The sequence below is a fragment of the Hydrotalea sp. genome, assembly GCF_049968455.1.
Lineage (GTDB): Bacteria > Bacteroidota > Bacteroidia > Chitinophagales > Chitinophagaceae > Hydrotalea.
In genome coordinates, this window is sequence record NZ_JBMFQT010000018.1 from 1 (window position 1) to 57,671 (window position 57,671).

Here is a 57,671-nt window from a genome sequence, read left to right on the forward strand (position 1 = left end):
AATTTCCACAAATGGTAATGGCGCTAACATATCTTTTATAGTTACTGTTATTAATTAAAATTATCTTTAAATTCTTAACTCTCTTGAAATGTACTTTCAGGAGAGTTTTACTTCTATGATCCAAATTTCTCATTTTCAAATATTTAATATATCTATTATTTGCCCCTCCGGCTATTTCCCTTTACAAAAAGCTGAATGCTGTATACAAACTTTACAGCAATGGGGATACACAGTACAAGTGGGAAAAACGGTGGGCTTGCAATATCACTACTTTGCCGGTACAGATGCAGAACGGTTACAAGATTTGCAACAGGCATTGGATAATCCAAACATACAGGCTATATTTTGTGCCCGTGGCGGTTATGGCTTAAGTAGGATTATTGATCAGTTAGATTTTACTGCTTTTATGCAACACCCTAAATGGGTGATAGGTTTTAGTGATATTACTATTTTACATGCACGCTTGCAACGCTTGGGGTTCCCTTCCTTACATGCACCCATGGCCAATGCTTTTAATGAGGGGGGTGTGGAAAGGGCTTCCGTGCAATCATTAAAAGCTGTTTTATTCGGTCAACCTATTCATTACACTGTGGCACCGCATGCTTTCAACCGCTTGGGCAATGTTACAGCGCCGTTGGTAGGAGGTAATTTAACCATTATTGCCCATTTAATAGGCAGTGTGGATAGCATAGATACGAAGAATAAAATTTTAGTGATGGAAGATGTGGGTGAGTATTTGTATAATATTGATCGTATGCTCATTCAACTAAAACGGGCCGGTATGCTGCAAAACCTGGCGGGCCTTTTAGTGGGTGGCTTTACCGATATGAAAGATACCACCATTCCTTTTGGTAAAACGGTTGAAGAAATTGTGTGGGAACACGTGGCTGAATATCATTATCCGGTAGCCTTTCATTTTCCTGTAAGTCATGGAGAGCCTAACCTGGCTGTTAAATTGGGCGTTACCTATCAATTATCCGTTGCTGAACATGGTGTGGAATTAAAGGAAATAATAAAATGAAGGGAAGTATTACTTTTTCATAAAGGCATTGCTTCCTTCATTTCACTTCCTAACCAATACTAAGACATTCATATTTTATTTTAATTCTGCCTCTCAATATTTTCTATTAAAGAATAAAAGCAATCAAACTATAATTACTGTGTCTTTAATAATACTTGGGTGATATTAATTATGATGCACATCATATAGGAATTCCGTTATATTTCAATAGCTTTGCAAGCACATACATACCATATGCGGTTAACATTTTCCATTTTAATATTGTTCGGTATTTTGGTTGGTTGTCGTTCTAATAAAAATACTATTCACCCTACACAACAAAACATAGTTGAAGCAGTATATGCTTCCGGTATTGTAAAATCAAATAATCAATACCAGGCATTTGCCACGGTTACCGGTTTAATAGATACTATTTATGTAACCGAAGGGCAACGCGTTAAAAAGGGACAACCCATATTGCACATTAAAAATACGGCTCCCCGCTTAAGCACCGAAAATGCTGCTATTGCCGCTGCAAATGCTTCTGTGGCAGCCAATGCTGCCCGCTTGAATGAAGCTAAAATTAATATTGCTACTACCAAAGCACAGTTAGACAATGCCACTACGTTATTACAACGACAGCGCAATTTATGGGCACAACAAATTGGCACTAAAAACGATTTAGATGCCCGAGAATTGGCCTATACCAATGCTTTGCATGCCTGGCAAGCTGCCCAACTGCAGTACGATGATTTAAAAAAGCAAATAGATTTTAATGCACAGCAGGCGCAAAAAAATTTGGCTATTGCAGGTACTAATGCCGGTGATTTTATTGTAAGAAGCGATGTAGATGGTATGGTTTATCAATTAAACAAAAAGAAAGGGGAGTTGGTAAGTCCTCAATCGGCTGTAGCATTGGTGGGTGAAGCAGGTGTTTTTTTGTTAGAATTACAAGTAGATGAACATGACATTGCCCGCATACAAAATGGTATGCAGGTATTATACACCATGGATAGTTATAAAGACAAAGTATTTGAAGCGAAAGTGATTAAAATTTATCCGGCTATGGATGCACAAACCCGAACCTTTAAAGTTGATGCTGTTTTAGTGCAATCTCCTCCGGTTTTGTATCCTAATTTAACGTTAGAGGCCAATATTGTAATTCGTCAACACAATAACGTTATAACCATACCTGCCAATTATTTATTGCCCGGCGATTCTGTTTTATTGGCCAACGGCAAAAAACAAAAAGTAGTAGTAGGAATACGAGATTACCAAAAAGTAGAAATTGTTTCCGGTATTTCTGCACAAGATGAACTAATGGAATAGGAGGAATTTGTTACTTTCTTGATTAATTGTTGAATCATTCATGAAACTAAAATTACTTTTCAATATTGCACAATCGTTACTAATGGCGCGCTGGCGGCAAACATTGGTTGCAGCAATAGGAGTAACTTTTGGTATCACCATGTTTATAGCTTTATTAAGTTTTATGAGTGGACTGAATGATTTGCTTGATGGATTAGTAGTCAATAGAACACCGCATATTCGTTTATACAATGATATTCGCCCTCGTCAACACCAAGCCGTTACCAAATGGCCTGCATATAAAAATGATTATCCCATCATCAGTTCCTTAAAGTCGGGCAATGTTCGGCAAGAAATATACAACAGTGGACCCATTATTCAAGCTCTGGAACAAAATAAGCAGGTGTTGGGGGTGGCGCCTACCATTACTGCACAGGTTTTTTTTAATGATGGAACAGTAGCTATAAATGGAGTAATTAATGGTATTAATGTGGATGCAGAAAGAAAACTTTTTTTCTTTGATGATTATATAGTTGCCGGGAAATCATCTGATTTAAATACCATACCCAACAGCATTATTTTAGGAAAAGCATTGGCGGAAAAATTGGTAGCCAATGTGGGCGATGTGGTACAAATAACGACCAGTACCGGCACCATATTTCAATTAAAAGTAGTAGGCTATTTTCAATCGGGTTTAAATGATTTTGATAAAGCACAGAGTTATGCATCTATACAAACCACACAGAAAATATTGGGTAAATCATCTTTATACATTACAGATATACGCATCAAATTACATAACATTAACGAAGCACCCGCTTTGGCTAAAACTTTTGGACGCATTTATGGGGTAGATGCAGAAGATATTCAAACAGCCAATTCGCAATTTGAAACAGGTAGTTTTGTTAGAAGTTTAATTTCATATGCAGTAGGCATTACCCTTTTAATTGTGGCAGGATTTGGCATTTATAACATTTTAAATATGATGATTTATGAAAAAATGGATACAATTGCAATTATGAAAGCCATGGGCTTTTCGGGGCGCGATGTAAAAACCATTTTTTTAGTGATTGCAATTGGTATTGGTTTGTTTGGAGGCGGAACGGGTTTATTGGCCGGATATGGCTTGTCGGTTATTATTAATCATGTTCCTTTTCATACGGCTGCATTACCAACGGTTAAAACGTATCCTATTAATTACAATCCTTTGTTTTATATAATTGGTATTAGTTTTTCACTGATTACAACTTATTTAGCCGGATGGTTACCGGCACGAAAAGCCAGTAAAATTGATCCGGTTGTAATTATAAGAGGAAAATAATTTATGGAAACAATTTTAGAAGCAGTCAATATTGTTAAATACTTTTACGATCCTGTAAAAGTGAAGGTGCTTAATGGTGTAAACTTTTCCATTGCAAAAGGCGACTTTGTTTCCATAGTGGGTAAGTCGGGTTGTGGTAAATCATCTTTATTGTATGTACTTTCTACCATGGATACCGATTATGAAGGAGAGGTAAAAATTGATGGTGTTTCTATGCAACAAAAAAAAGAAAAATATTTAGCTAAAATTCGGAATGAAAAAATTGGCTTTGTTTTTCAGTTTCACTACTTACTAAATGAATTTACAGTATTGCGGAATGTTATGTTACCCGGCTTAAAACTAAACAGATATTCTGAAAAAGAAGTAGAGGCACGTGCTTATGAAAAACTGCGAACTTTGGGTATTGCCGAACTGGCACTAAAAAATGCGGCTCGTTTATCAGGCGGTGAAAAACAACGGGTTGCCATTGCTCGGGCTTTAATGAATGATCCCGATATAATTATGGGTGATGAGCCTACTGGAAATTTGGATAAAAAAAATAGTGAGTTGGTGTTTGATATATTCAAACAATTATCACAGCAATTGAATCAAACCATGCTAATTGTTACCCACGACCCTGATTTTGCCGCAAAAACTAATAGAATTATAAGAATGGAAGATGGTAAAATTGTAGATGAACAACGATAATGCATTGCTGTTCTTACCATACCTTCTTAACCTTCTTTTTATTGCAATGATATAACAGCATTTCCCATAATCAATCATTTATTAAGCAGGCAAAACTTTAGAAAATTCACGTAACCAGTTCTTGTAAAAAATATTTTCTACATCATTAGCGGAATATCCTTTTGCTTCTAACAAATGCTTCAATTGTTGTAAATCGGCAATGGTATTCAAATCGTAGGGTGATTGTTCTGTACCAAATGCCCCATCTAAATCACTGCCAATACCCACATGTAAACTGTTACCCGATAATTGACAAATATGATCAATATGTGGTATGATGGCAGCCAAGTTGCATTGCATTGTTTTGGGATTACTTTTTCCGCGTTCCCAACCAGGCACCATCATCCATGCATCGAAAGCCATACCAATTACACTATTTCGTTCAATTACTGAATGAATTACCACATCGCTGATTTGACGGTTGTGAGGTACCAATGTTCTGCAGTTATGATGTGAAGCCCAAATATTTCCTTTAAATAATTGCAAAGCATCAACCATGGCATCATCACATAAATGGGTAATATCCAATGCTAGTCCATATTGTTGCATCATTTGCAGCAAGGCAATACCGTTGTTGTTTAAATGTCCGCTTGCATCCGTTCCGTTAGCATAACGACCTGGGCCATAATGGGCCGGACCTATTGCTGTTAAACCTTGTTGTTGTAAAATAATAGCATATTCGGGTGTTATTAAACTGTCAGCACCTTCTAAACTTAATACAACGCCAATGGGTTTGTATTCATTCAAGATATTACTATCATTCCAAATGTCTATTTGCTGTTGTAATTGCAATTGTGTTTGTATAATGCGAATTTCACCTGCTGCTTCCATAGCTTTGTACCAGGCCAATTGTCCCTGAATTTGTGCCCATGCTTGTTCTGGAGAAGCCCAACCGGGCAATATTTGGCCAGGAAGTTTTACCCTCGCAATTAAAGTGCCCACTACAATCCCTATATTTCCTGAACGTAATGCGGGAAAAGAAACAGTGCCATTGCCTCTATCCGGCTTATCCGTTAATCCGGCTTCATTGCTTCGAATGATAGCAACCGGAAGTCGTAAATCTCTGTTCCATTCCATGGCATTCATGCTCAGGTCTAAATGTGCATCAATTAGTAACATAGCTTCGGCATTAAATATGAATGAATCTATCACGAGCAACCACTTTCCATGAGCCAACTACTTTATGGTTTTCTACCACTTGCAAAGTATTGTATAAGGCAACGGTAGGGCATATATGTATGGTAATAGCATATAATAATGTTCCCGGTTGATATTGACTACTATCCGGAACTTTTACTACCATGTGTTCTTCGCTTTGTGCTATGGGTTCTGCATTGGGTGCGTTTAAAAACTTTACACGAGGCAGTGGATTTTCTGCAGCTACGGATTTATGTCCTAAATCGGTGGTAATAGTGGTAGCATTAATAATGGAAATCACTCTGGTTATTAATACAGCAGCCCATTCAAATGGTTCTTCCGGCATGAGTTGTTGATAGCCGGCATCCCAAAAAATAAAAGTACCCGGGCTGCATATAACGTTTTTCCTTTGTGCATGCGCATCAAAAGTGGTGGAGCCCCCGGCAATAATGGGAAATACTCGATGGTATTGTTGTTGCAAAATTTGTTGTAATTGATCAACAGGTTTAAATGCCGCATCACTGGCAGCTTTCCTTTCGGCGGCTGATTGTTTTCTGATATGCCCATCATATACATGTAATCCAATAATTGAAAGGTTCGGTAACTGCATGAGTTGATTGACCAATGCTGCTACTTTATTTACATCAATTCCTGATCGGTTCATGCCATTATTTACATCAATATAAACTTTTGCGGTTAAGTTGGCTGCTGCATGAGCATTGGCTAAAGCTGTTGCAGTAAGTTTATTATCGGTTAAGCAGGCAAATACAGCATTGGGATACCGTTGTTGAAGCGCTATCCAACGATTAATTTTGGGACCTACCGGCTGGTAGGCCAATAAAATATCGTTGGCACCTACCTGTGCCAGCATTTCAGCTTCTGCAATAGTAGCACATTTAAATTGTGTAACACCTGCTTGCATCAGTGCTTTGCACACTTCCGGGGTTTTGTTGGTTTTGATGTGTGGCCTAAATCTTGACACATCGCCCTCTAATCTGTTTATTGCAGCCTGAATGTTTTGTTCCATTCTGTCTTTAAAAATTAGTAAAGCCGGTGAATCAACCGTTTCTGCATTCGTAATCTCGAACCAATTCATATTAATCAATTAATAGGTAATGCCAATTTAAACATTGCTTCAATTTCAACAGGTATATTATCAGGTAGATTCGCCATACCCACAGCACTTCGTACGCCAATGCCATTATCGTTACCCCAAATTTCAGCAAACAATTCACTGCAACCATTAATGATATAGGGGTGTTGATGAAATTGGTTTGTTGCATTGACCATGCCCAGTATTTTAATTACACGTTCAATTCTATTCAATGAAACTAAATTGGCTTTTAAAGTTGCCAGTATAGCTAAACCCACTTGGCGGGCTGCGGCTTTACCTTCTTCAGCAGTTAATTGTTCCCCAATTCTGCCCATAATAAAATGGCCTTTGCTAATTAAAGGACCATGCCCTGAAACATACGCATAATTACCATCCACTAAAAATGGCTTATACACTCCTAAGGGTTCCGGTGGGGGTGGTAATGTTAATTGTAAGCGTTCAAAGTTTTCTTCGGGTGTCATACTTTTTTCTTTTAAAGGTAATGGGTTTATGTATTTTTTTTGAAAGCATGGTACATGTTTTTTTATTTGGTATATGAATGAAAGGAGCGTAAAGAATATTGCAAGAATAAAATTGAAAACCAACGTTAAAATATCATAGATTAAACCAATTTTTTGTACTTTTCCATCAATAAAATTGATGAACAATATGACCTTAGTACAGTTAGAGTATATAGTTGCTTTAGATACTTTTCGACATTTTTCATCTGCCGCTGCGGCATGCTTTGTAACGCAGCCCACTTTGAGTATGCAAATTCAAAAATTGGAGGAAGAATTAGGTGTAAAAATTTTTGATAGAAGCAAACAACCTGTTTTACCAACCGAATATGGAGTGCATATTATAGAACAAGCCAGAAAAATATTAGCGCAACGCGACTTGTTATTAGAAATGGTAGATGAAAAAAAAGGAATTATTCACGGTGAATTAAAAATAGGCATTATTCCAACCTTAGCACCTTATTTATTGCCCTTATTCATTCATGGTTTTACTAAAAAGTATCCTGAAGTAAGGTTGCAAATTAGTGAGTTTACTACAGATCAAATAGTGCAAAAATTAAAAGAGGGAAGTTTAGATGCCGGCATTTTAGTTACACCTTTGAACGATGCCGGTATTAAAGAGGAGCCTTTGTTTTATGAAGAAATGCTTGTTTATGTGTCTAAAAACAATGAAGTGTTTAAAAAAACATATGTATTGCCAAAAGATATTGATCCGTGTAAGCTTTGGTTATTGGAAGAAGGGCATTGCTTTCGTTCGCAAATTTTAAATCTTTGTGAGTTACGTAAAGCTAGCTCAGAAGGTGGTCATTTTGAATATGAGGCCGGAAGTTTGGAGACCCTGCGTCGTATGGTTGATTTATATGATGGAATTACTATTTTACCTGAATTAGCTACATTGGATATGACGGCTAAACAGCAAGCTTGTTTAAGGTATTTTAAAAGTCCCGCACCTGTAAGAGAAGTTAGTTTGGCAACACATCGAAATTTTGTAAAAAGGCGTTTGATAGAAGTGCTGAAGCAACAAATAGAATTAGCCATTCCAGATAAAATTAAGCAAAACAAAAAAACAAAAGTGGTGCCCATTTAAACTAATCTGTAAAAACTTACCGTATTATTGCGAAATTAAAATGTTGGCTCATTCCACTTAAATAAACTATCATGAAGTTGTTTTTTATACGTTACACAAAATTGTTATTTATTTGGTTGCAAATGCATCGAATACTAGTTTGGTTAAGTGGATTTTTTGCCAATATGTATTATCTCACTTTGTTTTCAAAATGGGCTTATGAAAATAGGAAAGTGCCTTATAATGATTTTCCTTGTAAATGGGATTATCAGCGCAGATTAAAAATGTATGAGTGGGTAATAGAACAGGAGAGACTTGACGTAAACCCTATTAATTATTTAGAATTTGGTGTAGCTTGGGGCGAATCATTTAAATGGTGGTTACAAAAGAACAATCATGCTGAAAGTTCATTTTATGGATTTGACACCTTTGATGGATTACCTGAAGATTGGGGACCTTTCAAAAAAGGGGCATTTAGTAGTAACCAAGCTTTGCCTGATATTGGAAATGATAATAGAGCGCGATTTTTAAAAGGATTGTTTCAACAAACACTTCCCGAATTTGTAAGAGAGTTTAACAATAATAAGCGCAATGTAATTATGATGGATGCTGACTTGTTTTCAGCAACTTTATATACATTAACCACATTGGCACCTTATTTAAAAAAGGGCGATATTATTTTCTTTGATGAATTTGTTGTGCCCACGCATGAGTTTAAAGCTTATCAGGATTTCATTCAATCTTACTATTGCAACTTACAATTAATTGCGGCCGCCAATAACTATTACTTTGTAGCATTCAAAGTAATATAGTCTGCATTTGCAGTTACCATAAAATTTTAAAATAATTATTGTACTCGTTTCAAGTTTAAACTAGAGTAGGGGGCAACTATTAGTGGGAATTTTTCAACGGTTACAAAACCGGGATCCAAACCAAAGCCGCGTTCTTCACTTAATGAAATTTCTTTTAACCAGAAATACATTTTCATAATAATGCGTTCTATAAAAGGTAATTCATTGTCTGAGCTAAGGTATTTCTCTAGTACAATAAATTGAAAATCTCCGGCTATATTATTTTTCTCTAGGCTTGCATAACGGCTGGTAATATCTACTTCTTTATTGGCAACCAGATCTTGCACAACTTTTTTAAACATAACGTGTATGCGTTGCTCAACTCTAAACCCTAATCTAAATTCTACTCTAATAATATCATCAGCCATAATGTGTTCAACGCTATATTCTGAAGTATAAGGGTCATCCAATACATCAACATGTATTAACCAGTAGGTATCGGCACGTTTGGGTTTTTTATTTAAAATGGAATAAATGATTTTATGTTCAATTTCTTTTGGATTATTGGCACTTGTCATATACACCAAATGTGAAGCATATTTAGGTATGGATTCGTCTTGGCTTAGCTCCTTTAATAAAGGAATGTAATGTTCTAAACGTACAAATTCAACATAGCGGTTTTTAATCTTTCTACTTCTAAACCAAATATACATTACTGAAAATAATCCGCCTCCTACCAACAAAGTTATATATCCACCGTGAGGGAATTTTTCTAAGTTGGCAATTAAGAAAGATACTTCAATGGTTAGATAAACAGCAAGGTATAAATATATCCATAGCGGGAATACTCTATGACTAACCAAATAATTCGCGAATAAAATGGAAGTGCTAATCATACACATAGTAATGGCTAAACCATAAGCCGCTTCCATGTTCGACGACTTTTGGAAAATAAGCACAATTCCGGTACAACCAATAAACAACAAAAGGTTAACGCCGGGAATGTATAATTGCCCCTTTTCTTCAGAAGGATAATTAATTTTCATTTTTGGCCATAAATTCAGACGTAAAGCTTCACTTATTAAAGTGAATGAACCTGATATTAAAGCCTGACTGGCAATAATGGCAGCAACGGTAGCAATGATGATACCTACTAATTTAAACCATTGCGGCATAACCCCATAAAATGGGTTAAATCCTCCGTCAATCATTTCAGATGTAATTAAGCCATGGTTATGTTGGGCTAATAACCAAGCTCCTTGTCCTAAGTAGTTAATGATTAAACAAGATTTTACAAATATCCATGATATATGAATGTTCTGCTTACCACAATGTCCTAGATCACTGTATAATGCTTCAGCACCCGTAGTACAAAGAAATATGGCACCTAAAATCCAAAAGCCTTTAGGGTATATGGTCAATAACTCAATGGCATAATGTGGGCTAAATGCACGGAAAATAGCAATGTCGTCTAATAAGTGCGATGCGCCTAAAACAGCTAACATGCTAAACCAAATAAACATAATGGGCCCAAAAAATCTACCAATAAAATTGGTGCCAAATTGCTGCACAAAAAACAATAATGTAAGAATAGCAATTACTATGTAAACAATTATAGGATCCCCTTCCTGAATGCTAAGCCCGGGTAATTGCCTTAAACCCTCAATAGCTGAAGTAATTGAAATAGGAGGTGTTATGATTCCATCGGCTAATAAAGCCGCACCACCAACCATTGCCGGAAATACCAACCACTTTCTTCTGCGGCGTACCAATGCAAACAAACTAAATATTCCACCTTCCCCTTTGTTATCGGCTTGTAACGTTAAAACAACATACTTAATAGTAGTTTGCAAGGTTAATGTCCATATAATACAGGATAGACTTCCTATAATTAGGAGGTCATTTATAGGACGGTCTCTAATTACCGAATTCAGTACGTATAATGGTGAGGTACCTATGTCGCCGTAAATTATACCTAAAGCAATTAACAAACTGGCCGGCGTTACTTTACTAAGGGATTTGTTCACAGTAAACAATTGCGTAAAAAAATATTAACAAATGTATAGTAAAATTATTTTGCTAAGAGGTATCTGTGTAAGAAAACCTGAAATCTTTTTCATTATTTCTTTACGGGGTTCGCTTAATTTTGTAAAGGCTTCAATTTTGTATTAAACTTATTCCTATTAAACAAACGTATAGTTGTATAAAACAATAAGTATGAAATTAAAACAATGTTTATTTTTCGCTATTGCATTGCTATTATTTATTGACGTAAATGCTCAGTCAATTACTTACTCTGCTCCGGATAGGGATGATGCTCGTAACATGAATTTTGAGGTGCTGGGAAAATTGCAGGGTAATTTTTTAATCTATAAAAATTATCGAAATATACATACTATGAGTGTATATGATGATAACATGAAGCTGACCCAAAAAAATAGAATTGAAGGTTTGCCGGATAAATTGTTCAATGCAGATTTTATTACTTATCCCAATTATGCCTACATGTTTTATCAATACCAAAAAAGAAATATTGTGTATTGTATGGCACAAAAAATTGATGCCAGTGGCAAACAAGTTGGGCAACCTTTAGAATTAGACACTACTGTTTTAGCGTTTAACGCTAGTAACAAAATTTATTCCTCTGCTTACAGTGAAAACAAACAACGCATAGCATTTTTTAAAATAAATACGAAAAGCGATAAACAATATGTAGTAACAACTTTGTTATTCAATCCAGATTTAACATTGTTACACAGAAGTGTGTTGAATATTGATATGCCTGAAAAAAACGATTATCTAACAGGTTTTGAGTTAGATAATGATGGTAATTTGGCTTTTTTACGGGCATGGGGTTCTTCCCAAAATGATAATATAACCGGTTTAGAATTTTATTTTAAGCCTGCACTTGAAAATTCAGTAATTGCCACTCAACTTAATACCAAGAGTTTGTTTTTAGATGACATGCATGTGAAGTTTGATAATGAAAATCATCACTGCTTAATTACAGGTTTTTTTGCCAAACAGCGTAGGGGTAATGTTGAAGGGCTTTATAATTGCATTTGGGATGAAACACAGCAAAAAATAATGCATAACAGTATTCTTACTTTCCCAGATGAGTTAAGAGCGGATGCAAGAGGCGAAAGTGGCATGCGAACTGCATTTAACAACTATTATATACACAATATTATTATGCGTAAAGATGGTGGGTATATTTTGGCTGCTGAATCGGCTTACTCATCTTCTCGTGGAAATCCTTACAATCGTTGGGATTATATGTACGGTTCTCCATTTTACAATCCTTACAATTATTATTACGGATATGGTTATGGCATGGGCTTAATGGGGTCTTATTTTTATCCTTGGTCGTTTGGAAATCCTATGTATAATATGAATCGTTTTTATGCCGATAATATTATGGTGTTGTCCTTCAATCCCGGTGATTCATTAGAATGGAGTAATGTTATTCATAAATCGCAGTTTGATGATAATACAGATGCTTTTATTGGATATGGTTTAATGAATTCCGGCGATCAGTTGCATTTTTTATTTAATACAGTAGAAAGAAGGCAATCATTATTAACCGATCAGAGTATTACACCCGATGGACAAATCATTCGTAATCCACTATTTAAAAATTTAGATAGAGGCTACCAGTTTATGCCCCGTCAGGGAAAACAAACAGGTTTGCGGCAAATGATTATACCTTGTCAATATCGCGGATACATTACTTTTGCTAAAGTTGTGATATAACTTTAAAGCAAGTAATGTGGTTCAATTATTCCGAAATAAATCATATAGTGGCATTGTTTTATTAGCATTATTGTTTTTAGTAGTGCATGCTAATTTTTTTATGCATGCACCCGAAATAACCAAACCTACACACAGTGGTTTTTTCGAGGTTATAATACAACAATACATTCAACCCTTACCTGATATTGCTTTGTTCTTGATATATGCATTATTGGTGCTGTTTCAGGCTATTCGTTTTAATATAGCTTTGAACAATGCCCACATGTTTCAACAGCAAGGTTATACTACCGGAATGGCTTACATACTTTTAACCGGATTATTACCACAATGGAATTATATAAGTGCCGGTTTATTAGTAAATAGTTTTATTATTTGGATTTTTGTTAAGCTAATACGTTTGTATAACAATCCATCACCCAAAACTTTGTTGTTTAATATTGGTTTTATTACGGGTGCAGTAATTTTATGCTACCATCCAACAGTAATTTTTATATTGGTTATATTTTTCGCCTTATTGGTGGTACGCCCATTTCGGTTAGCAGAATGGTTGGTTTTGTTACTTGGCGTAATTCTGCCTTATTATTTTACAGCAGCCATTTTGTTTATTACCAATCAAACTAATTTAATTAAGGGAATCTTACCGCATTTTAAAATTGCTTGGCCATTACCTTTTCCAACTTATTGGTTAAGCATTACTATTGCCTATGCCATTCTTTTATTGCTTTTTTCATTTTATTATTGGCAGTTGCATGTAAACCGAATGGTAATTCAAATTAGAAAAAATTGGATGATAGTACTGGTTTTTTTGTTGGTTATTTTAATTAGTCCCTTTGTATTTGCCTATGCAGGTCTCACCGCTGCATTTATTTGGATTATTCCTTTGTCAGCATTTTTTGCCAATTATTTTTTGTATCCTAATAAAACATTGTTGCCCAATTTGTTTTTTTGGTTAGCATTGGCGCTTGTTTTTTACAATAATTGGTTCATCAACAAAATTTAGCGTGGTTTTAGCGATGGCATTTGTAAATTTGCAGTAATTGGTAGGGTAGATGATTTGCAGAAGCTGGCATTTTAAATAATATTATTTATTATATAAATAACTTATATGAAGTTTGGTGTTGTAGTATTTCCGGGATCGAATTGTGATAGAGATATGCAAGATGCGTTACAGGGCGACCTAAACAAAGAAGTAATTATGCTATGGCATAAAGACAGGGATTTAAGTATGTTTACTACTGATGATTGTATTGTTTTACCGGGTGGTTTCTCTTATGGCGATTATCTTCGTTGTGGAGCTATTGCTAGATTTAGTAATATGATGGAAAGCGTTATTCAATTTGCACAAAAAGGCGGAAAGGTATTAGGAGTATGTAATGGTTTTCAAATTTTGTGTGAAAGTGGGTTATTGCCCGGAGTTTTATTGCAGAATATCCATCAAAAATACATTTGTAAAAATGTAAACATTACGAATGGAGATGGGGTTTTTACCATTCCCATTGCACATGGCGAGGGTCGTTACTATGCTTCTAATGAGGTATTAGAAGAATTGCAAACAAATAATCAAGTTCTTTTTCAATATTGTGATGAAGCAGGTAAGGTGGTTGCAGATGCTAATCCGAATGGTGCATTGCAGAATATTGCCGGCATTAAAAACAAAGCCGGTAATGTGTTTGGTATGATGCCTCACCCCGAAAGAGCGAGTTCGCCACTATTGGGTAATGAAGATGGGAAAAAAATATTTGCTTTATTAGGCCTCACTTCCTAACAAATTGATATCTAAACCGTTATTGAATTCAAATACTTAAAAAATAAGGTATGAAAAAAGTTGTTTTTGCTACTGTTCTAGTGTTCTTTTTTTCTTACATACATGCACAAATAAAAGACCCGGTAAGTTGGAAATATGAGGCAGTTAAAAAAAGTGGGGATACTTATGAATTGGTAATAACTGCCACTGTTGAAAAACCTTGGCACATTTATTCGCAAAATACTGGTGCGGGCGGTCCTGTTCCTACCAATTTTTCATTTAAGAAAAGTCCATTGGTTGATTTAACCGGCAAAACACAAGAAGTAGGGAAACTTCAAAAAACTTACGACAATAATTTTAAAACCAACGTATTGTATTATTCCGGTCAAGTAGTTTTTAAACAACTAGTAAAAGTAAAAGGTAACGTAAAAACAAATGTTTCCGGTGTTGTAGAATACATGGTATGTGATGATCAACAATGTTTACCACCCACCAAAAAAAGTTTTGAGATTAAACTCTAATGTTTCAAAAGTTTTCATTTAAGATTTCATCTAAATTGATATCATCATACATTAAAAATTTATTTCCTGCTTTTGTACCATTAAAATTATTTGCATGAAGTTTCTTTTTACAACGCTAATAACTATATTATTGGGTGTGTTTTCGCTTCATGCACAAAATAAGGTTAGTGTGCAAATTCACGCTAACCGATTAACCGATACTTCCGGTATTTTAACAATTCAATTAAAAAGTTCAGACAGTACAGCGTTTTTTGCAGCTGAGCAAACCGCAAACAATAACCCCTTTACGTCACAATTACATTTAAGCGGAATTGATTCGCAAATGGTTGTTTTGAATAAAGTAAAAACATTGGGTACACCCATCGTACAAAAAGACGCATCGGGCAATACATTGACGCTTTATACTGATAGTGTTACTTTTATTTATCCCTTGCATCTTACGAAAGACAGTATAACATTAAAAGGTAGTTTTGTATGGCTGGGCAAAAAGGGGGATGATTATCCCAGTAATGAAGAAAAAGTGAAGGTGCTAATCCCTGAAGCAAGCAGTAACACTATAACTGATAATGCAAGCGATGGCAAACAGAAATCATTATGGTCAATTTTTTTATTAACTTTTGGTGCAGGCTTGTTAGCTATCATTACTCCATGCGTATTTCCTTTAATACCGGTAACGGTTAGTTTCTTCTTAAAGCGCAGTAAATCTAGAGCGGAAGGTGTTCGTAATGCAGTGTGGTATTCTATTTCAATTATAGCTATTTATACCATACCTACTTTGTTATTAACGCTTATTTTTGGCGATACCATCTTATACACTATTTCCACAGCTGCCATTACTAACTTATTCTTTTTTGCTATATTCATTGTATTTGCTATATCTTTTTTTGGTGCTTTTGAACTGAATTTACCCAGCAGTTGGGCCAATAAAGCTGACCAAAAAGCCGGAAAAGGCGGCTTAATTGGAATATTTTTTATGGCATTAACCTTGGTAATTGTTTCTTTTTCTTGCACCGGACCAATTGTAGGTACTTTATTAGGGCAAACCAGTACCAAAGGTGTAGGTATTGCGCCGGTATTGGGTATGTTGGGTTTTGGGGTAGGGTTGGCATTACCTTTTTCATTGTTTGCTTTTTTCCCTTCCATGTTGTCTGCATTACCTAAAAGTGGCGGATGGTTGAACTCGGTAAAAGTGGTATTTGGTTTTATTGAGTTAGCATTAGCTTTAAAGTTTCTATCGAATGTTGATTTAATCTATCACTGGCATTTGTTAAATCGGGATGTTTTCTTAGTACTTTGGATTGTTGTTTTCTTTTTAATGGGGATGTATTTATTGGGTAAATTGAAATTTTCCCACGATAGCGACCTGCCATACCTAACGGTACCCCGTTTATTTTTTGCCATCATTACATTTTCATTTGCGTTATACTTGGTACCCGGTTTATGGGGTGCATCGTTGCAGCCTTTAAGTGGTTTTATTCCGCCAGCAACTACACAGGATTTTAATTTAGATAATCTAAAATATAAAATTGATGATCTGAAAGGTGCTTCCTTTCATTCGTACAATACAGGCGGTAACCAACCATTACCACCTAAAAAATATACTGACCGCCTTGAAGTACCTTTTGGGTTAACAGCTTACTTTGATTTAGATGAGGGGATGGCTGCTGCTAAAATTTTGAAAAAACCTATTATGCTCGATTTCACAGGCCATTCTTGCCCCAACTGCAGAAAAATGGAAGAGCAGGTTTGGAAAAATCCTGAAGTTTTAGATAGAATAAAAAATAATTTTGTATTGGTAAGTCTCTATGTTGATGAAAGCACTGAATTGCCTTTAAACGAACAGGTTACCTTGCCCAATGGAGATAAACTTACTACGGTAGGTGAGAAAAATCTAAACTATGAGGTTACCAAATTTGGGTTAAATGCTCAGCCTTTATATATGTTCTTAGATTTAGATGGTGAGCCATTAAGTGATATTAAATATGGGTATGATCCTGATGTTACTAAATTTATTCAACACTTAGATGCAGTAAAACAGGCATTCGAAAAAAAGATGCAATAATCAATCAGCTATAATACAATTTGGTTTTCTACCATCATTTTTCTCAAGTTAATTAATCCATACCGCATTCTTCCGAGAGAAGTATTAATGCTGGTATTGGTTATTTTGGCAATTTCTTTAAAACTCATATCAGCAAAATGCCTTAGCACAATTACCTCCCTTTGTTCATCGGGAAGACAGCTTAACATTAAATGCAGTTTTTGCCGGGTTTGTTGTTGTACTATACGTGTATCGGCGCTTGCGTTGGTAAGATTTAATAAATCAAATACATCTTTATCATCACTACTAATGGTTGAATTACGTTTAACTTTTCTAAAATAGTCAACACATAAGTTGTGAGCTATACGTAAAGCCCATTGAATAAATTTACCCTCTTCATTGTATCGATTACTGCGAAGTGTATCAATTATTTTAATAAACACCTCCTGAAAAAGATCTTCCGTTAAATATTTATCTTTCACCATAAACAATATGGAAGTAAATATTTTCTCCTTGTGCCGGTTAACCAATAGCTCTAAAGCTGCTTGATTCCCCGCCTGAAACGAGTGTATTAAATCATTGTCAGGCAAATGTTGTAATGATTTCATAAGAGGTTTGTTAAAGGTTTTATTTAAAAAATAATCATTGGACTGGTATGATTAAAAATGTATTATTTTTTAAATATATTTTGGTTTTAGGGTGTTTCTTTTGTTATCATTCATTAAATACTAATTCAGGTTTAATCCATGAAAAATGTTATTTAATAATGCTTAACAATTTGAAATTAAATAACCTATTTTTTTTTACAAACATTTAAGAGTAATGTTGAAAACTATTTTAATGTATTCTACAATATGCACATTTTAAAAGGAGCCTTGCAACATAACCGCTATAATTGTGTTTATTTGTATTAGTATGCGTAGTAAGGAAAACAAAAAAATGACAACTGTTGATGAAACACCTGTCTTAACAAATGATATTTTGGTGCATGGTGCCCGTGTACATAATTTAAAAAATGTTACTGTAGCTTTTCCACGTAATCAACTAATTGTTGTAACGGGCGTAAGTGGAAGTGGAAAGTCCTCATTAACTATTGATACACTATTTGCAGAAGGACAACGTCGTTATGCAGAAAGTTTAAGTGCCTATGCAAGACAATTTATGTCTCGCATGGAAAAGCCTGATGTGGATTACATTAAAGGTTTATGTCCGGCAATTGCAATTGAGCAAAAGGTAATTACCCGTACACCAAGAAGCACGGTGGGTAGCATGACAGAAATTTATGATTACTTGCGATTGTTGTTTGCAAGAGTAGGGGAAACAATTTCTCCTGTTAGTGGCAGGATAGTAAAGAAAGATGATGTTAGTGATGTGATTGAGGCTATACAACAGTTAAAGCATGGTAATAAATGTTATCTATTGTTTCAGTTTAAGCAACATGCGCATCGTTCCGTTATTGAGGAATTAAATATTTTAGTACAAAAGGGGTTCTCAAGAATTTATTTGGCAGAAAACGCACCATATACCAATAATGCACGATTATTGGATATTGAGGAATTATTGGAAGATGAAGGTGCTTTAGCACAAACTGTTTTTGCTCATGTAGCCAAGGCTTATGTGTTAGTTGACCGAATTATTGTAAAAGCATTTGAGGAAGAAGATATTCATCGGTTAACCGACTCAATTACTACCGCATTTTATGAAGGTGAAGGGGAAATGTTTCTGGAAGTAAATGAAACAACCGTTATGCATTTCAGTAACAAGTTTGAATTAGATGGTATTTTGTTTGAAGAACCTGTCCCTAACTTGTTTTCATTCAATAATCCTTATGGGGCTTGTCCTACCTGCGAAGGCTTTAGTCAGGTGTTGGGAATTGATGAAGACTTGGTAATACCCGATAAAAGCTTAAGTGTTTATGATGGGGCAGTTGCGCCTTGGAAAGGGGAAAAATTAAGTTGGTGGAAAGAGCAGTTTATACAACACGCAAAAGGTTTTCCCATACATAAACCCATTGCCGACTTAACTACCGAGCAATATAATAAGTTGTGGAATGGAACCGGTAATGCTTTAGGAATACACGCATTTTTTAAAGAGGTTGAAGACAATTTATATAAAATACAATATCGGGTTTTGCTAAGCAGGTATCGTGGCCGTACAACCTGCCCTGATTGTAATGGCTATCGGTTACGTAAAGAGGCATTGTATGTAAAAATTAATAACAAGCATATTGGTGAGTTGTGTACCATGCCCATTAAAGATTTGTTGCAATGGTTCACCAATATTCAATTAACTGAATACCAACAGCAGGTAGCCAAGCGTGTATTGCTTGAAATTAATCAGCGATTGCAAACCATGATAGATGTTGGCTTAGGTTATTTAACCTTGCACCGTTTAGCCAATAGCTTAAGTGGTGGTGAAAGTCAACGCATACAATTGGCGCGTAGTTTGGGTAGTAACCTCACCAATTCTCTATATATTTTAGATGAGCCCTCCATTGGGTTACATTCACGTGATACAGAAAAACTTATTAAGGTACTTAAAAACCTTCGCGATTTAGGAAATACCGTTGTTGTTGTTGAACATGATGAGTTAATGATGCGGGAAGCCGACTATATTATTGATATGGGGCCATTGGCGGCACATCTAGGGGGTGAAGTAATTGCAGCAGGAAATTATACATCCATTATACAGAATAAAAATAGTCTAACGGGGAAATATTTAACCGGCGAACTTCGTATTGAACCACCTGCACATACCAAGAAACCCAGAACTTTCATTACAGTTGAAGGTGCACGGCAAAACAACTTAAAAAACATAACCGTTCAATTTCCCTTAAATGTATTTTGTGTAGTAAGTGGGGTTAGTGGTAGTGGTAAAACCACCTTGGTGAAACAAATATTATACCCGGCTCTCTTAAAGCTTAAAGGTCAGCCGGCTGATAAAACAGGTCTTCACAAAACCATTTCAGGTAATGTGCAGGATATTGATCATATAGAAATGGTTGACCAAAATCCCATTGGTAAATCATCTCGCAGTAACCCCGTTACCTACATTAAAGCTTATGATGCAATTCGTGATTTATATTCCCGTCAACCTTTATCCAAAATAAGGGGCTATCAGCCCAAACATTTTTCTTTTAATGTGGATGGTGGTCGATGCGATGCATGTAAAGGTGAAGGTGAACAATTAGTGGAAATGCAGTTTTTAGCCGACATTCATTTAACCTGTGAAGTTTGTAATGGAAAAAAATTTAAAGAGGAGGTGCTAGAAGTAAACTATAAAGGCAAGTCTGTTTTTGATGTATTAGAAATGAGTGTAGATGAGGCAATAGAATTTTTCAAGGAAGAAAAAAATATATTTCAGGCATTACTGCCCTTACAGCAGGTGGGTTTAGGATATGTAAAACTGGGGCAGTCATCAAGTACCCTTTCCGGTGGCGAGGCGCAAAGGGTTAAGTTAGCCAGCTTTTTGGGTAAAGGCAAAGGGCACGGACACATTTTATTTATATTTGATGAACCCACAACCGGCTTACATTTTCATGATATTAATAAATTGTTGCAATCATTTAAGGCCTTAATTGATCAAGGACATTCTATACTGGTAATTGAGCACAATACTGATGTAATTAAGTGTGCTGATTGGGTAATAGATTTGGGCCCTGAAGCTGGCGATGCAGGAGGGTATTTAGTTTATGCCGGTACACCAGCAGGATTAAAAGATTTTAAAGATAGTTATACCGGAAAGTTCCTCTAAAAAACCTAATTTTGCACATTTTAAAGGGGTAAACCCATAAAAATGATAAAAAAAGAACTTTTTTTTATTAAAATTTTCATATTTCGGTTGTATAAGTATATCTTTGCAGCCCCAAAATTTGTATGTCGAAACAACCTTTGATTAAACAAGATGGAGTTATCATTGAAGCATTGAGTAACGCAATGTTTCGAGTTAGATTGGAAAATGGCCACGAAATTTTGGCTACTATTTCAGGAAAAATGCGTATGCACTATATCCGAATATTGCCAGGAGATAAAGTGGGTGTGGAAATGAGTCCATATGATTTATCAAGAGGTAGAATTATATTCAGATACAAATAAAATGATAGGGAATTCAATTTAAGCGAATAGCAAAACACCTTTTTATGAAAGTAAGAGCTTCAATTAAAAAACGCAGTGCCGATTGCAAAATCGTAAAACGCAAAGGCAAGCTGTATGTTATTAACAAAAAAAATCCTCGTTATAAACAACGTCAGGGATAATTATTGAACGTATAAAATTAAAATTTAGATATGGCTCGTATTGCCGGTATAGATTTACCCAAAAACAAAAGAGGCGAAATAGGTTTAACCTACATTTATGGTATTGGCCCCTCAACTGCCCGCTATATTTTAGACAAATGTGGCATTGATTACAATAAGAAAGTTAGTGAGTGGAATGATGATGAGTTAACTGCCATCAGAAATACCATTACTAATGAGTTTAAGGTTGAAGGTCAGTTACGTAGTGAAGTACAAATGAGTATTAAACGCTTGTTGGATATTGCTTGCTACAGAGGCTTACGCCATCGTAAAGGATTACCTGTTCGTGGCCAGCGTACTAAAACCAATAGCCGCACTCGTAAAGGTAAACGTAAAACAGTTGCCGGTAAGAAAAAAGCAGCTAAGAAATAAATAATTGGAATTTCCCTGTTATTCAGGGAAGTTTCTTTTTTTATAGGATGTAGTATTGGATACCTGAACAAACAGGAGGAGAATTACATCCGAACTTCTTTAATGAAGTTTTCAAACATCAATTTTTAACGATCACCTACAAAAAAAGTTATGGCAAAAACACAAAAAGCACAAAACAGCGCTAAAGCTGCAGCCAAAAAAAGAATTGTAAAAGTAGATGCTGCCGGCGATGTACACATCAGCGCTACCTTCAACAACATTATTATTTCTTTTACCAATAAGCAAGGCCAGGTAATTAGTTGGTCATCTGCAGGTAAAATGGGTTTCCGTGGTTCTAAAAAGAATACTCCATATGCTGCACAAATGGCTGCTGCCGATGCTGCAAAAGTTGCTTCAGAAGCCGGTTTGAAAAGAGTGGATGTTTATGTAAAAGGACCTGGTGCCGGTAGAGAAGGTGCTATTCGTTCTATTGCTCAAAACGGTATTGAAGTTACATCTATTAAAGATATTACCCCCATACCTCACAATGGATGTCGCCCACCCAAACAACGTAGAGTTTAATTATTTTATTTAATAAACAAGGAGCAGGTATTGATTTTAGATTTTTAATGATACTTGTTCGTCATCAAAAAATCACAAATTTTATTCATTATGGCAAGATACACAGGTCCAAAAACCAAAATTTGCAGAAAGTTTGGCGAACCCATTTTAGGAAATGCCAAATACTTAGACAAAAACAGTAATCCTCCTGGGCAACACGGTGCTTCTAAGAAGCGTAAAACTTTAGGCGAATATGCTTTACAGTTAAAAGAAAAGCAAAAGGCCAAGTATACTTATGGTGTTTTAGAACGTCAGTTCCGCAAACACTTCGATGAAGCTTCACGTATGAAAGGTGTAAAAGGTGAAAATTTAATTAAATTATTAGAAGCTCGTTTAGACAATACAGTTTATCGTTTAGGTTTAGCGGCTTCTCGTCCTGAGGCTCGTCAATTGGTTGCTCACAAACACATTACTGTGAATGGTGAAACCATGAACATTCCTTCCTATATATGCAAACCCGGTGATATTATTGGCTATAAAGCTAAAAGTGCTGTAAACTCTTCCATTACCAGCAAGGTTCGCGGAAAAAATGCCAAGATTAGCTGGTTAGATTGGAATGAAACCGAGAAAAAAGGTACTTTCATTACCTACCCTGAAAGAGAAGCGGTTCCAGAAAACATCAAAGAACAATTAATTGTGGAATTGTATTCTAAATAATTTTTTCAGCACATTCTTACAAACCAAATTTTTCAATCTTGTATTAAGATTGATGAAAAATAAAAACCAAGTTTTAATATGGCCATATTAAACTTTCAAAAGCCCGATAAAATTGTTTTACAAAAAGCAACAGATTTCGAAGGCTTATTTGAATTTCGCCCACTTGAACCAGGTTATGGTTTAACTGTTGGTAACGCTTTGCGTCGTGTATTATTAAGTAGCTTAGAAGGTTTTGCCATTGTAGGTATTAAAATTGATGGAGTAGATCACGAATTTGCTACCATTAAAGGCATTACTGAAGATGTTACTGAAATGATTCTTAACTTAAAACAAGTTAGAATTAAACGTACAACAGATCAAGATGTTACCTCTGAAAAAGTTACCTTGTCTGTAAAAGGTGTAACTGAATTTACCGCAGGTATGATTGGTGCTGCAACTGCCAGTTTTCAGGTAATGAATCCTGATTTGGTTATTTGCACCATGGATACTACCGCAAAATTAGACATTGAATTAACTATAGCAAAAGGTCGTGGCTATGTACCTGCTGAAGAAAATAAACCTAAAGATGCAGCTTTCGGTTACATTGCCATCGATTCCATTCACACACCTATAAAGAATGTTCGCTATTCTATTGAAAACTATCGTGTAGAACAAAGAACTGACTTCGAAAAATTAATTTTAGAAGTTGCTACTGATGGTACAATTCATCCTGAAGAAGCTGTTAAGCAAGCATCCCGCATCTTAATTCAGCACTTAATGATTATTACCGATGAAAATATAACTTTCGATAATAAAGAAGATAAGAAAGAGGATGTAGTTGATGAACAAGTTTTACAGTTACGTAAAGTATTGAAAACTCCTTTGGAAGATTTAGATCTTTCTGTACGTGCTTTTAATTGCTTGAAGGCTGCTAAAATTAACTCATTAAGTGAATTGGTTCAATACGAACAAGAAGACTTAATGAAGTTTAGAAACTTCGGTCAAAAATCTTTATCTGAAATTGAGCAAGTTTTACACGAAAGAGGATTACACTTCGGAATGGATTTACAAAAATTAGGATTAGATAATCTTGATAACTAAAACAGAAATGTTCGAATAAACATTTCAATTTATTCACAGCTTATAATTCCTGACACGGTATAAGCTTCAAAATTTAAAAGTCATGCGTCACGGAGACAAAATTAAAAACCTAGGCCGTAAAAAAGCACACAGAGATGCGCTTTTGGCCAACTTAGCCACCGCCTTAATTACACATAAGCGCATTGTTACTACTTTAGCTAAAGCTAAGGCTTTACGTACTTATGTTGAGCCTTTATTAACAAAAACTAAAAAGGGTGAAACAAAAGAACAAATTAGCCATCAGCATAGAGTTGTATTCAGCTATTTAAACAACAAAGCAGCAGTAAAAGAATTATTTACAGTTGTTGCACCTAAAATAGTTTCTCGTCCCGGTGGTTATACTCGTATTATTAAGTTAGGCATTCGTCCCGGTGATAACGGTGAAATGGCAATGATTGAGTTGGTAGACTTCAACGAAATTTATGGCAAAGCTGTTAAAACTGCTACCGAACCTGCTAAGAAAACAAGAAGGGGTCGTCCTAAGAAATCTGCTGAAACTGCTGCTGAAACTTTAGCTGCAGCTACTGAAAGCACTTCAACTGAAGCAGCCGCTCCGGAAGCAACTTCAACCGAAAATAAAGCCGCTGAATAAGTGAATACTTTAATAAAATATCAAAGCAAGACTTTACCGTCTTGCTTTTTTTATGTTTGCGCGTATTTGAGGAAAACTTTTTTCAGTAAAACACCAATAAAACATTTTTATTTGCACAACAATTTCCATTAAATATGAACCAGGAACAACGCCCCGCCATTTTATTATTAGCCGATGGTACTATATTACATGGTTTTGCTTTTGGCAAAATAGGTACCACCTCCGGAGAAATTTGTTTTAATACCGGTATGACAGGCTATCAGGAAGTATTTACCGATCCCAGTTATGCAGGGCAAATTATTATTATGAATAATGTGCATATTGGTAATTATGGGGTAAAAAGTTCTGACATAGAAAGTAATAGTATAAAAATTAAAGGTTTAATTGGTAGGAATTTAGAAGAACAATATAGCCGTTATTTAGCAGAAGCTTCCTTGCAACAATACTTGGAGCAAAATGGAATAGTTGCTATTGAAGGTGTTGACACTAGGGCATTAGTAACACATATTCGTACCAAAGGTGCCATGAATTGTGTTATTTCATCAGAAATAACCGATTTGAATGAATTAAAGAAGGTGTTAGATGCTTGTGTTGATATGAATGGTTTGGAATTAGCCAGTACTGTTAGTACCACTGAAATTTATGAAATGGGGAACCCCGAAACAGCCAGTTGTAAAATTGCTGTTATTGATTATGGTGTTAAACACCATATTTTAAAAAACTTAGAACAACGTGGTGCTTATTTAAAAATATTTCCTGCTAAAACACCCATAGCCACTATTCAGGAAATGAAACCCGATGGTTATTTCTTATCCAATGGTCCAGGTGACCCAGCAGCTATGCCTTACGCTGTAGAAACAGTAAAAGCTTTATTAACTGAAAACAAACCTTTATTTGGCATTTGTTTGGGTCATCAATTATTGGCACTAGCCAATGGCATACCTACCTTTAAAATGCACCATGGCCATAGAGGATTAAATCATCCGGTAAAAAACGTAATTACCGGTAAATCGGAAATTACAACACAAAATCATGGATTTGGAGTAGAACCCAATGCAGTGAAAGCACATCCGGATATAGAAATCACTCATATCAATTTGAATGATGAAAGTATTGAAGGTATTCGTTTAAAAAATAAACCTGCATTTAGTGTACAATATCATCCCGAATCAACACCGGGACCACATGACTCTCGTTATTTGTTCGACGATTTTATTGCACTAGTGCAACAGCATAAAAACTAAGTAAATTTATTGCTTTACCACTACTAACCCATATTGTAAACTATTTTAGCAATATGGGTTTTATTTTGTAATATTTGCAAAGACCATTTTAAAACAATTAATATTTGCATAATATGAAAATTGCCATTATTAATGGACCTAACTTAAATTTATTGGGAAGGCGCGAACCTGATGTGTATGGTAGCCAAACTTTTGAAGATTATTTGCAACAGTTAATAGGTAATTTTCCTAACATAATGTTTACCTATTTTCAAAGCAATGTGGAAGGCGAATTAATTAATGCATTACAAGAATATGGATTTACCTATGATGGTATCATATTAAACCCGGGTGGATATACGCACACTTCCGTAGCCATTGGCGATGCAATTGCCGCCATTAAAGCCCCCGTTATTGAAGTGCATATTTCAAATGTACATGCAAGAGAAGATTTTCGAAAAATTTCTCACATAAGTGCTAAAGCAAAAGGCAGCATTATTGGCTTGGGCTTAAAGGGCTATGACTTGGCTGTTCAGTTTTTAAGTGAACAGTAAACTTTTCATTATTTTAAATCAACCAACTTATACTAATTTTTGTTGCTGTAAAAAATTGTGCAAATAACCCCATACCATTTGTGTAGGAATTCCACTGATGCAGGGGCGGGTAATACACGTGGTTTTTCTGTGGTTAGTGGCACTTACACAGGGCGAACAAGGTAAACCCAAATAAATAGGGGTGGCATTTCCACCCAATGGTAAATATAAATGCGGAGTTTCCGGGCCAAAAATTACAAACACTTTTAAATTAGTAACAGCGGCAAAATGGGCAGGGCCTGAATCATTGGTTAGCATGAATTGTGCTATTGAATACAAAGGAACCAATTCTTCAAATTTAAAGGTGCCGGCAGAGTTTACAAAACGTTCATCATTTACCATATTCACAACATTGGCTACATACTCATACTCCGCTGCGGCGCCTGTTGCCAATACAATGCAAGTTTTGTCGGCCTGTAATAATAATTCAGCAATTTCTGCAAAGCGTTCTGGTAGCCATTTGCGTTGAGGTAATAAGTCAGATGCGTTTACATTTAACAGGTAAATCGGCTGATTGGTGTAAGCAGGGTAAAGCTGTTTTATTTTAGCTTTTACTTGTTGCACTGCTTCTTCATCTATTGCTGCTTTTTGTAATTGAATGTCATTAAAATGAACAGGGGTAGTGGAATAGAAAGTATCATGATAACCCAATGCAGTATTAATTAATGAATAGAAATTTACGGCTATGTGTACATGCGGATTATATCGAACCGGGTAATTGATTAGGTTCCCCCTATACAAGCCTTCATCGTGCGGACTGGCAAACCCCACTCTTGATAATGCACCTGAAAAAAAAGTAAGTATGGCGGTAAATCGGGAAAATAATTCTAAATCAACCACAGTTGTTATTTTTTTCTTTCTGCACCAACCTATAAACCGAAAAACATCAACTGTTAAAACAAAAATATTTTCCGAACGCATTTTGAAAATATGATCAGCAGGAACTGTATTCAATATTTCCAAACTTTTACTATTCGATTTGAAAATGGCAAAAAATATATCTGCTTGTGCTTCTTGTTGTAATTTCCGCATGGCAGGGTCAACAATGATAGCACTACCCATTTCCGATAATTCGATAAAAAGGGTGCGCTGTAAGTTAGGTTTCGCTGGAATTTTTCTAAAAATTTGGGCTACAGAAGCTACAATAGACAATAGAAAAGTAAGGGGGACTCCCGCATACCTATCTATTTCCCGCATGGTATCTACTTTCATGTAAATTTTATTTTTTAGCCCAGCTGTTTGTACTAATTTAATTTGCTTCAATCATTATTGCTTTGAAAATAATGTATATATTCAGCTATTGGAATATTATCAAATTTCAATGCAAATGCACGTAATAGCTATAGTTGCAAACAGTTGGGGCTACTTTATTTAAAATAATACGGTGAATTGAAAGTGCAAAAGTAAGAAAATTGTAGTGTTGCTTATGCGAACCTTCTTATAGGGAGGGAAGAAACTGATTTTTTACAAAAGAGTCTGTTCCAATTACAACAATTATTTTTGCTGAATTAAATAAAGTTCATGCAGGCAATTTCATACAACAAATTAGTTTATCGACTCATTTTTATCACAATCGTCATCAAAATAGTCCTCTCTTTATTTGTAGAATTGGGTATTGATGAGTCATATTATTGGATGTATGCGATTCAGCCCGATTGGAATCATTTCGATCATCCTCCCATGGTTGGATTTTTAATTGAATTATCTACTTTACATATGCATTGGGTAAACGATGTAAGTATGCGTTTAGGTGCTATCATATCCGGTTCAATTGCCACACTATTTATTTTTAAAACAGGAAAATTATTAAAGAATGAAAAAGTAGGATGGTACGCTGCTCTTATTTACAATTGTGCCATTTATACCGCTATTATTGCCGGTATGTTTATTATGCCCGATAGCCCACAAATGATATTTTGGACGGCTGCTCTATACATCATGGCGGTATTTATTATAAATAATAAAGAAAAATCGCTTACATTGTGGCTTTTGCTGGGATTAATGATTGGGCTGGCTTTATACAGCAAAGTACATGGTTTGTATTTGTGGGCCGGTTTTGGATTATTTATTTTAATTAAAAGACCTAAGTGGCTGTTGAATTACCGATTTTATGTAAGTGTAATCATCAGTTTATTATTTGTGGTACCTATAATTTGGTGGAATGTTCAAAATAATTTTATAACCTATCGTTACCATTCTGAAAGGGTTACCCATACGTCCTTACATATAGATGATTTTTTACGTGAAGTGCTAGGTGAATTTGCTTATCAAAACCCGTTGATATTTGTACTCATTGTAGTGGCTTTAATTTATACCATTAAAAATCGAAAAGTTATTTTCAACAATGCCATTAACACTTGGTTAGTTTGTATGAGTATTCCCATGATTGCGTTGTTTTGGGGTATTTCCTTATTCAATGCAACGTTGCCGCATTGGAGTGGTCCAGGTTATATTCCTTTATATTTTTTTGCTGCTGTTTATTTGCAAGAAAAATCGGTAAAAGTTGTGCCTGCATTTTTAAAAACGGCTTATGGTTTATTGCTGGGTGTTTTAATATTAGGTGTATTAATAGTTCAATTAGCGCCTTTTAACTTAGGTAGTCAGGATAAGGCCAACTTTGGGGAATATTGCCCAACGTTAGATGTAAGTGGTTGGAATCATTTTAGCCATGAGTTAGATACTTTAATGGAACATGATATTACAAAAGGCATCATGAAGCCTGATGCACCTATTATAGTGGGAAAAATGTTTCCGGGTGGACATTTAGAGTATTACACGCATAGAATAACAGGCCACAGAGTGTTAGCCATTGGACCCTTAGATGAAATTCACAAATTTGCATGGTTGAATAAAGATAGAAAGCCCTTGCAAATTGGTGATGATGCCTATTGTGTTGTGCCCTCAAACTTGCCTTTCAATCCTAATGAAGCTTTTGCGCAATATTTTTCTGTTATTGAGCAACCGGAAGTAATACCGCAAATACGGGGCGGAAAAATAGTTCGTTATTTTTATATATATAGAATGAAAAACTGTAAAGCATTACCACAACCCATAGCTTTATAGTTTATCTTATTTAGTTGTGCAAAGTACTGTCGGAAGCGGGAGGCTGTAAGGTTTTGTTTTTCTCGCGGTTACCGAATATTTTTTCAAAATCTTTTTTGTAGGAAATACCGGCACCTTGTCTGCTGGTGCGCCCTAATGCACCTGCATTAATATCAAGACTGTTTTTACTAAATATAATGGCACGTAATTGTCTGTCTTTGGTTAAAACAATTTCCAGGTTAAAATCGGGAAGCCATTGAAAGTTGCCACTTTGCGCTGCGGCACTGATACCAAAATCAAAATCACCACCAAAGCTTACAATAACATTATCGTTAAAGAAGCTTTTGCCCACTTTAAAATTAATGCGACTTCTATCTAACGTATTCGAACCTGTACCAATTCCTGCACCCGTTGCACTTGACAAAATATCGCTGCTGCTATATACAGATGTACCTAAATCTACTTTCAGGCTTTTGTCTTTTGTTATTTTATATACAATATTCGATACTGCTTTATTCAATTCTTTGGTAATGATTTGCGAAATAGTATTTACGCCAAGGTTAGTAAAAGTTGTATTGGCTCCACCAATATCACCATAAGGTGCAAAACGCTCTAATACAATTAGGTATGTAACCTGCTTTAGCATTTCGTTTTGGTTGTTTTCAATACGATTGATGAATTCACTGAAAGTTGGGTCAGTTTTCAATGGGCTTCCCTGTGGAAAATCTAGTTTAAAAGAAATATCCGGATGACTGAGTCGGTTGCGTAATTCCGCAACTACGTAAACGGTACCCCGATAGGCACGACTAGTTCCACTAAATTGTCCGGATTGGTTACTAATCAAATCATTCACGCTAATGTTTTCTGCAGTGTATTGGGCATCAATGTGCACGTCGGCATTGAAAGGATCTCCATTCCATTCAATGAAATTACCGGCGTCAGACTTTAAAATAAAGGGTTTTCGAATGAATGATTGAAAGTTAAAATCGTAACTACCTTCTTCAATATTGTATCTTCCTCTTATCGTTAAAGGGTTGCGAGTACCCACTCTAATTCTAAGCCTACCATTACCTTTCGCTTTAATTACATCACCGCTAAGAGGATCTAGAATAACATCGACATTTAATTTGTTGTTGGCCGATAAATCTAAATCAACCAATAAATTAAAGTTGCTGTTTTTGTTTTCATTCACCATTTCTGTACCATAGGTTTTAAAAACAATAAAATCAGCATCACCACTTTCTTTACTAACGGTATTGGGTATATATATGTGCGAGGGTTCATTAATATCGCCGATAACGGTTAATCGTGCATTTTGTTCAGGCCCTTTAAAGCTAAGTGTTGCTTTACCCGTAGCGTTTCCATAAAACTGGCTATTATCAACGGCTTTTGTGTTTAGCATAATTAATTTGTTGGTAAACAAATCAAAGTCAAATGCCAAATCGGTAAATCCTTTTTCATAAAGCTTACCCTTTACCAAACCGGTGTTATTTAAACTATCTTTTATATAAAATTCATTGAAGTTTATGCCATCATTTTCAAATACAATGTTAGCAGAATCAATGGTGTAGTAAACTTGTGTGTATAATACATTCAGTGCTGCTTTCTTTAAAACAATATTGCCGCTTAGTTCCGGCTCTGAAGGATTGCCCTGAATAATTAAATTACCTGTTCCATACCCCTTAATTCTATTAAAAATGTCACCAATAAATTGTTCTACATAATTAATTTTTGTGTGTTGCAGTTGAACGTCTACATACAAAGGTCTGTTGGTTGAATCTTTTGTTTTATAGTATCCGTTCGCATTTATGTTGTACTCTTTATTCGGTGCTATTACTTTAAAGTCTAGTTTTCCCGACTTGCTGGCAAATACTGATTCAATATTAACAATGCCTACTGAATCATCATTCAATCTAAATTGGCGTGAGTTAAGTTTGGCCTCGGCAGTAAAATGGCCGTAAAAATCGCGTAAGTATATTTCACCATTGGTAATACCTTCCAGTTTGGGATTCTTTAAAAACAGTGCAGTAATATCACCCAAGTAAATATTTTTAAGTTTTACAATTAGGTTATTGGTGTTACCGCCTTCTTCTTCATCGGTTTCTACAGTAATTTCCTGAAAGCCTTGAATAAATTTCACATTGTTAGCCGATACAAAATTTTTGCGCATTACAATTTCCCCTTCTTTATCAAGATTCCATCTTTTTTCATTTAATATAAAGGAAGAAGGGTTAAAGTGTAGTCTTACTCCATCATTTAGGGTAAATACATCCGCATTTAAATATACATTTTTTAAAACATTGTTGGTGCTGGTATATAAATGCACTACTGAATTGTCATTCGCCGATTTTACTAATATTTGTGTGTTAGGAAATGCAAGGCTATCTTTTATTTGAATAGCACTGATATTGCCATTTAATAGCAAACTATCGTAGTTGCCAACGCATTGCATGTTGATGCCCGAAACGGTATAAATATCATACTTGGCGTAGGGGATAGAAGCAGACAGTTGAAACAAACTATTTGCAGTATTTACACGGCCGGAAATATTCATATCATTTAATCCGGCAATTTTTTTATCGTAAATTTTTAATAAGGGTTCTATGTAATCTGTTTTAAGGCTAACCGTAAAATCTTGATTTGGTGCAACATTTGAAGGTAATTCGAAATAAGCAGGATAATAGCGATGTAAAAACGATTGAAAACTATTTGGTAAATCTAGTATCGTAAATTTACCGGCAATCATTCCATTAAAATTATTACTGCCTACTCTCAGGAATTTAATTGAATCAGCAGCATATCCGGAAGTTACATTCAGCGAATCGAAGCTTAATTGCGTATCCGCGGAGGTAATGGTGGCATTTAAAAATTTTGCACTACCTAAAAACTGGTCAATTGTTTTACCGGTAAAATAAATATCCAACAAGCCGGTTAATTGCAAACTATCTTTGTAAAAATTCAACACTTTTAAATTGGCATTTACCAAGTCGCCCAAAATATTGAAGCTGGGATCCGGTTTACTCAAATCAACTTCCACATTACTGTTAAAGTTCATGTTGGGATCATCAATCTTCACTTCACCATTAAAATATTTTTTTTGGAAGGTACCATTTGTAGTAATGTTTGAATAAGTATAGCTATTAAAATCGAGTGAAGCAATTTTACCTTCAATTTGTGTTTTTACTTTATCAATTGCAAAGTTGCTACCTGCAATTTTTCCCGTAAAATCAACATAACCTAATTGATTAATGCGTAAAAATTCTCCTATATTAAAATGATTCGTGGTAATATTACCGGAATAGGTAATGTCTTTTTTGGGTGGAATTTGCATGGTAACATCGGCAGCCACACCACCTAAGCCCGAAGTGATAGTTCCCATTGCAGTAAAGTTGTAAATAGTGCCATTAAAGTTTCCTTTAAACATTGCATCGCCCAATGTAGTAAGGTCTGGTACATTGATGTTTTTTACAACAGGTGCAAAAAAAGTAATATCATTATAGTTGGTTTTAATAACGCCATTATTAAAATGAATGGTGGTTTTGTTCAGGTCGGGTAAGCCTTTCATGGCTAAACTACCACTAATATAGCTGTTACTACCAACTCTGCTAAATAAGTCATTCACCGAAAAATTTGCTACTGTTCCATCGAAATGTCCATTTAGTACAATTTGTTTTTTCCAGTCTTTCAATTCGGGAGCAAAGTAGGCTATATCATCGGTGTTCACAGAAGCATCATTAAAACGAGCTACCATAGTTACTGAAGTAATGTATTCACTAAAATCATCATTAAAGTGTTTAAACTTCATGGCATAGTAGTTCGTTAATCTGCTTCTGTTGGTTAATAAGTCTAAATCGGCTAATTCAATAATATGAGGATTGATGGTTAATTTGGTTCTTAATTTTTTAATTTCTATGCCACTGCGTTCATGCGCGGCAAGGGTTAGATTGCATCTCAGCGTATCTTTAATTAAACTAATATTATTAAAGTCGCCTGTTAGTCCATGAATGTATATGTGGCTTCCATCAAAATAGGGTAATGGCTTATCTTGATTTCCTTGAATAGAAAGCGTTCCATTTTTTAGATGCAATTTTTTTAAGTGTACCAGTAAATTGCCGGTATTCAATTGTAAACCCGTATCAGGTGTATTGCTTTGTTGGTCTCTTATTCTGATAGAATCGGGCCTTAAAGCAGGCATATCAATAATTTCGAAGAAAGGTTTATCAAGGTTTAATTGGTTTATAGAAAAAATGCCTTTGTTTAAATTTATATTGTCGGCATCTAGCAATAAAGAATTTAATTGGGCAATCATTTTTTCCCCGCGCCATTCATCGTTTTTAATAAAGCGAATATTATTAAGTTCTAATTTTTTTAAATTTAGCGTAATGCCATTTTTGTTGCCGGATGATTTGGGTGAAGCAAAGTGATCAATGATATATTGAAAATTCCAAGTACTGTCTTTTCGGTTTATATTCACATAGGCATCATCTAAACCTATATACTTCAAATCGGCAGAGTCTTTTAGAAAAAACCAGTCGGTGATTCTTAATTTCAAAGCACCTGCATATAGAAGGGTATCTTTTTGTTTATCATAAACTAAAGTGCCGTCTAAATTTACTTTATTAAAAAGTGTAAAATTTACTTTTTGTATGCGCACTTCACTGCCTAATGCTTTCGATAATTTTTTGGTAGCAATTCCTACCAACCAATTTTGAACAAAAGTGGTTTGTATGGCAATGAAGGCCAATAATATAAGTGCAATTATAATGAAAACACTGCGCCTTAATATGGTTAATGTTCTTTTCAGAGCAATGGGTTATTAATACAAAAAAATTGGTTTAAAAATAGGTCAAATTCAATACCAAAACTAAGGTTTCTCTGTGCTTAATAAAAAGTAATTCCGAATGAAAGTAAACATTTTGTTATATATGCACTAGTTGCTGAAGTTGTAAAAATGTTATTTCTGAAAAGTCAGTAATAATTTTATCGGCCATTGCCAATTCATTTACAGCGTGAGTAGTGGTTAGTGCAATAGTTTTTAAACCGGCTGATTTTGCCGATTGAATACCTGCAACCGCATCTTCAAATGCTATGCATTGATTGGGTGGTAAACCTAAAGCCTGGGCTGCTTTTTCATAAATTTCAGTATGCGGTTTGCCATGCATAATATGTACCGAATAAAGAATAGTTTTAAAAAAGTGTGCTATGGGTATGTGTTGCAACATAAAATCAATGTTGTCTTTAATACCCGAAGTAGCTATTACCATGGGAATATTCTTTTCTGCAAGAGTGTTCAATAAAGGAATTAATCCCTTTACAGGCTGAATATCAGGCGCATAAATTTCCCGATAAATGGCCTCTTTTTCATCAGTTAGGCTTTTAATGGATGCTGCATCTATATCAGGCCCAAAAATATATTTTAAAACATCTGCATTTGTTTTACCATTAAACTGCTTTAAATATTCTTCTTTGGTAAGCATGGGTAAATTTCTTTTTTTGTAAAATTCCTGCCATGCCTTTATATGATAATCGTTATTGTTAATAATAGTGCCATCTAAATCAAATGCCACGCCGAAAGGAGGTATTGCCATAAAAAAATATAAATATAATAGTCATAATAAAGTTAATAACCGGCCACTGCATCATCGCCACGAATATCTGCAGCAGTTTCTTTGTTACCATTGGTTAGTACCTTAATAATTTCGGTACGACCAATGGGTCCGCGTTGTTGAATTTTATAACCCATTGCTTCTAATTGCTGAATGGTGTTTTTAGGAAAATTAGGCTCTACAAAAATTACATCAGGTAACCATTGGTGGTGAAATTTTGGTGCTGCAATGGCTTGTTCTGCACTCATGTTAAATATTAAAACATCTACCAATGTTTGGAAAACTGAGGTGGGAATGGTAGTTCCGCCCGGAGTTCCGCAAACCATAAAAGGTTGATTGTTTTTCAATACCAGGGTAGGTGCCATTGAGCTTAGCATGCGTTTGCGGGGCTGTATAGCATTGGCTTCGCCACCTATGGCACCAAACATATTTGGCACACCCGGCTTTACACTAAAATCATCCATTTCATTATTCAAGAAAAAGCCGGCACCGCCTACTACTGTTCTGCTGCCGTACCAACCATTTAATGTGGTGGTAATGCTTACCATATTGCCTTCTGCATCCAAAATGCTGATGTGAGTTGTTTCATCGTGTTCAGCAATTTGGCCTTCTTTAATCATTGCACTAGGGGTTGGTTTGGTACTATCATAATTCGCCATGCGTTGTGTTAAGTAGGCGTTACTGGTTAAAGTTTTAACCGGAACTTTCCAAAAATCAGGATCACCCATGTAAGCAGCTCTATCTGCAAAGGCTCTACGTTCTGCTTCTACCATTAATTGTACCATTTTAGCCGTTTCAAAGCCATAACTAAGCAAAGGGCGATTAGCAATCATTTTCATTAATTGTTCAACAATAATACCACCACTGCTTGGAGGAGGCATACCAACAATGGTATATTCATTAAATTGAAAAGATAGCGGCGTTCTATCAATGGCCTTGTATTGTTTTAAATCTTCAAAGCTAATAATGCCTTTACCTCTTTGCATTTCGGCAACAATTAATTTTGCAGTTTTGCCTTCATAAAATCCTTTTGCCCCGTATTGACGAATACGTATCAAAGTTTTCGCCAAATCTTTTTGTACCAAAGTATCACCGGCTTTCCATGGTGTAGGTTTTACAAATGCATTGGGTTTTGTATTGTATTTAATAAAATCGGCACGTGTAGCATTTAATAAATGGGCTTCTTTTTCGCTAATTACAAAACCTTTATCTGCTAAAATAATGGCAGGTGTAATTAATTGTTCAAAGGGTAATTTGGCATATTTGTACATGGCAAAAATTCCGGCAATGCTTCCGGGAACACCACTGGCCAAATGCCCGTCTTGCGAAAGATGCATATTAGGATTACCATCCTTATCTAAATACATATTCCGTGAGGCTTTTTCAGGTGCCATTTCCCGATAATCAAGTGCCAAGGTTTGTCCTTTAGCAGTTCGGGCCACCATAAATCCACCGCCGCCAATGTTGCCGGCTTCCGGGAAAACCACTGCTAATGCCAATTGCGTAGCAATGGCAGCATCAAACGCATTGCCGCCTTTTTGCATAACTGCAGCGCCAATCATGCTGGCTAAAGGATGCGCACAAGCTACAGATGCATGCTGAAAAGTTGCATCTTTTGGAATGGTGTAATGATAGGGATCAATTTGTTTACCGGCACCTATTAATTCACTCTGACTGAAAGAAGGTTGGTAAGAACAACTTACAATTAAAACAGCAACGAAAAACTTATTCCATTGAATGGCTTTAAAGCAATTGGGTACGAGCATGGCGTTTTTTTTATGTATAGCAGTAATCAATTTATTACAGCAATTTACAGAAAATTTGCTCAGGCTCCTAAATAGCAAATGTAGTATCCTGCTTAAAAAAGAATTAAGCCTACAAGCGGTTTTGATTTACTTAAATAAACGTACTCTTGGGTAATTAAAATTTGAAACCTATTGTTGCTACTATGTTACCCAAATTGCCGGTTTGAATGGCATAAGTATTGGGCTTATCATTTAAGTAGTATGGGAAATTAGCATCCTTAACAAAGGTGTACACATAAGTTAAGTCGATGAATATTCCATGGTTTCTATATCCAATACCACCACTGGTAACAATTCTATTAGCTTTAATTTCAGATGCTGCATACGGACTACCATAATAAGCGGCACCTAACCGAAACATCCATGGGTCAAATTTTAATTCACCGCCAATTCTTGCATTAATGTTTCCTTTATAATAATTTTTTACGGTGCTATTCAATTGGCTGTAATAATCAATGCTCGATTGGTCGGCATTGGCGGCAGCACGAAAGCGAGCTCCCCGGTAATTTACATATTCCAAATCGGCACTTATAAAAGCGCGTTGTTGGTGTGTATTGGATACTTCTCTAAATACATAGCTGGCACTGGCAATGGCACGCCATGGAGTTACGATACTGTATTGACGTGTGCCGGGATTACCGCTATTTAATTCATCACTGGTTACCGTTCTAATTCCCGCATAAGATTCCGTATTGGCTGTTATAGACGAACGTATTTGGTCGTTAAAAGAAATGAGTTGTGGAGTATGTAAAGCAAATCCTATGCGCCAAAACTCTTTGGGTTTATATAGCATCCCTAATTTAAGGCCAACGCCAACTCCCTGCGATTTAAAGTTTTCCTGATAAGTAAAATTTGAAAAATTGTTATTAGGGTTATTGGTAGGGTCTGTTTCTGAATAAGTCAAATTCCGTTCATAATAAACTACCGGAACAGTTAAACTACCACCAATGTATAGTCTATCGGCCATATTACCGGCCAATCCCAATGCAATTTCATTATAGCCACCGCGAGTAGTGGCATCGTATGATTGTATAACGCCTGTTGAAATGGGTACTAAGCTTTGGTAACCTGCAACAGTTCCTCCGGGTCCGCTAAGGGTATCTATCAAAAAAGCTCGAAATGCCAATGATGAACCAAAAATATAATTGCTTAATGCGGCATTGGTGTCAGCTCTATCTCGGGTCAGCTCTTCTAAATATTGCTCAGTGAATGAGCTAACATTATTAAAACCTGTATATTGAATATGGTTATTATAGTTAGCCAATTGGTTCACTGAAATAGAAAAAGCTGTGCTGGTAAATTTGCTATCACTGTAACGACTGGGTGAGCCAATTACTAATCCGCTGGCGCCATACATAAATACGTTTTTGTTAGCAGTAGTATCAGTGCCACGATAATTTAATTTATTGTTATTCATTAAAAAGCCTGGAGATAATACCAACTCTCTTGTTTTGTATAAGCCTAAACCTGCCGGGTTAATATTGGCAGCTGTAATATCGCCACCTAATGAGGCCATTACGCCACCGGCAGCCATGCTTCGTGCAGATCCATTTTGGGTAAACCAAGCGGTTCTTAAAGCATCTTCCGGTGTTTGCGCAATTGTCCATTGACTCAATAGCAGGCATAAAAAGGGTAGTACTTTCTTCATAGATTGGCTTTGGTGCTTAATCTTATTATAATTAATTTTATTTTATTGGAGTTTCTTAATTTCTTGGCCCACGGCTTCCGGAAGCACTGCTTCCAACGCTGTTAAAGCCGCCACTTCTTCCTCCGGCATTGCTGCTTGGCGTAAAGGTGTTACCGTTGGTGTTAAAAGTTCTGGCTGGTCTGTACCAACTATTATTATTGGGCAAATTACCATTAGTAGAGGGGGATGATGAAAATACTCTTCTTACTAAACTCCCAAAATTATTGCCCGGTGCATAAGTATTGTCACTCTTCAATTGGCGTGGATAATTGTTGTTGCTATAATTCCTATTTAAATAGGCAGATAAATAACTACCTGAAGTTGAGCGGTTAATGATTGCAGGACTTTTATAACCAATTAATATAGAAGCCGGATTGTACCAACTATTCCAACCATAACCTAAGCCATAGCCATAGCCGTAACCATAAAAGGGCATCATGCCAAAACCGGTGGTATAGTAAGGGCTCCACATATTCCAATAGGGATTATAATAGGGGCTCCAATTACTCATGTAAGCCCAATTGTTATATATAGGGAAATCATAACGGCTATCATTCCAATAGCTATAATCATCTAATGGTGCCCACAAATAATAGTTACGGGCCTTCATACTCAAATAACGATCGTCGTTATAATTTTGAAATTCCTGATAACGATTTTCAGAACGAGTTTCTGCAACCATGGCATTGCCGGTGGTAGGAGAATAATATAAATCGTCGGGTGTTTGGGTTGATTTGTAAGCAGTAGTACAACTGCTTAACACTACAGCCAAACTTATTATGGTTAAAAAACTTGTTTTCATATTCATGTGTTTTACAAAAGTTCGTAATACTAAGTTACATACATTTGCTGCACTTTATTTAGTAATTAAAATTACATCAAAAATATTGCCTGTATTAAGCATTAATTAATTATTATGTTAATAATATGCCAAATGCTGCAATATTATAACAAAAAACTACACAAAAAGTTATGGCAAAAGAATTAACCTCTCGTGCTGAAGACTATGCGCAATGGTATAATGATTTGGTGATTAAATCCAATTTAGCCGATTATAGTGCCGTAAGGGGCTGTATGGTAATTAAGCCCTATGGTTATGCATTATGGGAGAATATGCGAGATGCATTAGACAGAATGTTTAAAGCCACCGGACACGTGAATGCCTATTTTCCGCTTTTTGTTCCTAAAAGTTTATTTGAAGCAGAAGAGAAAAATGCAGAAGGTTTTGCCAAAGAATGTGCAGTGGTTACACATTATCGGTTAAAAGCTGATACCGATAAACCCGGAAAATTAATGGTTGATCCCGATGCTAAATTGGAAGAAGAGTTGGTGGTTAGGCCTACCAGCGAAGCCATTATTTGGAACACTTACAAAAATTGGATACAATCTTACCGTGATTTACCCTTACTAATTAATCAGTGGGCAAATGTGGTACGTTGGGAAATGCGTACCCGTTTGTTTTTACGTACTGCTGAATTTTTATGGCAAGAAGGGCATACCGCACATGCAACAAAAGAAGAAGCGCTGGATGAAACAGTAAAAATGCTAAATGTATATGCCGATTTTGTAGAAAATTGGATGGCTGTTCCGGTAATAAAAGGTGTTAAAACACCCAATGAACGTTTCGCCGGCGCAGAAGATACTTATTGTATTGAAGCCTTAATGCAAGATGGGAAAGCTTTGCAAGCAGGTACTTCACACTTTTTAGGACAAAATTTTGCAAAGGCTTTTGATGTAAAATTTAGCGATAAAGAAAACAAATTAAGTTATGTATGGGCTACCAGTTGGGGGGTTAGTACCCGTTTAATTGGTGCCTTGGTAATGGCGCATAGTGATGATGACGGACTGATTTTACCTCCAAAAATTGCTCCTTTACAAGTAGTAATAGTACCCATTTATAAGGGTGATGAACAAAAAGCGCTTATTGCTGAAAAAGCTTTGCAAATTGTGCAACAACTTCAACAAAAGGGCATATCTGTTAAATTTGATGATAGCGAAAATGCCCGCCCGGGTTGGAAATTCGCTCAGTATGAAATGCAGGGTGTTCCCGTTAGACTGGCTTTAGGAGTACGCGACATTGAAAACAATGTGGTAGAAGTGGCTCGACGGGATACTAAAACAAAGGAGTCAGTTTCTTTAAATGGAATTGATGTTTTTATTGACAAATTATTAGTCGACATTCAAAACAATATTTATGAAAAAGCTTTAGCATACAGAAATACACACATTACACCTGTAAACACTTGGGATGAATTTATGGATGTACTAGAAAATAAAGGCGGCTTTATTTCAGCACATTGGGATGGTACTTCAGAAACCGAGGATAAAATAAAAGAATTGTCTAAAGCTACCATACGTTGTATTCCTATAAACAATGCTCAGGAAGCAGGGCAATGTATATTAACCGGTAAGCCTTCTACGCAAAGGGTTTTATTTGCCCGTGCTTATTAGTCATAAAATGATTGTTGTGTACTTTGTAGTGTTAAGTAAAATAGTGTTCATTTAAATTAGTATAGTTGAAACAAAAGCCTGTAAGTGCTGCATTACAGCCTTTTTTAGAAGGTAAAATGTTGCTGTTGAATAAGCCATTGCATTGGACATCGTTTGATGTGGTGAAAAAAGTAAGAATTGCTACCGGTATTTCTAAAGTTGGGCATGCCGGTACTTTAGATCCGCTGGCAACAGGTTTGCTTATTGTGTGTACCGGCGGTTTTACTAAAAAAATAAATGATTTTATGGGGTTAGATAAGGTATATACCGGCACCATTACACTTGGTGCAGTAACCCCATCATTCGATTTGGAAACCGAACCGGAACCGGTAGCTGATGTGCAAAATATACCTGAATCGGCTATTTATGCAGTCACTCAGCAATTTATTGGCAATATTTTGCAAATGCCGCCCCAACATTCTGCCATTAAAAAAGATGGTAAACCTTTATACCTTTCCGCACGCAAAGGCATTACCGTTGAAGTACAACCCCGGCCTATTACGATTCATGCTTTTGAAATTACCAGCATAGAATTACCAATTGTTCATTTTAGGGTGCATTGTTCAACCGGTACTTATATTAGAAGTTTGGCCAACGATTTTGGTGCTGCATTAGGTGTAGGTGGCTATTTAAGTAGCTTGTGCAGAACTGCTATTGGAGAATATACCTTGGACAATGCCATGGAAATCGCAGGTTTTGAAGCGCAAATAGCTATGCTAAAAAATACCTATAATTTATAAATGTTGTTAAGTACAAATGGTTGCCCAAAGTGCGGAACGATGAAGTGATTGCGACGCAACAGGCGATGCTATGAAAAGCAATAGTTGTTATAATACTTATTAAAATGGTAAGCCAATACCAAATTGAATCGCATAGTTATTTACAACGGCATTGCCTCTATTTTCGGTCCAGGTTAATTTATTTAACTCAGCCCAACCATCGTTGTATTGACGAGCAGGGTCTTTTAATTTGTAACCAAAATCAAGGCGCAGTAAAAAATAGGAAAAATCAAAACGTAAACCTGTACCAACCCCAATGGCCAAATCTTTGCCTAAGCGATGTAACTGAAAAACAGAATTAGGATCTGCGGGGTTGGGCGTCAAGCTCCATACGTTACCCATGTCGGTAAATAAAGCGCTGGTTAATTTAAAGGCGCTAAAGGTAAACAAGGGAAAACGGAATTCTATATTACCTTCTAAAGCCATGTCACCAAAACGTTCTTTGTAGTTGGTGTAGGAAATAGTATCAACTAAAATGGAAGAACCTAAACCCAGTTCTCTTAAACTCCATGCCCGCATGCTATTGGGTCCACCTTCAAAATATTGTTTAAAAACAGGTATGCTTTGTCCTGCTTTAGGAAAGGCAGCTCCGATAAAGAAGCGAGTAGCTAATTCGGTTTTACGATATTTTTTTAAATAACGATATTCACCTTCTGTTTTAATGTATTTAAAAATACGATCAGTATAAATGTTTAGTAAAGAAGTAAGGGTACCTGACTCCTCCACACCTAAACGAATGTAATGGCTTTTAGAAGGATCTCTGCTACTGTTAAAGGTTCTGATAGCTGAAATGGCCGACCCTGCTACATTTCCATCGCGGAAGGAGTTACGGAGAAACGGATTGTTTTTAAACAATGTATCTAAACCAGGAAGGGTATCAATTTTGTACAATTCTACATTTAAGGGTTTGAATGATATACTGGTAACGGCATTAGATTTGCGTGCATTTTTAGAAAACTCATACCCCCAGCTGGTAGTTAAAGAACGAAGTTGATAATAATCGCGGCGGTCAGTGTAGGAGCCTGCCATGGATAATAAGGTGCGTTTATTATCTGCCGACCTGAAAAACTTAGAGTCAATAACTCTGGGTATAATTAATTTAGGAAAGTTGTAAGCATGGCTAAGGCTAACTTGAAAAGTTTGTAACAGGGGGGCACCCGTAACACCGGGGTTTTGGGCTTGCCCAATATTTAGCTCTGTTCCTAAACGTAGGTTGGTTAACGATTGAATAGAGCGTTTCCAAATATTGCGATTGGTGTAGGAAAAGTTAGTAGCTATACCAAACAAGTTACCAATGGTAATGTCGCCGGTATTACGGCTGCCTTCTAAATTTACGCTATAGCTTTGTTTTGGAGCTGGCGTTAAAAATAAGAACAAGTCTAATGAATCCCTGGTATACGGTACCACCTTTCCGTCAACCTGTTGCCAGGCCGGTAAATGGCTAAGGTCGTTAATAGTTTTATAGTATTTCGTTTCACTGTACAGTTGGTCGTAGCGCAGGTAGGTATGTTCAATTAAGGGTTTGTAAATAAACCTACCTTCTTTATAGCGCATGGTTAAATGCTTGTAATTGAATTGTTTTAAATTTTTTTGCAGCATTATACTATCGGGCTGGTCGGTAATTTTTAATTCAGGATAATAATAAATATGGTGAATATAGTATTGCTCTAATATAGAGCTGTCTTTTGTTTGCCTTTGTTTAATTTCCACATTCCATTTGGGGTTTTCATATCGGGCCCTGTTGGCTTCTTCAATTAATTTGGCTTGTGTAAGCGGATCGAATGCCAATTGCAAAAGCTGTGTGTTAGTGGTATCTATTTCTGCATAAAAGTTGTCTTTAGTTATTTTATAATAACCGCTATCTCTAAACAAAAGTGTAAGCCTGTCTAACTCGTTGCTTATAATTTGTTTGGTGTATGGTGTTCCTTTTTTTAGTAGGGTTTTATTGCTGTTGGCTAAAGCCATTTTTTGTAAACTGGAATCAATAGGTTTAATGGCGGTATCAATTAGATGGTAACTTACAGAATCAATAGTAATGTTTTTCCCCAAATTAATTCGCATGATAATGGTTGCTCTAATTTGGTTTTTAACCGTATCGAATTTGGGTACTGAATCTTTAAACTGCGCATAATAATATCCTTGCGAGTTTAAATAAGCATTCATGTAACGGATGGTACGGCTAATATTGACTGTGTCGAAAACCGGAGGATTTTTTAAAACCTTACTAATTAGGGGTTGTTTAAACGAAAGTTTAATTTCGTTTATGTATCGGGCCTGTAAGCTATCATCCCAATAATTACTTAGCTCGTTTTTTAAGCGTTTTTTCTCATCTTTGGAAACCTTACCGGTTAATTCAACTTTATTGTCAAAAACAAAGGGTTTATTAATGGGGTAATTTTTTACAATAGAACAAGCAGCTAAATATACCAATAGCAGCAACAGGGAAATATATAAAAATAATTGCTTTAGTTTAAAATACATATCAATGCTTAGTCGGAATGAGGTCAAATATATTCAATCTTTGTGCCACAAAAAACAACGTACCGAAGATGGGTTATTTTTAGCAGAAGGAGTAAAAATTGCCGATGAAATTTTGGCATCTGATTATACTATTAAAAAAATATATGCAACTGAGGCTTGGTATAGCCAACATAAAGCACTAACAGTACCTGTTAAAGTTATTACTGATGCTGAATTAGAACGTATCAGTCAGTTGCAAACTCCCAATGAAGTGCTTTTAGTGGTAGAACAAAAGCCCGAGACTATTTTAAACGGACAAATACATGATTGGGTATTGGTGTTAGATGGTATTCAAGATCCGGGAAATTTGGGAACCATTATTCGCATTGCCGACTGGTTTGGTATTCAACAAATTGTTTGTAGCAATGATACCGTGGAATGGTATAACCCTAAAGTTATTCAGAGCACCATGGGCAGTTTTTTACGCGTAAAACATTGGTACACCCCATTACCAACTTGGTTACAGCAAGTGAAAGTGCCGGTATTAGGAGCCGTTTTAAATGGCAAACCTGTGCAACAAATTCAAAAATATAATCATGCTATTTTAGTAATTGGCAGTGAAGGAAAAGGTATTCGCCCCGAATTATTTCCATACTTAACAGAGCCGGTAACCATTGTAAAAAAAGGTGGTGCAGAATCATTAAATGCGGCAGTGGCTAGCGGTATATTAATCTCACATCTTATCGGAATATAATTGCTTTAACGGGCTGTATTTTCTTTACCAAGGCAGTAGGAATCATTAATGCCAATAAGCAAACTATAGCAGTGCCCACACATACCATTACTACCTGCCAGGCTATTAAATGTACCGGGGCAACAGATACATAATAGTTGCTTTCATCCAAATGAATAAAACCTGTGTATTGTTGTAGCAAACAAATGCCTACCCCTGCAATTAACCCAATACCAATACCAAAAACGGAAATGAACCACGCATACAACAAAAAAATATTTTGTATTAGCCGGTCCGGTGCCCCTATAGCTTTTAAAATGCCAATCATTCGGGTACGTTCTAATACCAAAATGAGTAAGCAGGTAACCAAATTAATAATGGAAACAATGGACATAACAATAAATATTACGTTGCGATTAACATCTTGAATATTAAGCCAATCAAAAATATTCGGATATACATCTGCTATTGTTTTACTACCCCAAACATTCGGAAGTTCATTTAATAAATCATTATTTATGGCATTCATGTTTTTGTAGTTATTCACAAAAACTTCATAACCGCCAATGGCGTTAGCCGGCCAATTATTAATGAATTGAATCAGCCTAATATCGCCAATAGCAAAAAGTTTATCATATTCTTCAATACCGGTTTTATACAGGCCCACTACTTTTAATTTGCGATATGTATTACTACTACCGTCGGTGGCTATAAAAAAAATGCGCAAAGTGTCGCCTAATTGAATGTTCAGTTTATTAGCTATGTTATTGGAAAGAATAATTTGTTTTAAATAGCTACTATCATTCCATTCAAGCCAATGCCCCTGCGTTAAGTAGGGTTTTAGGCGAACACTGTCATAACCTGCATCAATGCCTTTGAATAAAATTCCTTCAATTTCTCCTTTGTGCGCCAATACAGCGCTTTTAGTAGCAAATACCTGAAAATGGCTAATGCCCGGTTGATGTTTTAATATATATTCAACGGTATCATTTCGTTCAATAGGGCTTTCTTCGGCTACCAAAGCCTTATCGGTTTCAAAATGTTGTACCCGAATGTTTCCCCAAAAGCTAAATACTTTTTGTGAGATAGTTTGCTGGAAACCATTTACAAAAGCCAAGGTAACAATCATAGCCATTACACTTACCGCTGTGGCAGCAATGGCCAAACGAATAATGAACCGTGAAAAGGTTTTTTGATGATTAAAAGTAATTTTTCGGGCTATGTGGAAAGCTACATTCAAACCAATGTATTTTGAATGTTCAAAACTAAGGGGTAGGTGCCAATCGGCAAAACGCAATTAAATTATGACATTCAAGCATAGTACTGTATTTTTATTTAAAAGTTTGAAACATGAAATGGCTATCACTGCTATTTTTTACTTGTTGTATGTCGTTTTTAAAAGCGCAGGTATATGTTGATTCGGTTTATATGCCTACCATTGGTAATGTTTCCTTTTTTGTTCAAAACAATCAGCAAAGCATGCCCGTTATCCACTTAAATTCTGCCGAGCAGTTGGAATTGCATTTTGATGATATGGTTAGTTATCCCCGTAATTTTTATTATACATTTGTTTTATGTAATGCCGATTGGCAACCTGCCGATGTAAGTATTTTCGATTATTTAAAAGGATTTCAGCAGCAAACCATTAATCAATACCGCATTTCATCCATCACTCCTGAAAGGTATGTTGCTTATCAGTTATTATTACCCGATGCCAATGCCATGCCTGCTGTTAGCGGAAACTATATTTTAAAAGTTTTTTTAGATGGCGATACTTCTAAACTAGCATTTACCCGCCGCTTTTTTGTGGTGCATAACAGGGTTGATATTGCAGCTAATATTGCCCAACCATTCAATAGCCAATTGTTTTTAACCCATCAAAAAGTGCAGCTAAGCATTAATATTAAAGAGTTGAATATTTTAAATCCGCAGCAGCAATTAAAGGTAATGATAATGCAAAATTATCGCTGGGACAATGCTATTACCGGTATTCAACCTATTTTTATTAATAATAATATTTATCAATATAATGCAGAACAAGATTGTGTTTTCCCCGGAGGCAAAGAATACCGATGGGCTAATTTAGAAAGTTTTCGGTATCAAAGTGAAAGGGTAGCTTCAGTTGATAAATCAAGCATTCCCTACCAGGTATATTTGAAGAATGATTATGACTTATCTGGGCAACCTTATTTGTTAATGAACGACATCAACGGATGGTACACCATTAGTACTACCGAAATGGTGAATCCTTGGTGGCAAACCGATTATGCTTATGTGCATTTTACCTTCGTACCACCCGGTAATCATGCCTTTACCGGGCAAGATGTTTATATTTTAGGTGCACTCACTAACAATCAGTTATCCGAACGAAATAAAATGCATTTTAATGCAGATAAAGGGGTTTATGAACAAACTTTATTTTTAAAACAGGGATATTACAATTATACCTATGTTACCCGCCCTGCCAATGAAACCACCGGGCCGGGATTTTTAAAACTTACCGATGGTAATAGTTGGGAAACAGAAAACGATTATACCATTTTTGTGTATTATCGCTCATTAAACGATCGATATGATGAATTAGTGGGAATGCTCACCATTAATTCCCGATTCAATCGCCAGCGATAGTTAATGCGTATTTTCTTCGTCTATAATTTCAATGGTTGAAACATCGCTATTCAGTGTTTGTCCTAAATTATTGCCCGTCCAAACCCCCATTTTATAAGCCCCTTTTTTTAAAGCAGGAAGGGCTACTTTTAAAGTATCAATAATAAAGTTATTGCCTGCAATTTGCATGTAGGTAGGGTGGTGCAAACTTTTAATTATTTCATGTTGTCCGTTATGCATCAACAGTATACCAACATCTGTTTTAAAATCTTTGGTGTGTAAGTAATAGGGTTTAGGTAATGGATTTTTAATAGTAATAGGTATATGAATGGTATCGCCGCTGTGTATGGGTTTAGCGGGTATAGTATAATTAACTTGTAAAAATTGTGTAGGGAAAAAAGCATTCATATTCCACACTTTTTCTTGGAAATGGGGAACGGACCCGGCAGCCAATGAATCAGGTAAATCTCCAACAACCAATACCGGTTTGCCTATCCAGTTTTTATATTCTTTCCAAATATCGAATTGTGAATTTCTATTATCAATAGTGGCTATTGATGCAGCAGGTTTTCCCGTAAAATAATAATACAATGCAGGTTCTATATGGTTGTCTACAAAAACCACGGGTTTATTGTTGGCCGTTTTTGCTATTGCTTCATATTTCTGTGCATTACCCGAAAAGCCCATTTGTTTGGGCAGCACATTCAATATTAATGCGGTGCGTAAACCCAAAATCAAAACTACAGTGGCTACAATTAGTTTTCTGCTAAACTTTAAAAAGGAAGTGTTTGCTGTTAAGTATTCATTAATAATGATTAACATGGGTACAGCCGCTGCTATGGTCCAATGCGGTTCCGCATGTCCCCTAAATGTGGTTAACCAGAATATAAGAATAAAACCAATTACATTAAAATATAGCGCTCTATGATATAAATCTTTTCTATGGTATTTTATAATAATGTAAACAGCCGTTGTTAAAATAATCGGATTAAATGATAATAGTTGGTTAGGAATATATTCCCAGAAATAGGCCCATTTAAATGTTACTGCTCTTTCCACTACATGAAATTTAATAGATGGAAAGCCATTGTTAAACTGCCAAACTAAATGTGGTAAAAACAACAGTATTGTTAAACCTGCAATTACATAGGTCACCCGTTTTTTAAACAATGCAGGATTAGAAAGTAATGTTAATGCTATCACTAAAAATCCTTGGTATTTGCTATACAAAAGTCCGGTACTGCTAACAATAAGAAGCACAATATGCCATAAAGTAATTTTACGCAGAAATTGTTGGTAAGCATATAGAAAAAGGGCAGTAAAAAACAGCAGAGGAGCATCCGGTGTACTTAAAAAACCATATACCGTAAACATGACAACAGAAAATGCCGAAAGAAAAAAGAATAGAATTTGTTGGTTGCCCGGTTTACTTCTTAAATCTAATTGTTCCCATATAAACCATAGGGCTATAGGTTGTAAAACAACACTGAAAAAACGTACTTTTAAAATATTATGAAAAATAAGATTGCTGAGATGTATTAATAGAGCAACAAATGGTGGATGATCAAAATATCCCCAAGCTAAATGCCGGCTGTATAAATAATAATAAGCTTCATCTTCTTGAATGTTGGTATATATAGCTTGCAGCAGGTTAATGAGGAACCAGGCTGTAAGAAATATGTAAATTTTTTTATTACCCTTCATTGCCAAACTTTTTTTAAAAAAGAATTTGTTTAGCCGGGTATGGTGAATGCGTTTAGGTAGCTAAGAACAACAATGCGTTACGCTATATTGTTGCAAAATTAAACACTGATTTTTTTTTGAATAGAACTAAAGTCACAAAAGTTGTAAAAGAAAGTTGTTTAGAACGCTGTGTTTTTTATTCACATTTACATGAATGGGAATGTTGGTTAAAAAAAACGATGCAGTCAATTCGCAATAATTTAATTACTTGTCTTACATTTGCACCCGGCAGGTCTTACACGACCAGCTCCTGCTGAACCTCCCCAGGGCAGGAATGCAGCAAGGATAGGCGGTTGTAGCGGTGCGATGTGAGTAGCCTGCCATTTTTTTCTTTTCACTTCGTGAAATGATACCTCACCTTCAGTCTATTATTCACTGTTTAAATAGTTTATCATGAAATTTTTTATTGATACCGCTAATTTGGCTCAAATTAAAGAGGCCAATGATTTAGGTATTTTAGATGGTGTAACCACCAATCCCTCTTTAATGGCTAAAGAAGGCGTTAAAGGTACTGACGCTATTATGAATCATTATAAAACCATTTGTGAAATGGTGAATGGTGATATTAGTGCAGAAGTATTTTCTACCGATTTTGATGGCATTATTGCCGAAGGTAAAAAATTAGCTGCTATTCATCCAAACATCGTGGTTAAAGTACCCATGATTAAAGATGGTGTAAAGGCCATTAAATGGTTTACCGATAACGGCATTAGAACCAATTGCACTTTGGTGTTTTCAGCCGGTCAGGCTATACTGGCTGCCAAAGCAGGTGCAAAATATGTATCACCCTTTTTAGGCCGTATTGATGATAGCAATTGGGATGGGGTTGAGTTAATTGCCCAAATTGCACACATCTATTCTGTACAAGGTTTTGAAACAGAAATTTTAGCTGCTTCTATTCGCAGTTCATTACACATTGTGAAATGTGCAGAAGCCGGTGCTGATGTATGCACATGCCCGCTCGATTCCATTTTAGGCCTATTGAAACATCCATTAACCGATATTGGATTGGCTAAATTCTTAGAAGATGCTAAAAAAATGTAATTTTTAGTTTTTTAATTTATAGAAAAAACTACATACCCGGTATGTAGTTTTTTTAATGAAAAATAGTTGCTTATGCTTGCTTGGGTACTTATTGCCGTAACAACTGCACTTATTGCTATTATTATTTTTTGGCCGCGCCACCAAAAAGTTCAACCCATGCCTAATAATTGGCGGCAACTGCTGCAACAAAATGTAACATTTTATAAGGCATTAAGTGCAACCGATAAAACAAAATTCGAGCAAAGGGTAATGCAATTTTTAAATAATGTAGCCATTCACCCGGTAAAAACAACATTAACCGATTTAGATAAGGTATTAATTGGCAGCAGTGCTATTATTCCTATTTGGGCATTTCCTAAATGGGAATACTTCAATTTAAAACATATTTTATTATATCCCAACGCATTTGAAGCGCAAACCTTTGATATACAAGGTGAAAACCGCGATGTATTAGGTATGGTAGGTACCGGAGTAATGAATCAAATCATGATTTTATCGCAAGTTGCAGTAAGAGAAGGTTTTTTGAATCATTATTCAAAAAGTAATACAGCTATTCATGAATTCGTGCATTTGTTAGACAAGTCCGATGGTGCTACCGATGGTATTCCTGAAAATTTATTAGACAAAGCTTATGTTTTGCCTTGGGTAAAATTAATGCATGAAACTATCCGGCAAATGCAGGAACAACATTCCGACATTAATATTTACGGAGCCACCAATCCTGCAGAATTTTTGGCAGTAGTAAGTGAATATTTTTTTTCGCAACCTCATTTGTTGGCGGAACACCATCCCCAATTGTATGAGTTGTTAGAAAAAATATTTCATCAAAATCCGGCATCATATAACATACAGCCGGCAATATAAAATTAGCTTAATGACACTTTACAGCCTAACCGATTGCTTTCAAATGCTTTCTCAATAATATCAATCACTTTGGTGCTTTCGTCAATGGTAACGGGTAGGGGTTTGCCATGAATGAGTGCTTGAAATAAATCTTCAAAATAGCCCATATAATCCCCTTTTTCAGTGGGTACGTGCTCTTTTACCACTTCACCATTTATTAAGGTATGCAGTAAGCCCTCTTCTTCTTTCGGTTCAATGCCCCAATTTGGCATGGTGGGCTTTAGGCCTTCAATTAAATGTTTCTCTTGTACATCGGCTTTCGACTTTAAAAAAGTACCTAAAGTGCCAAATACAATATATCCGGGTAAAGGTTCCCGAATAAAATAGCCGCTTTTTAAACGAACCCTGGTTTTAGGATAATATAACAATACTTCAAAATAATCGTCAATCACACTTCCGGGGCGGGTATAAGCAATATCAGCAAATAAGGCTTCGGGCTTGCCAAACAGTTGCAATGCCTGATCAATTAAATGCGATCCTAAATCGTATAAAACACCGGTACCTGGTTTGCCGGTTTCTTTATGGGCTTTTGAACTTAATTGGGGCGCGTATCGATCGAACCTTAACTCCGCTTCTACAATATTGCCTAATACACCCGATGTAATAATGCGTTTAGTGGTTAAATAATCGCTATTGTAGCGTCTGTTTTGATAAGGACATATTATTTTGTTTTTTTCAATGGCCAATTGCTTTAATTCGTTTGCCTCTTTCACTGTAACCGTTATTGGCTTTTCTAAAACAACATTTTTGCCGGCCAACAATGCCTTTTGTGTATACTCAAAGTGGGTATCGTTAGGGGTATTTACAATTACTAAGTCAATATCATCTGCCAATAATTCATCAATGGTATCATACGATTTTGCCTGCGGATAAATTTGTTGTATTTGTTTTTTGCTTCTTTCCAAGGCTCCTTTTAACCGGTAGCCGGGATGTGCATCAATAAAAGGCGCATGAAATACTTTACCGCTCATTCCAAAAGAAAGTAGCGCTGTTTTAATGGGTGCATTCATGGTTAAGAAAAATTTGTAATAGTTGAATGGAATTTATCTTATCATTCAGTTGCCGAAGCTACAATATTTTAAAGTAGTTTCTCATCATTTTTTTCTATTAATGCGTAACTAAATAGTAATTTTTTAAATAATGTTATTGTTAAAAAGAGATTTTTTATTGATTGGTGGTTGCATCTATACAACAACCCAATGGTATTTTTGTTGATATTGCCGGAATGCAAGGATGGGTTTGTATGGTGTTGCAATACTTTAGTGTATCAGGCACATATTATTTTTGAAAAATGTATAGGTATGTATGACGTAATTATTGTCGGTAGTGGTTTAAGTGGATTAGTGGCTGCGCAGCAGTTACTGCAATACGGAAAAAAAATATTGGTTTTAGAAGCTCAACCACAAATCGGTGGTAGAATTCAAACTTATACCGGTATCAATGGCACACCTATGGAAATGGGTGCTACCTGGTTGGGTAACAAGCATACTTATTTGCGGCAATTATTAACGCAATCCGGAATAACCTTATTTGAACAATGGCAGGGTGGGAATGCCATTATTGAAGCACAAGGTATAATGGAAAAGTATGCAATGCCTCCAGCGGAGCCTTATTATAGAATAACCGGTGGCAGTTCTTCTATTATACAATATCTTGCTAATTTCATAGGCCTTGCAACCATTCATACAAATGCAGTGGTAAACGCCATTGAATGGAAGGATGATTATCTGCAGGTAATTTGTAACAATGGTCATTCATACACCTCTTCTTCTGTTATTATGGCCATTCCTCCACAAGTTGCTGCAAAAACCATCACCTTCCAACCTGCATTACCCAATCATTTAGTACAAATAATGCAGCATACCCAAACCTGGATGGCGGGGTCCATTAAATTTGCCTTAGCCTATACAACCCCATTTTGGAAACAAATATTCAATGTTAGCACTATATACAGCGATAAGGGTCCGGCTACAGAAATGTACGACCATACTGATGCAACAGAACAGCATTTTGCTTTAAAAGGATTTTTATTGCCCCATTTGAGTAAAGCAACACCCTTGCAAAGAAAAGAATGGGTGGTACAACAATTTCAGCGCTATTTTGGTACCATGGCTAATTCCTTTATTCAATATACCGACTATGTATGGTGTAATAATTGGGTGGGCTGTGGTGAAGAACAGAACCACTTATTGCCACACCAAAATAACGGCCATTATTTATACACCAACAGTTATATGAACGAACGTTTATTTTGGGCGGGCACTGAAACGGCACAGCAATTTGGTGGGTATATGGATGGTGCAGTTGAAGCCGGTTTACGTGCTGCTAATGCCATACAACAAATGCCCATACATTAAAAAGGTATTAATGCCCGGTTAAGTGTATGCAGCCATTCATCCTGATGCCTTGTTAAGTTTTAAAAGGTTCAGTTATCTTCGTAAACATTTTACATAAGGTTTGCCACCAAATATTCTTTTTTTCTGTTGGCTTTCAGAAATTAATTAGTAAAATATATTATGCGAAAAATTACTCTATTATTGGCAGGCATTTTTATTTTTCTGTGCAATGGGCCAATGTGGGCACAATTGCCCCCTATTGAAAACAGTGCTACCATATACTTGCAAATGAAAAAATTAAATGTATTGGGTAGTGTTTTATATGTTGCTGCGCATCCCGATGATGAAAACAATACTTTATTGCCCTATTTAGCGAAAGGTGCATTGTATAAAACTGCTTATTTAAGTTTAACCCGTGGCGATGGGGGACAAAATTTAATTGGTGATGAACAGGGTTTTGAATTGGGCTTAATAAGAACAGAAGAATTGCTCGCTGCCCGCCGCATTGACGGCAGTGGTCAATATTTTAGCCGTGCTTATGAATTTGGATTTAGTAAAAGTGCCGATGAGGCTTTACACACTTGGGATAAAGACAAAGTATTGGCCGATATTGTATGGGTGATACGCAAATACCAGCCCGATATTCTTATTACCCGATTTCCACGCGATAAGCGTGCAGGCCATGGCCACCATTGGGCTTCGGCTATTTTAGCCAATGAAGCCTTTAAAGCTGCCGCCGACCCAACGAAATTTCCCGAACAATTTCAATACGGCGTTAAGCCATGGCAAGCCAAGCGCATTATGTGGAACACTTACAACTTTGGAAGTGTTAATACAACAGCTAATGATCAGTTGAAAATTGAAGTAGGGGGATACAATCCTTTGTTGGGAGAGAGCTATGGCGAAATTGGCGGTGAAGCAAGAAGCATGCACAAAAGCCAAGGCGAAGGCAGGCCAAGAAGAGAGGGCAGTATTACGGAATATTTTACCACTACCGGGGGTACACCACCCGATAGTACTTTGATGGATGGAATTAATATTACCTGGACAAGAATTAAAGGCGGCAATGCCATTATACCAAAAGTAAATGCATTGTTGCAACAATATGATATTCAACATCCTGAACATTCAATCCCTGCATTGGTAGAAATTTATCATGCCATACAACAACTGCCTGAACAAAATAATTGGACAAAAGAAAAGTTGAATGAAGTGAAAGATTTAATAGTTGCCTGCAGTGGTTTAATGGCCGAAGCTACCAGTAATAATGAATATGCCGTACAGGGCCAACACATGCAGTTACAATTTTTTGTGAACAAACGGTTACCCGTTGCTGTGCAGTTACAGCAAATTAGCTTGGCCAGCGAACAAACTATCTTATTCGACACAACCTTACACAGCAACTTATCAACCAACAATAATATTGCCTTCGATAAACAATTCCCCGTAGCATTGCAACAGCCCATTTCTCAACCTTATTGGTTGGCCAAACCCATGGAGAATGTAGGGATGTTTACGGTAACAGACCAAACCTTAATTGGCAGGCCGGAAAGTAAACCTGCTTATACTGCTACTTTTACTTTTAAGGTAGATGATATTACTTTTACTATTCAAAAGCCGGTACAATACAAGTATGTTGATCCTGTTAGGGGAGAAGTGTATGATCCCTTTGTTGTAACTCCACCCGTTGTTGTTGGCTTGCAACCCAATGTAGCATTGAATAATGTTATTCGTAATGGAAAGCCCATACCTACGCCCGACATGCATTTGCAATTGCAGGCCAATTACAATGCCGCTTCTGTACCGGTAACATTTCAATTACGACAAGGAACTAACGTTGTTTATTCAAAAGATACAGTACTGCAATTTGAAAACGGGAAAAACTATGCATGGTCCGTTCCTTTAAACAGGGTATTTCAAACCAATCAGTCACAAATTATTCAACCTTCGGTAACCTTGCCGGTGCTGGGGCAAAAAGAAACCTATCATTATAATTTAAAACGTATAGCCTACAACCATATTCCAACCATACATTATTTTTATACCGACAGTGTAAAAGTAATTACCGAGCCAATTAAAGTGGTGGGTACAAAAGTAGGGTATGTAGCCGGTGCAGGCGATAAACTACCCGAAGCCATTCAGCAATTGGGTTATTCGGTGCAAATGTTGCAGGAGCAAGATATAACAGATGAAAAGTTACGTCAATTTGATGCCGTTATTATTGGTATTCGTGCTTATAATATTCATGAGTTTTTAACCACTAAAAACGATATTCTTAATCGCTACATCTATAATGGAGGTAACTTGATTATTCAATATTTTAAAAGCAATTATATTAATAACAAACCTGTAAAAGCAGGGCCTTATGCTTTTTTGGTAAATGGTAGTCCACGAGTTACAGAAGAAAATTCGCCTGTGCAATTTGTATTACCCAAACATAGTGTACTCAATTATCCAAACACCATTACGGAAAAAGACTTTGAAGGATGGGTACAAGAGCGAAGCACATACCAGGCACAAACCAACGATACCCATTTTGAAATGCCGCTTCAAATGCACGATAGCGGTGAAGCACCCTCAAAAGGTAGTTTGCTGATTGCCCCTTATGGTAAAGGCAATGTGGCTTATGTTAGTTTGGTATTGTTTAGGCAATTACCTGCAGGTGTGCCCGGTGCTTATAAATTAATGGCCAATTTAATTGCATTACCTAAACACAATTAATTACATGCATCCACGAAAAAAAATAGGTTTTGTTACTTTATTAATTATTGGAATTGCGCTGGGTTTTTTAATTAAAAACGTGAAAATAGGTTTGATAATTGGCTTGGCCATAGGCTTGTTTGCCGGAAGTTTGGTGAATAGTAAATAAACGCGCTAATGTAAATTGGTTAAACTTTTTAAAAAATAGCTTCAAAAAAAGTTATTACTTTCCTGTTTGACAATTATTCCGTAAAATGCAATAGCAAAGCAGCTGTTTATGCTAATAAGTTTGCATAAAATGCTATTAAAAAAAGTGTAGTGTAAATAAAAATGAATGCAGCCATGGCATCTAATAAAAATATATCTTTTTGGTCGGGATGGAACAAATGGTATATACTGATTGTAGTTGTATTGGTTGTTGAAATTTTATTTTTTTCCTGGTTTACACATTATTTTTCATGAACCGAATAGACTGGCTGGTACTTATACTGATACTATCTGGCATTATAGCTTACGGATTGTATAAAAGCAGAACAGAAAAAAATCTGGATGGCTATTTTTTGTCCAATCGGTCTATGCCCTGGTATTTAATTTTACTCAGTGTAATGGGTACACAGGCCAGTGCCATTACTTTTCTTTCTGCACCCGGGCAGGCATTTACTGACGGTATGCGCTTTGTGCAATACTATTTTGGTTTGCCCTTAGCAATGATTGTTATTTGCATCAGTTTCGTGCCTTTATTTAGTAAATTAAAAGTATATACTGCTTATGAATTTTTAGAGCAACGTTTTAATTTGAATACAAGGGTTTTTACCTCCTTCTTATTTCTTTTATCCCGTGGGCTTTCTACCGGTATAAGTATTTATGCACCTGCTATTATTCTTTCCTCTTTATTTGGCTGGAATATTTATCTCACCAATATTTTAATGGGGGGCTTATTAATTATTTATACGGTTAGCGGGGGTGCCAAAGCAGTAGCCTATACCCAACAATTACAGTTGGCGATTATTTTTGTTGGAATGATTATAGCTGCCTACATGATTGTGCATCTTTTACCCAACGGTGTAGGGTTTACGGATGCTTTGAAGATTAGCGGCAGCAGTGGTAAATTAAATGTTATTACTACCGGATTATCTTCAAAAGGGTTTAACTGGAATGATAAATACAATTTGTTTAGTGGCATTATTGGCGGATTTTTTCTAGCCTTATCCTATTTCGGTACCGATCAAAGTCAGGTGGGGCGCTACTTAACCGCCAAAAATGATAA

The 57,671-nt window shown here is 36.0% G+C and carries 47 protein-coding genes and 1 other RNA gene (1 of these 48 running past the window's edge); 33 read left to right on the plus strand and 15 right to left on the minus strand.

The genetic code is table 11. The features are described 5' to 3' along the window. Positions 1–88: 88 nt before the first annotated feature. From ACP5P5_RS11810 to ACP5P5_RS11825, 4 genes are all read left to right on the plus strand, one after another. Positions 89–1,021, plus strand: a complete 933-nt coding sequence (locus tag ACP5P5_RS11810; protein WP_428286321.1) for a S66 peptidase family protein — start codon at positions 89–91, stop codon at positions 1,019–1,021. A gap of 234 nt (positions 1,022–1,255) precedes the next feature. Continuing rightward, a complete protein-coding gene (locus ACP5P5_RS11815) occupies positions 1,256–2,329 on the plus strand; it encodes an efflux RND transporter periplasmic adaptor subunit (RefSeq protein WP_428286322.1) in 1,074 nt (357 codons plus the stop codon). Positions 2,330–2,369: 40 nt separating this feature from the next. Continuing rightward, complete coding sequence (locus ACP5P5_RS11820; protein ID WP_428286323.1) at positions 2,370–3,629, plus strand: ABC transporter permease; 1,260 nt, start codon at positions 2,370–2,372, stop codon at positions 3,627–3,629. A 3-nt stretch (positions 3,630–3,632) separates the two neighbouring features. Further along, positions 3,633–4,316, plus strand: a complete 684-nt coding sequence (locus tag ACP5P5_RS11825; protein WP_428286324.1) for an ABC transporter ATP-binding protein — start codon at positions 3,633–3,635, stop codon at positions 4,314–4,316. Between the two features lie 81 nt (positions 4,317–4,397). Here ACP5P5_RS11825 and ACP5P5_RS11830 read toward each other — a convergent pair whose 3' ends face one another. From ACP5P5_RS11830 to ACP5P5_RS11840, 3 genes are read right to left on the minus strand one after another with little or no spacing between them, the layout of a single operon-like run. Further along, on the minus strand, positions 4,398–5,474 hold the full coding sequence (locus ACP5P5_RS11830; protein ID WP_428286325.1) for a dipeptidase: 1,077 nt from the start codon (positions 5,472–5,474) through the stop codon (positions 4,398–4,400). 10 nt (positions 5,475–5,484) lie between these two features. Beyond that, a complete protein-coding gene (locus ACP5P5_RS11835) occupies positions 5,485–6,588 on the minus strand; it encodes a D-TA family PLP-dependent enzyme (RefSeq protein WP_428286326.1) in 1,104 nt (367 codons plus the stop codon). 5 nt (positions 6,589–6,593) lie between these two features. Continuing rightward, positions 6,594–7,067 (minus strand): RidA family protein, encoded by a 474-nt coding sequence (locus ACP5P5_RS11840; RefSeq protein WP_428286327.1) that lies wholly within the window; start codon positions 7,065–7,067, stop codon positions 6,594–6,596. Positions 7,068–7,254: 187 nt separating this feature from the next. Between ACP5P5_RS11840 and ACP5P5_RS11845 the strand changes: the two genes are divergently transcribed. Together ACP5P5_RS11845 and ACP5P5_RS11850 are read left to right on the plus strand one after the other, a co-directional pair. Next, complete coding sequence (locus ACP5P5_RS11845) at positions 7,255–8,190, plus strand: LysR substrate-binding domain-containing protein (RefSeq protein ID WP_428286328.1); 936 nt, start codon at positions 7,255–7,257, stop codon at positions 8,188–8,190. 71 nt (positions 8,191–8,261) lie between these two features. Then, positions 8,262–8,981 carry a class I SAM-dependent methyltransferase gene (locus tag ACP5P5_RS11850; protein WP_428286329.1) on the plus strand — a complete coding sequence of 240 codons (720 nt, stop codon included), beginning with the start codon at positions 8,262–8,264 and terminating at the stop codon, positions 8,979–8,981. Positions 8,982–9,016: 35 nt separating this feature from the next. On the opposite strand, the gene ACP5P5_RS11855 is transcribed toward ACP5P5_RS11850, so the two are convergent. Further along, the gene (locus tag ACP5P5_RS11855) at positions 9,017–10,987 is read right to left on the minus strand and encodes a KUP/HAK/KT family potassium transporter (RefSeq protein WP_428286330.1); all 1,971 of its coding nucleotides are present in this window, start codon (positions 10,985–10,987) and stop codon (positions 9,017–9,019) included. Positions 10,988–11,177: 190 nt separating this feature from the next. Between ACP5P5_RS11855 and ACP5P5_RS11860 the strand changes: the two genes are divergently transcribed. The 5 genes from ACP5P5_RS11860 (at position 11,178) to ACP5P5_RS11880 (ending at position 17,040) form a co-directional block, all read left to right on the plus strand. Further along, positions 11,178–12,713, plus strand: a complete 1,536-nt coding sequence (locus ACP5P5_RS11860) for a hypothetical protein (protein ID WP_428286331.1) — start codon at positions 11,178–11,180, stop codon at positions 12,711–12,713. 16 nt (positions 12,714–12,729) lie between these two features. Then, complete coding sequence (locus ACP5P5_RS11865) at positions 12,730–13,713, plus strand: DUF6427 family protein (RefSeq protein ID WP_428286332.1); 984 nt, start codon at positions 12,730–12,732, stop codon at positions 13,711–13,713. Positions 13,714–13,818: 105 nt separating this feature from the next. Next, on the plus strand, positions 13,819–14,478 hold the full coding sequence (purQ, locus tag ACP5P5_RS11870; RefSeq protein WP_428286333.1) for a phosphoribosylformylglycinamidine synthase subunit PurQ: 660 nt from the start codon (positions 13,819–13,821) through the stop codon (positions 14,476–14,478). 50 nt (positions 14,479–14,528) lie between these two features. After that, positions 14,529–14,978 (plus strand): protein-disulfide reductase DsbD domain-containing protein, encoded by a 450-nt coding sequence (locus ACP5P5_RS11875; RefSeq protein ID WP_428286334.1) that lies wholly within the window; start codon positions 14,529–14,531, stop codon positions 14,976–14,978. Positions 14,979–15,072: 94 nt separating this feature from the next. Next, positions 15,073–17,040, plus strand: a complete 1,968-nt coding sequence (locus ACP5P5_RS11880) for a protein-disulfide reductase DsbD family protein (RefSeq protein WP_428286335.1) — start codon at positions 15,073–15,075, stop codon at positions 17,038–17,040. Positions 17,041–17,048: 8 nt separating this feature from the next. On the opposite strand, the gene ACP5P5_RS11885 is transcribed toward ACP5P5_RS11880, so the two are convergent. Beyond that, a complete protein-coding gene (locus ACP5P5_RS11885) occupies positions 17,049–17,627 on the minus strand; it encodes a sigma-70 family RNA polymerase sigma factor (protein WP_428286336.1) in 579 nt (192 codons plus the stop codon). A 307-nt stretch (positions 17,628–17,934) separates the two neighbouring features. Here ACP5P5_RS11885 and uvrA point away from each other — a divergent pair, with 307 nt between their 5' ends. From uvrA to aroQ, 10 genes are all read left to right on the plus strand, one after another. Further along, positions 17,935–20,772: an excinuclease ABC subunit UvrA gene (uvrA, locus tag ACP5P5_RS11890; RefSeq protein ID WP_428286337.1), complete on the plus strand. Its 2,838-nt coding sequence runs from the start codon at positions 17,935–17,937 to the stop codon at positions 20,770–20,772. 122 nt (positions 20,773–20,894) lie between these two features. Further along, a complete protein-coding gene (gene infA, locus ACP5P5_RS11895) occupies positions 20,895–21,113 on the plus strand; it encodes a translation initiation factor IF-1 (RefSeq protein WP_111297171.1) in 219 nt (72 codons plus the stop codon). Positions 21,114–21,157: 44 nt separating this feature from the next. Beyond that, positions 21,158–21,274 carry a type B 50S ribosomal protein L36 gene (ykgO, locus tag ACP5P5_RS11900; RefSeq protein WP_026774906.1) on the plus strand — a complete coding sequence of 39 codons (117 nt, stop codon included), beginning with the start codon at positions 21,158–21,160 and terminating at the stop codon, positions 21,272–21,274. A gap of 30 nt (positions 21,275–21,304) precedes the next feature. Continuing rightward, a complete protein-coding gene (rpsM, locus tag ACP5P5_RS11905) occupies positions 21,305–21,685 on the plus strand; it encodes a 30S ribosomal protein S13 (protein ID WP_428286338.1) in 381 nt (126 codons plus the stop codon). Positions 21,686–21,835: 150 nt separating this feature from the next. Further along, positions 21,836–22,246 (plus strand): 30S ribosomal protein S11, encoded by a 411-nt coding sequence (gene rpsK / locus ACP5P5_RS11910; RefSeq protein ID WP_111297173.1) that lies wholly within the window; start codon positions 21,836–21,838, stop codon positions 22,244–22,246. 90 nt (positions 22,247–22,336) lie between these two features. Next, on the plus strand, positions 22,337–22,942 hold the full coding sequence (gene rpsD, locus ACP5P5_RS11915) for a 30S ribosomal protein S4 (RefSeq protein ID WP_428286339.1): 606 nt from the start codon (positions 22,337–22,339) through the stop codon (positions 22,940–22,942). 78 nt (positions 22,943–23,020) lie between these two features. Continuing rightward, positions 23,021–24,022, plus strand: a complete 1,002-nt coding sequence (locus tag ACP5P5_RS11920) for a DNA-directed RNA polymerase subunit alpha (protein ID WP_428286340.1) — start codon at positions 23,021–23,023, stop codon at positions 24,020–24,022. 82 nt (positions 24,023–24,104) lie between these two features. Further along, the gene (gene rplQ, locus ACP5P5_RS11925; protein ID WP_428286341.1) at positions 24,105–24,653 is read left to right on the plus strand and encodes a 50S ribosomal protein L17; all 549 of its coding nucleotides are present in this window, start codon (positions 24,105–24,107) and stop codon (positions 24,651–24,653) included. A gap of 134 nt (positions 24,654–24,787) precedes the next feature. Then, a complete protein-coding gene (gene carA / locus ACP5P5_RS11930; RefSeq protein ID WP_428286342.1) occupies positions 24,788–25,897 on the plus strand; it encodes a glutamine-hydrolyzing carbamoyl-phosphate synthase small subunit in 1,110 nt (369 codons plus the stop codon). 113 nt (positions 25,898–26,010) lie between these two features. Continuing rightward, positions 26,011–26,430: a type II 3-dehydroquinate dehydratase gene (gene aroQ / locus ACP5P5_RS11935; RefSeq protein ID WP_428286343.1), complete on the plus strand. Its 420-nt coding sequence runs from the start codon at positions 26,011–26,013 to the stop codon at positions 26,428–26,430. A 27-nt stretch (positions 26,431–26,457) separates the two neighbouring features. Here aroQ and ACP5P5_RS11940 read toward each other — a convergent pair whose 3' ends face one another. Beyond that, positions 26,458–27,681, minus strand: a complete 1,224-nt coding sequence (locus ACP5P5_RS11940; protein ID WP_428286344.1) for a glycosyltransferase family 9 protein — start codon at positions 27,679–27,681, stop codon at positions 26,458–26,460. Positions 27,682–27,990: 309 nt separating this feature from the next. Between ACP5P5_RS11940 and ACP5P5_RS11945 the strand changes: the two genes are divergently transcribed. Then, complete coding sequence (locus ACP5P5_RS11945) at positions 27,991–29,532, plus strand: ArnT family glycosyltransferase (RefSeq protein ID WP_428286345.1); 1,542 nt, start codon at positions 27,991–27,993, stop codon at positions 29,530–29,532. Between the two features lie 10 nt (positions 29,533–29,542). On the opposite strand, the gene ACP5P5_RS11950 is transcribed toward ACP5P5_RS11945, so the two are convergent. The 5 genes from ACP5P5_RS11950 to ACP5P5_RS11970 form a co-directional block, all read right to left on the minus strand. After that, positions 29,543–34,255, minus strand: a complete 4,713-nt coding sequence (locus ACP5P5_RS11950; RefSeq protein ID WP_428286346.1) for a translocation/assembly module TamB domain-containing protein — start codon at positions 34,253–34,255, stop codon at positions 29,543–29,545. A 175-nt stretch (positions 34,256–34,430) separates the two neighbouring features. After that, complete coding sequence (locus ACP5P5_RS11955) at positions 34,431–35,099, minus strand: HAD family hydrolase (protein WP_428286347.1); 669 nt, start codon at positions 35,097–35,099, stop codon at positions 34,431–34,433. Between the two features lie 32 nt (positions 35,100–35,131). Beyond that, positions 35,132–36,883, minus strand: a complete 1,752-nt coding sequence (ggt, locus tag ACP5P5_RS11960; protein ID WP_428286348.1) for a gamma-glutamyltransferase — start codon at positions 36,881–36,883, stop codon at positions 35,132–35,134. A 154-nt stretch (positions 36,884–37,037) separates the two neighbouring features. Then, a complete protein-coding gene (locus ACP5P5_RS11965; protein ID WP_428286349.1) occupies positions 37,038–38,570 on the minus strand; it encodes an OmpP1/FadL family transporter in 1,533 nt (510 codons plus the stop codon). A 55-nt stretch (positions 38,571–38,625) separates the two neighbouring features. Next, positions 38,626–39,411 carry a hypothetical protein gene (locus tag ACP5P5_RS11970; RefSeq protein WP_428286350.1) on the minus strand — a complete coding sequence of 262 codons (786 nt, stop codon included), beginning with the start codon at positions 39,409–39,411 and terminating at the stop codon, positions 38,626–38,628. A gap of 170 nt (positions 39,412–39,581) precedes the next feature. On the opposite strand from ACP5P5_RS11970, the gene proS reads away from it, so the two are divergent. Together proS and truB are read left to right on the plus strand one after the other, a co-directional pair. Next, positions 39,582–41,060, plus strand: a complete 1,479-nt coding sequence (gene proS, locus ACP5P5_RS11975; protein ID WP_428286351.1) for a proline--tRNA ligase — start codon at positions 39,582–39,584, stop codon at positions 41,058–41,060. A gap of 65 nt (positions 41,061–41,125) precedes the next feature. Continuing rightward, positions 41,126–41,839, plus strand: coding sequence for a tRNA pseudouridine(55) synthase TruB (truB, locus tag ACP5P5_RS11980; RefSeq protein ID WP_428286352.1), 714 nt, complete (start codon positions 41,126–41,128; stop codon positions 41,837–41,839). A 99-nt stretch (positions 41,840–41,938) separates the two neighbouring features. Here the strand turns inward: truB and ACP5P5_RS11985 are convergent, their stop codons facing one another. Further along, a complete protein-coding gene (locus tag ACP5P5_RS11985) occupies positions 41,939–44,359 on the minus strand; it encodes a BamA/TamA family outer membrane protein (RefSeq protein WP_428286353.1) in 2,421 nt (806 codons plus the stop codon). A 4-nt stretch (positions 44,360–44,363) separates the two neighbouring features. On the opposite strand from ACP5P5_RS11985, the gene ACP5P5_RS11990 reads away from it, so the two are divergent. After that, on the plus strand, positions 44,364–45,092 hold the full coding sequence (locus ACP5P5_RS11990) for a TrmH family RNA methyltransferase (protein WP_428286354.1): 729 nt from the start codon (positions 44,364–44,366) through the stop codon (positions 45,090–45,092). Here ACP5P5_RS11990 and ACP5P5_RS11995 read toward each other — a convergent pair. Beyond that, positions 45,079–46,311 (minus strand): ABC transporter permease, encoded by a 1,233-nt coding sequence (locus tag ACP5P5_RS11995; protein WP_428286355.1) that lies wholly within the window; start codon positions 46,309–46,311, stop codon positions 45,079–45,081. The two genes, ACP5P5_RS11990 and ACP5P5_RS11995, sit on opposite strands and share 14 nt — an antisense overlap. Positions 46,312–46,421: 110 nt before the next feature. On the opposite strand from ACP5P5_RS11995, the gene ACP5P5_RS12000 reads away from it, so the two are divergent. Next, positions 46,422–47,699, plus strand: coding sequence for a DUF5103 domain-containing protein (locus tag ACP5P5_RS12000; protein WP_428286356.1), 1,278 nt, complete (start codon positions 46,422–46,424; stop codon positions 47,697–47,699). Here the strand turns inward: ACP5P5_RS12000 and ACP5P5_RS12005 are convergent, their stop codons facing one another. After that, complete coding sequence (locus tag ACP5P5_RS12005) at positions 47,700–49,382, minus strand: glycosyltransferase family 39 protein (protein ID WP_428286357.1); 1,683 nt, start codon at positions 49,380–49,382, stop codon at positions 47,700–47,702. 265 nt (positions 49,383–49,647) lie between these two features. Between ACP5P5_RS12005 and ffs the strand changes: the two genes are divergently transcribed. The 3 genes from ffs (at position 49,648) to ACP5P5_RS12020 (ending at position 51,329) form a co-directional block, all read left to right on the plus strand. Continuing rightward, positions 49,648–49,747, plus strand: an RNA gene (gene ffs, locus ACP5P5_RS12010) — signal recognition particle sRNA small type. 67 nt (positions 49,748–49,814) lie between these two features. Beyond that, positions 49,815–50,465: a fructose-6-phosphate aldolase gene (gene fsa, locus ACP5P5_RS12015; protein ID WP_428286358.1), complete on the plus strand. Its 651-nt coding sequence runs from the start codon at positions 49,815–49,817 to the stop codon at positions 50,463–50,465. 72 nt (positions 50,466–50,537) lie between these two features. Continuing rightward, on the plus strand, positions 50,538–51,329 hold the full coding sequence (locus ACP5P5_RS12020) for a zinc-dependent peptidase (RefSeq protein WP_428286359.1): 792 nt from the start codon (positions 50,538–50,540) through the stop codon (positions 51,327–51,329). Between the two features lie 2 nt (positions 51,330–51,331). Here ACP5P5_RS12020 and ACP5P5_RS12025 read toward each other — a convergent pair whose 3' ends face one another. Beyond that, a complete protein-coding gene (locus ACP5P5_RS12025; RefSeq protein ID WP_428286360.1) occupies positions 51,332–52,378 on the minus strand; it encodes a Gfo/Idh/MocA family oxidoreductase in 1,047 nt (348 codons plus the stop codon). 291 nt (positions 52,379–52,669) lie between these two features. On the opposite strand from ACP5P5_RS12025, the gene ACP5P5_RS12030 reads away from it, so the two are divergent. The 4 genes from ACP5P5_RS12030 to ACP5P5_RS12045 all read left to right on the plus strand — a co-directional run. Further along, positions 52,670–53,725, plus strand: a complete 1,056-nt coding sequence (locus ACP5P5_RS12030; protein ID WP_428286361.1) for a flavin monoamine oxidase family protein — start codon at positions 52,670–52,672, stop codon at positions 53,723–53,725. Positions 53,726–53,884: 159 nt separating this feature from the next. Continuing rightward, a complete protein-coding gene (locus ACP5P5_RS12035; RefSeq protein WP_428286362.1) occupies positions 53,885–56,425 on the plus strand; it encodes a PIG-L family deacetylase in 2,541 nt (846 codons plus the stop codon). Positions 56,426–56,429: 4 nt separating this feature from the next. After that, positions 56,430–56,573 (plus strand): hypothetical protein, encoded by a 144-nt coding sequence (locus ACP5P5_RS12040; RefSeq protein ID WP_170120469.1) that lies wholly within the window; start codon positions 56,430–56,432, stop codon positions 56,571–56,573. 289 nt (positions 56,574–56,862) lie between these two features. Further along, positions 56,863–57,671: the start of a sodium:solute symporter gene (locus tag ACP5P5_RS12045; protein ID WP_428286363.1), read on the plus strand. 913 nt of this gene lie beyond the right edge of the window; only the first 809 of its 1,722 coding nucleotides appear in the window; the start codon lies at positions 56,863–56,865; its stop codon lies off the right edge, out of view.

Excerpts from the sequence above, each read along its gene's own strand:
- ACP5P5_RS11810 (WP_428286321.1), top strand. The coding sequence starts at position 89 with ATGTACTTTCAGGAGAGTTTTACTTCTATGATCCAAATTTCTCATTTT.
- ACP5P5_RS11815 (WP_428286322.1), top strand. The coding sequence starts at position 1,256 with ATGCGGTTAACATTTTCCATTTTAATATTGTTCGGTATTTTGGTTGGT.
- ACP5P5_RS11820 (WP_428286323.1), top strand. The coding sequence starts at position 2,370 with ATGAAACTAAAATTACTTTTCAATATTGCACAATCGTTACTAATGGCG.
- ACP5P5_RS11825 (WP_428286324.1), top strand. The coding sequence starts at position 3,633 with ATGGAAACAATTTTAGAAGCAGTCAATATTGTTAAATACTTTTACGAT.
- ACP5P5_RS11830 (WP_428286325.1), bottom strand. The coding sequence starts at position 5,474 with ATGTTACTAATTGATGCACATTTAGACCTGAGCATGAATGCCATGGAA.
- ACP5P5_RS11835 (WP_428286326.1), bottom strand. The coding sequence starts at position 6,588 with ATGAATTGGTTCGAGATTACGAATGCAGAAACGGTTGATTCACCGGCT.
- ACP5P5_RS11840 (WP_428286327.1), bottom strand. The coding sequence starts at position 7,067 with ATGACACCCGAAGAAAACTTTGAACGCTTACAATTAACATTACCACCC.
- ACP5P5_RS11845 (WP_428286328.1), top strand. The coding sequence starts at position 7,255 with ATGACCTTAGTACAGTTAGAGTATATAGTTGCTTTAGATACTTTTCGA.
- ACP5P5_RS11850 (WP_428286329.1), top strand. The coding sequence starts at position 8,262 with ATGAAGTTGTTTTTTATACGTTACACAAAATTGTTATTTATTTGGTTG.
- ACP5P5_RS11860 (WP_428286331.1), top strand. The coding sequence starts at position 11,178 with ATGAAATTAAAACAATGTTTATTTTTCGCTATTGCATTGCTATTATTT.
- purQ (WP_428286333.1), top strand. The coding sequence starts at position 13,819 with ATGAAGTTTGGTGTTGTAGTATTTCCGGGATCGAATTGTGATAGAGAT.
- ACP5P5_RS11875 (WP_428286334.1), top strand. The coding sequence starts at position 14,529 with ATGAAAAAAGTTGTTTTTGCTACTGTTCTAGTGTTCTTTTTTTCTTAC.
- ACP5P5_RS11880 (WP_428286335.1), top strand. The coding sequence starts at position 15,073 with ATGAAGTTTCTTTTTACAACGCTAATAACTATATTATTGGGTGTGTTT.
- ACP5P5_RS11885 (WP_428286336.1), bottom strand. The coding sequence starts at position 17,627 with ATGAAATCATTACAACATTTGCCTGACAATGATTTAATACACTCGTTT.
- uvrA (WP_428286337.1), top strand. The coding sequence starts at position 17,935 with ATGCGTAGTAAGGAAAACAAAAAAATGACAACTGTTGATGAAACACCT.
- infA (WP_111297171.1), top strand. The coding sequence starts at position 20,895 with ATGTCGAAACAACCTTTGATTAAACAAGATGGAGTTATCATTGAAGCA.
- ykgO (WP_026774906.1), top strand. The coding sequence starts at position 21,158 with ATGAAAGTAAGAGCTTCAATTAAAAAACGCAGTGCCGATTGCAAAATC.
- rpsM (WP_428286338.1), top strand. The coding sequence starts at position 21,305 with ATGGCTCGTATTGCCGGTATAGATTTACCCAAAAACAAAAGAGGCGAA.
- rpsK (WP_111297173.1), top strand. The coding sequence starts at position 21,836 with ATGGCAAAAACACAAAAAGCACAAAACAGCGCTAAAGCTGCAGCCAAA.
- rpsD (WP_428286339.1), top strand. The coding sequence starts at position 22,337 with ATGGCAAGATACACAGGTCCAAAAACCAAAATTTGCAGAAAGTTTGGC.
- ACP5P5_RS11920 (WP_428286340.1), top strand. The coding sequence starts at position 23,021 with ATGGCCATATTAAACTTTCAAAAGCCCGATAAAATTGTTTTACAAAAA.
- rplQ (WP_428286341.1), top strand. The coding sequence starts at position 24,105 with ATGCGTCACGGAGACAAAATTAAAAACCTAGGCCGTAAAAAAGCACAC.
- carA (WP_428286342.1), top strand. The coding sequence starts at position 24,788 with ATGAACCAGGAACAACGCCCCGCCATTTTATTATTAGCCGATGGTACT.
- aroQ (WP_428286343.1), top strand. The coding sequence starts at position 26,011 with ATGAAAATTGCCATTATTAATGGACCTAACTTAAATTTATTGGGAAGG.
- ACP5P5_RS11940 (WP_428286344.1), bottom strand. The coding sequence starts at position 27,681 with ATGAAAGTAGATACCATGCGGGAAATAGATAGGTATGCGGGAGTCCCC.
- ACP5P5_RS11945 (WP_428286345.1), top strand. The coding sequence starts at position 27,991 with ATGCAGGCAATTTCATACAACAAATTAGTTTATCGACTCATTTTTATC.
- ACP5P5_RS11955 (WP_428286347.1), bottom strand. The coding sequence starts at position 35,099 with ATGGCAATACCTCCTTTCGGCGTGGCATTTGATTTAGATGGCACTATT.
- ggt (WP_428286348.1), bottom strand. The coding sequence starts at position 36,883 with ATGCTCGTACCCAATTGCTTTAAAGCCATTCAATGGAATAAGTTTTTC.
- ACP5P5_RS11965 (WP_428286349.1), bottom strand. The coding sequence starts at position 38,570 with ATGAAGAAAGTACTACCCTTTTTATGCCTGCTATTGAGTCAATGGACA.
- ACP5P5_RS11970 (WP_428286350.1), bottom strand. The coding sequence starts at position 39,411 with ATGAAAACAAGTTTTTTAACCATAATAAGTTTGGCTGTAGTGTTAAGC.
- proS (WP_428286351.1), top strand. The coding sequence starts at position 39,582 with ATGGCAAAAGAATTAACCTCTCGTGCTGAAGACTATGCGCAATGGTAT.
- ACP5P5_RS11985 (WP_428286353.1), bottom strand. The coding sequence starts at position 44,359 with ATGTATTTTAAACTAAAGCAATTATTTTTATATATTTCCCTGTTGCTG.
- ACP5P5_RS11990 (WP_428286354.1), top strand. The coding sequence starts at position 44,364 with ATGCTTAGTCGGAATGAGGTCAAATATATTCAATCTTTGTGCCACAAA.
- ACP5P5_RS12000 (WP_428286356.1), top strand. The coding sequence starts at position 46,422 with ATGAAATGGCTATCACTGCTATTTTTTACTTGTTGTATGTCGTTTTTA.
- ACP5P5_RS12005 (WP_428286357.1), bottom strand. The coding sequence starts at position 49,382 with ATGAAGGGTAATAAAAAAATTTACATATTTCTTACAGCCTGGTTCCTC.
- fsa (WP_428286358.1), top strand. The coding sequence starts at position 49,815 with ATGAAATTTTTTATTGATACCGCTAATTTGGCTCAAATTAAAGAGGCC.
- ACP5P5_RS12020 (WP_428286359.1), top strand. The coding sequence starts at position 50,538 with ATGCTTGCTTGGGTACTTATTGCCGTAACAACTGCACTTATTGCTATT.
- ACP5P5_RS12025 (WP_428286360.1), bottom strand. The coding sequence starts at position 52,378 with ATGAATGCACCCATTAAAACAGCGCTACTTTCTTTTGGAATGAGCGGT.
- ACP5P5_RS12030 (WP_428286361.1), top strand. The coding sequence starts at position 52,670 with ATGTATGACGTAATTATTGTCGGTAGTGGTTTAAGTGGATTAGTGGCT.
- ACP5P5_RS12035 (WP_428286362.1), top strand. The coding sequence starts at position 53,885 with ATGCGAAAAATTACTCTATTATTGGCAGGCATTTTTATTTTTCTGTGC.
- ACP5P5_RS12040 (WP_170120469.1), top strand. The coding sequence starts at position 56,430 with ATGCATCCACGAAAAAAAATAGGTTTTGTTACTTTATTAATTATTGGA.